Genomic DNA, 57389 nt, shown 5'->3' on the forward strand with positions numbered 1-57389 from the left:
AAGAGCCGCCCGACCACACCGAGGTGTTCAACGCCGCGAACTTGTTATCGCCGGAGGGAATGATCGTGCCGAAGTACTCCTCGAAGAACTCCGGATGCTCCCTCAACGCCGTGTCGGTATCCATGAAAATGACACCCTGCGCAGCCAATTCCTCGTTGATCTGGTGGTAAACCACCTCAGACTCATACTGGGCCGCGACACCGGAGACAAGACGCTGACGCTCAGCTTCGGGAATGCCGAGCTTCTCATAGGTGCTCTTGATGTCCTCGGGCAGGTCATCCCACGTCTGGGCCTGCTTCTCCGTGGAACGCACGAAATACTTGATGTTGTCGAAATCGATGCCCGACAGGTCAGCACCCCAGGTCGGCATCGGCTTGCGCTCGAACAACTCAAGGGCCTTGAGGCGACGCTGCAGCATCCACTCAGGCTCGCCCTTGAGATTGGAGATATCAGTCACCACCTCCGGCGAGATCCCACGGCGGGCGGAGGAACCAGCAGCATCGGAGTCGGACCACCCGAATTCGTAGACACCAAGCCCCGCAAGTTCGGGGCGGTCAAGCAGGACGTCAGACATATTTACCTCTTCTGCCATCCCGGCAACCCGGATATTAGTCCGGTCATCCCGAGCCGGACTCCGTGAGGAGACCGGCTGAGAACGAGTTGTGAGGACGGCTCAGGTGCGCACCGCTGAGAGATCAAAGACAATCAGGGCCACGCCGTGCTGCGTCGCGGTCATCTGGACCACGCGCATAAAAAAAACGAGAACACTTCACCCTAGGCTTCAGGGTTTCATCTGGCTACACTTCGGCTCGCTTTGGCGGGTCACCGGCAGGTTGTCGCGGGGTCGTCGGGGAGGCGCGGGCGCGCAGCGGATGCCGGCGGCAGCCTCCGGGGTTCGCAGAACGGCCGCGGGAGCTTAGAGTGTCTGGATACTCGCGCAGGCGAAACGCTCAAGCGGAGCGGTCCCGACGCGTCCATGCAACGTGAAGTCCGAGGAGTCCCATGACCGACACCATTGCCCCCATCGCACCGGCCCACGGCGTCGGTCTGACCGCCGCCGCCGCGCTGAAGGTGCGCAGCCTGCTCAGCCAGGAGGGTCGCGAAGACCTGAACCTGCGCGTCGCCGTGCAGCCCGGAGGCTGTTCCGGCCTGATCTACCAGCTCTACTTCGACGAGCGCATTCTCGAGGGCGACGTCGTCGTGGACTTCGACGGCGTCGGGGTCGTGCTCGACAAGATGAGCGTGCCGTACCTCGAGGGTGCCTCGATCGACTTCGAGGACACCATCGCGAAGCAGGGCTTCACGATCGACAACCCGAACGCCGGCAGCAGCTGCGCCTGCGGCGACTCCTTCAGCTAGAACCGCCGTCGCCTCGCCTGGCCTTCCGGCGCAGGTCGCGGAGGCCGACGCACGGGAGAACCTGCGCCCGCTTTCCGAGCTGCGCCGCGACCGTTAGCGGCCCGGGATGCCCCGGTGTCAGCGTGCGCCGACGACCATCCACTTCGCCGCCCGGGCGCGCAGCCCGAGGGTCACCGCGCGGGCACCCAGGTAGCCGAACGTGAAAGCGGCCATCAGCCAGGCCAGCCCCGCGGCCCCCGACGGTGCCAGCACCAGCACCGCGATCGCCAGCGGCACGAAGGCGGCCAGGTTCACCAGCCCGGTCAGGGCCAGGTAGCGCGCGTCGCCGGCGCCGATCAGCACTCCGTCGAGCACAAAGACCACCCCGCCGAGCGGAACGGATAGCCCGAGCACGATCAGGGTCGCCGGCAGCAGGCCGCTGACCTCGGTCGCGTTCGTGAACGCTCGGCCGAGCACGCCGCTCGCGGCGATCACCAGCAGCCCGAGGGCTGCCCCGCTCAGCACACCCCATTCGAGGCAGCGCCTGAGCACAGCGCGCACCTCGGCCAGGTTGCCGGCGCCGAGGCCACGGCCCACCAGCGCCTGTGCCGCGATCGCGAGCGCGTCAAGGGCGAACGCCAGCGTGGCGAACAGGGTCATCGCGATCTGGAAGGCGGCCAGCTCGGGAGAACCGAGGTTTGTGGCCACGAACACCGCGAGCAGCATCGCCGCACGCAGGCTCACCGTGCGCAGGAACAGCCAGCCACCGGATGTCGCGCCCCGCAGCATCCCGGCCCGATGCGGGCGCAGCGGCGCGCCCTCGCGGCGGGCGTGGCGGCCGACGACGGCCAGGTAGACGGCGACCATCGCCCACTGGGCGACGACCGTACCGAGGGCGGACCCGACGATGCCGAGACCCAGGCCGTAGATGAACACCGAATTCAGCAGGATGTTGGCCGAGAACCCGATCCCCGCCACCCACAGTGGGGTGCGGGTGTCCTGCAGCCCACGGAGCAGGCCGGTCGCCGCGAAGACGAGCAACATGGCCGGCAAGCCGAACATTGAGAGGCCCAGATAGCTGGCGGCCGCGGCGGTGACGGCGGGCTCGGCTCCGAAGGCGCCGACCAGCAGGGGAGTGGCGAACCAGCCCGCGATGGCGAGCAGCACGCCAAGGCCGAGGGCCAGCCAGAGCCCGTCGATGCCGACGGCGACCGCACGGCGGCGGTCGCCGGCCCCGAGCCACCGGGCCACGGCGGGCGTGGTGCTGTAGGCCAGGAAGACCATCAGGCCGATGATCGTCTGAAGCACGGCGCTGGCCAGGCCGAGTCCCGCCAGAGGAACGGCGCCGAGGTGCCCGACCATGGCGGAGTCGGCGAGGAGGAAGAGCGGTTCGGCAATGAGCGCGCCGACGGCGGGAATGGCGAGGCGCAGGATCTCGCGGTCGATGGGCTGCGGGCGAAGCACGGTGATGGTGATCCCAAGACTCTAGTTCAGCCGTTCCGAACACCGTCGTAGATCCCGCCCGGTGGTCGAGCCTGTCGAGACCCGGCGACCCGACCTCCGACGGTTCCCGTCCCGTCGCTCCCGTCCGTCCGTCCCGCCCGGAGCTCGGCCAGTCGGGGCTGGCCGCGCAGCAGGGGTTCCTCTCGCCGGAGGCCCTCATCCAGAACTGGACCGGCTCCTCGAAGGGCGATGCGTACAAGCTCGTCGCGGTCGGCACGATGATGGCCGACACCGAGGCGGCCGACAAGCTGGTCGACGAGGCGCTCTCGACGCTCTCGACGCCCGACGCCGATCGCCCGGGCCGTGACCGCCGGCACCCTCTCCGTCGACGCGGCCGAGTCGATTCGGGCCGGACTCGGCCAGATCGACGCCTCGGTCACCGCGGAGAAGCTCGCGGCGGCCCTCGCGGCGCTCCTCACCGAGGCGTCAACGGTGAATGCCGACGAGGTCTTCAAACGGGCCCGCCGGATGCGCGACCGGCTCGACGAGGCCGGCATCGCCGCCCGCGAGAAGCAAACCCACGACGACCGCTACCTGAAGATCTACCGCCTGGGCGAAGAAGATGCAGGACGACCCCCGCAGCACCGACCAGATCGCCGCGGACTCTCTGCTGCAGCTGCTGAAGATCGCCGGCGAGGCCGACCCGGGCCGGGTCTGCGGCGGCCGCCGACCCTCGGTGCGGGTCATCGTGACCGAAAAGGCGCTCACGGCGGTCCCGGGCGAAGAGCCGGGAACGACCGAACCCGCCGCTCACGGGCAGATCGAGGGCAACCCGGTGCCGATCTCGCAGGAAACCATCGACCGGCTGCTCTGCGAGACCGGCACCCGCGGCATCAAGTTCGACGCGGAAGCCCAGATCATCGACGTCGGCCGCGACGAACGACTCTTCACCGAGGCACAGCGGACCGCAATGGGGTACGTGACGGCGGATGCCTCTGGGGCGGCTGCGACCGGTCACCGGCCTGGTCCGAGGCCCACCACATCAACGAGTGGCTGAAGGACACCGGGAACACCAACCTCGCCAACGGAGTACTGCTCTGCCACCCGCACCACCTGCTGCTACACAACCAGCACTGGAAGATCACCCGCACCGGAAACCAGTACTGGCTCCGACCACCGGTCGAGAACGACCCGAAGCAGACACTGATCGCACTGCCGAGCAAGCGGATCTGAGGCGGGAGTTCGGCCTCTGGTATCGACGGGCTCGACCGCCGGGGTGGGAACCTTTGGAGCGGGCCGCTCCACTGACGGGCGACGGAGGGGCGTAACTTGGGCAGCATGAGCAGCGTCATTGAGACCCGAGGACTGGAGAAGCGATTCGGCCGGGTTCGGGCCCTCGACGGACTCGACCTCACGGTCGCCCCCGGCGAGGTGCACGGCTTCCTCGGCCCGAACGGGGCCGGCAAGTCCACCACCATCCGCGTGCTGCTGGGCCTCTACCGCCCGAGCGGAGGAGCCGCCACGGTTTTCGGCCGGAATCCGTGGACGGATGCCGTCGCCCTCCACCGCCGCATCGCCTACGTCCCCGGCGACGTCAGCCTGTGGCCCAACCTGTCCGGCGGTGAGGCGATCGACCTGCTCTGCCGGCTGCGTGGTGGAACGGCGGACGCTGCGGCCTATCGTGCGCGCCGGGCGCACCTCGTCGACGCCTTCCAGCTCGACCCGACCAAGAAGGGCCGCACCTACTCGAAGGGCAACCGGCAGAAGGTCGCGCTGATCGCGGCCCTGGCAGCCCCGGCCGACCTGTTCATCCTCGACGAGCCGACCTCGGGCCTCGATCCGCTGATGGAAGCCGTCTTCCGCCGGGAGCTGCAGGCCGCGACGGCGGATGGCGTCGGCGTTCTGCTCTCGAGCCATATTCTCTCCGAGGTGGAACACCTCTGCGACCGGGTGAGCACGCGGTCACCTTCTTCCTCATCTTCGCCTTCCTCGCCACGCTCGTGGCCTTCATGAGCACGTTCCTTGCCGTACGCCACACCCGCGCCGAGGAGGAGTCGGGCCGCTCCGAGTTGATCGCCGCGACGCCCGCCGGCCGACTGGTCCCGCTGCTGGCGACGGCGCTGCACGGCATCGCCGCGGCCCTGGCCGCGGGGGTGGCCGTCACGCTGGGTCTGCTTACCTCCGGGCTGGATGCCGCCGGTGCGATCACCACCGGAGCCGCGGTCGCCGCCACCGGGATCACCTTCCTCGGGGTCGGGCTTCTGGCCGGCCAGGTGATGCCCACCTCCCGTGGCGCGAACGGCCTGGGGGCGGCGCTCATCGGTCTCGCTTACACCCTGCGGGCCTTCGGCGACGCCGGCGGCACCGCATCCGCCGACGGGCTGAGCATGACCAGTGCCTGGCCGAGCTGGCTGTCACCCATCGGCTGGGGTCAGCAGACGGAGGCGTTCAGCACGAATCGGCCGGCTCCGCTCCTGCTCGATTTGGCCCTCGCGGCCGTGCTCGTGGCGATGGTCGTGCTGCTGCAGCATCGGCGCGACCTCGGCTCGAGCCTGATCGGAGAGCGGCCCGGCCCCCAGCACGCATCGGGCACACTCGGCGGTTCGCTCGGCCTGGCCTGGCGGTTGCAGCGGGCGCCGACGATCGGCTGGGCCCTTGCCGGCCTGGTTCTCGGCGTCCTCGCCGGAACCCTGGGCGAAACCGTGGTCGAACTGGTCGAGTCGAGCTCGCAGATCGGCGATACGCTGGCCCGGATGGCGGGCGGCCGGGCGTCGATCATCGACCTGTTCACGGACACCATCTTCGGTCTGGTGGGCGTGATCGCTGCTGCGGCGGCAACCCAGGCGATGATCCGCATGCGCCAGGAGGAGGTCAACGGTTCCGCCGAGCTTTTGCTCGCCCTGCCGCTTCGCCGCGGCCGTTGGTTCGTCGACTACCTCCTCGTGGGCACCGTCGCCATCGCGCTGGTGCTGCTCGAGGCCGCCGGGGGCGCCGCGGCCGGGCTCGCCTCGTCGCCCGAGGCAGGTGCCGCCGGCACCACCGACACGGCCGACCGGGTGGCCAGCGCCGTGGCCTCCGGGGTGGCCCAGGCGCCGGCCGCGCTGCTCGTCCTGACGATCGCCGCGTTGCTCTTCGCCTTCGTGCCGCGGCTCAGCAGTGGCCTGAGCTGGGGTGTGCTGTTGGGCGCGGCGTTCATCGGCGAGTTTGGCGAGCTGTTCGGCCTGCCCGACTGGCTGCTCAACCTGTCTCCGTTCACCCACACGCCGACGATCGGCGCCGCCGACGTCGACTGGAGCGGCGCCTGGTGGATGCTGGGCCTCGCCCTGGCCGGCGCGGTGCTGGCCGGCGTGGGCATCCGTCGCCGCGATCTTGCGCTCTAGTTTCGAGCGGGCCTCGACCGGGTCTCGACAGGCTCGATCACCGGCAAGTGCGAATAGGGTGGAGGCATGACTGACCAGGGGACCGCATCCGGAATCGACCGCGACGAACTTGACCTCGAGGTGCGTCCGCAGGACGACCTCTTCCGCCATGTGAACGGCAAGTGGATCGCCCGCAGTGAGATCCCGGCCGATAAGGCCCGCTGGGGCTCGTTCTACCTGCTCGCCGAGGAATCGGAGAAGGCCGTCCGGGAGATCATCCTCGAAGCCCAGACCGCCGCCCCCGGCACCGAGGAGCGCAAATTCGGTGATCTCTATGCCAGCTTCCTGGACGAGGACCGCGTCGAAGAGCTCGGAGCGACCCCGCTCGCGGCCGATCTCGCCACCGTCGACGCCGTCACCTCCATCCCCGAGCTGCTCGGCACCCTCGGCCGTCTCGAGCGCGCGGGCGTGTCCGGCGCCTTCGGTCTCTTCGTCGACAACGATCCGGGGGACCCCGAGCGCTACCTCGTCTTCGTCGAGCAGGGCGGGCTCGGCCTCCCCGACGAGTCCTACTACCGCGACGAGAAGTTTGCCGCGATCCGGGAGGCCTACCAGGCGTTTCTGACCCGGATGTTCGGCCTCGTCGGTACCGCGGACGCCGCCGGTCGCGCCGAGCGCGTGTTCCTTCTCGAAACCGAGCTCGCCACCCACCACTGGGACAAGGTGCGCTCGCGCGACAGCGAGAAGACCTACAACCTCAAGACCTGGGGTCAGGTCACCGCGCTGGCCGCCGGCGCCGACCTGCACCTCTGGCTTGACGGGCTCGACGGCCCGGCCGGTGCTCTCGACGAGGTTGTCGTGCGCCAGCCCAGCTTCGTGACCGGTCTGGCGGAGATGCTCACCGAGGACCAGCTCGAGGGTTGGAAGGACTGGCTGCGGTGGCAGATCATCCGTTCCAGCGCCGCGTTCCTGTCGAGCGATTTCGTCGAGTCCAGCTTTGACTTCTACGGTCGCACCCTGACTGGCACGCCCCAACTGCGCGAGCGCTGGAAGCGTGGCGTCTCGCTCGTCGAGGGGGCGCTCGGCGAGGCCGTCGGGCGCATCTACGTCGAGCGGCACTTCAAGCCCAGCGCGAAGGCGAGCATGGACATACTCGTGGCCAACCTGGTCGAGGCCTACCGCCGTAGCATCACCGAACTCGACTGGATGACCGCGGAGACGCGCGCCCGTGCGCTCGACAAGCTCGAGAAGTTCACCCCCAAGATCGGCTACCCGGTCAAGTGGCGTGACTATTCGGCCCTTTCGATCGACCCGGCCGACCTGATCAAGAACGTTCGCGCCACAAGCGAGTTCGAGTTCCAGCGGGAATTGGGCAAGATCGGCAACCCCCTCGACCGCGACGAGTGGTTCATGACCCCGCAGACGATCAACGCGTACTACAACCCGGGCTTCAACGAGATCGTCTTCCCGGCCGCCATCCTGCAGCCGCCGTTCTTCGACGATGCCCGCGATTCCGCCGCCAACTACGGCGCGATCGGCGCCGTTATCGGCCACGAGATCGGCCACGGCTTCGACGACCAGGGCTCGAAATACGACGGCACCGGGCTGCTCACCGACTGGTGGACCGAAGAAGACCGCACGGCCTTCGACGAGCGCACCAGCTCCCTGATCGAGCAGTTCAACGGGCTCGCCCCGCACCAGGTTCCCGACCACCACGTGAACGGCGCACTCACCATCGGCGAGAATATTGGCGACCTCGGCGGGCTCTCCATCGCTTGGAAGGCCTACCTGATCTCGCTGGACGGCCAGGAACCACCCGTGATCGACGGACTCACCGGCACCCAGCGTTTCTTCCTCTCCTGGGCACAGGCCTGGCAGCTCAAGATGCGTGACGAGGAGGCCGTCCGCCTGCTCTCGATCGACCCGCACTCGCCCAACGAATTTCGCTGCAACCAGATCGTGCGCAACATCGACGAGTTCTATACGGCGTTCGGCGTCACCCCGGACGATGCTCTCTGGCTGGACCCGGAGAAGCGCGTTACGATCTGGTGACCTCAGCGCGACCGTCAGTCCGCGTCACGGGGGTCGAGCAGCCCGAATCTACGTAAGGACCTGCCCACTGTGGCCATGCCATCCCAGGACTCAGAGCGCCGGTCTCGCCACTCATCGGCGCGCCGCGGCAGGCACGGCGGCGTGGACGCCACGGCGAACTTCGGCCGCGGGTTCCAGGCGCTCGGTGACCTCGCGGTCGACGGGGTGCAGGTTTCGGCCCGCGCCACCGATCTGGTCACCGGCCGGGTGCTGTTCTCCGTGGACGACCACGTGGTCATGCCCACCGCCGGCATCGGCATGGTGCTTCTGCTGACCGAGGTCGCCGCCCGGCTCCGCGACGCCGACTTCGGCGCGTACACGATCCTCGATCGCACCGTGTCCGATTCGGTCGCCGGATCCGGCCTCTGGCAGCACCTGCAGGCTCCCTCGCTGCCGATCGCCGACCTCGCTGCGCTGATCGGTGCCACCAACGACAACCTGGCCACCAATGTGCTGCTCCGCGCAGTCGGCCTGGACGCGGTGCGGTCCCGCGCCGAGCAGCTCGGACTCAGCCGCACCGCCCTGCTCGACCTTGTGCGCGACCGGCGCGGGCCCGATGACGCGCCGCAGCTCTCGGTCGGCAGCGCCAAGGAGCTCACCTGGCTGTTCACGGCGCTGGCCCGGGGGGAGGTCGTCGATGCGGAGGCGAGCGAGCGCGTGCTCGGCTGGCTGTCGCTCGGCGCCGACCTGTCCATGGTCGCCAGCGCGTTCGGGCTCGACCCGCTCGCGCATCGGTCCGGCGATCACGGCCTCCTGCTGGTCAACAAGACCGGAACGGATGCCGGCGTGCGCAGTGAGATCGGCATTCTGCGCGGCCCGCGCGCCGGGGTGACCTACATGGTCTCGATGTCCTTCGCGGACACCCGCCTCTCGTCCCGGCTCGCGGTGCTCGACGGGATGCGCGCGGTCGGCCTCGACCTGCTGGAATACGTGCACTGACCGGCGTCGCCGGCGAAAACAGGAAAACGGGGCTGCCCCCGCGAAGCAATACTTCGCGGGGGCAGCCCTGGGTGATGGTGGCGCAACCGCTCAGCAGCACCGACCCTGGGGGTTGATGTCCTGGCGGTCGGTCTGGTCGCGCCAGAATTCGCGCTCCGTCATCATCACTGGTCCGGAGCAGGCGGCGGCATCCGGGTCATGAATCGATTCGTCGTGGGCCTCATGGTGGGCCTCATGGTGGGCCTTGTACTTGTCGTAGGCGTCTTCACCCATGACCCCCCTCATGAACCAGGCGAAGCTCTTCGCGCCGCGGCGAACACTGGCGAGCAGATTCATCGGCGGGTCGTCCTCCCTGCCTTGACCAGCTTGGCCTGGGCGATCTGGGCGTCCCAACGTGCGGCCAGCTTCTTCTCTTCCGGAGTGGCCACGAAGCCGGACGGGGCGAACATCTGCGACGCCACCGCGTCATCCTCGTTGGTGCCGAAGCTGCGGGTCTTGTAGGACCTCCAGGTGGCTTGCACGGCGGTGACCATCACGATGATGGCCAGCACGACGAACAGGATCGAAAGGATGCCCTGCACCATCGTGTTGCGCACGACCGCCTCCATCGCCTCGACGGTCTTCGCCGTGCCGAAGCTGGTGAGTCCCTCATCCAGAGCGTTGGAAAACGCTCGATTCTGGGCGAAATAGCCCACGCCGGGAACGGTCGAGAAGATCTTCAGGAACGACGCGTAGATGGTCACGACGGCGGCGAAGGTCAGCGGCAGCGCCACAACCCAGAGGTACGTGAACAGCCCTCGCTTGGCCACGATCGCCAGGCAGACGGCCAGGGCGATGGCCGCCAGCAGCTGGTTCGCGATTCCGAACAGCGGGAACAGGGTGTTGATGCCACCGAGCGGGTCGGTGACGCCCATCACGAGCACGGCACCCCAGGCGGCGACCATGATCCCGGTCGTGACCCAGGCGCCCAGGCGCCAGGACGTGTTCTTGAACTTCGGGAAGAAGTTGCCGAGGCTGTCCTGCAGCATGAACCGGGCCACGCGGGTTCCGGCATCGACGGCGGTCAGGATGAACAGCGCCTCGAACATGATGGCGAAGTGATACCAGAACGCCATCATCCCCGAGCCGCCCACAAGCTGGTGCATGATGTTGGCGAGGCCGACCGACAGGGTCGGGGCGCCGCCGGTGCGGGACACGATGGTCTCCTCGCCCACGTTCTTCGCGGTCTCGGTGAGCATCTCGGGGGTCAGGTTGACGCCGGTCAGGCCGAGGCTGTTCACGAATGTGACAGCACCCTCAACGGTGCCGCCGGTCAGGGCCGGCGAGGAGTTCATGGCGAAGTAGATGCCGCGGTCGATCGACAGCGCGGCGACGAGCGCCATGATGGCGACGAATGATTCCATCAGCATTCCGCCGTAACCGATGAACCGGGTCTGGCGTTCCTTCTCGATCAGCTTCGGCGTCGTTCCGGAGGCGATCAGGGCGTGGAAGCCGGACAGGGCGCCGCAGGCGATGGTGACGAAGAGGAACGGGAAGAGCGAGCCGCTCACCACGGGGCCGCCGCCGTTCACGAACTCGCTGGCGGCCGGGGCCGAGATCTCGGGGCGGACGATGATGATGGCGATTGCCAGCATCCCGATCGTGCCGATTTTCATGAAGGTGGACAGGTAGTCCCGGGGGGCCAGCAGCAGCCAGACCGGAAGGATGGCAGCCACGAAGCCATAGACGATGATGCCGATCGCGAGGGGCAGCGGTTCAATGGCGAAGAAGGTCGAGCCCCACTCGGTGTCCGCGATCATGCCACCACCGATGATGGCGGCCAGCAGCAGGATGAAGCCGATGATCGAGACCTCGGTGACCTGGCCCGGGCGGAAGAAGCGCAGGTAGACGCCCATGAACAGGGCGATCGGAATGGTCATCGAGACCGAGAAGACGCCCCAGGGGCTGTCCGCGAGGGCGTTGACGACGACGAGGGCGAGGATGGCCACGATGATGACCATGATCGCCAGAGTCGCGACGAGGGCGGCCGTGCCGCCCACCTTGCCGAGTTCGTCCCTGGCCATCTGACCCAGGGAGCGTCCGCCGCGGCGCATTGAGAAGAACAGCACCATGTAGTCCTGCACCGCGCCGGCAAGCACGACACCGACGATGATCCAGATCGTGCCGGGCAGGTAGCCCATCTGGGCGGCCAGCACGGGGCCGACGAGCGGTCCGGCGCCGGCGATAGCGGCGAAGTGGTGACCGAAGAGAACCCGGCGGTCCGTGGCCGCGAAGTCTTTGCCATCGGCCTTGTACTCGGCCGGCGTCGCGCGCCGGTCATCGGGGTGCAGCAGGTGCTTCTGGATGTAGTTGGAGTAGAAACGGTAACCGATCAGGTACGTGCAGACGGCGGCGAAGACGAACCAGATGGCGTTGACGGTCTCGCCGCGAACAACGGCGAGCATCACCCAGCTCAGCCCGCCGAGCAGCGAGATGCCGCCCCAGATCCCGACCTTCAGGGGGGTCCAGTGCGCTTCCTCGGCGTCGTGGGTGATCTGGTCGAGAGCAACGGGCAACAGGAGGGGATCCCGGTCCAGCTCCTCACCCCGCTTGGCTGATTCGTGTGGCGTGCGGGGCTTGGTGCCCATGATCTCTCCTTTGAGGTACCCGCAAGGACTGCGGAAATCCTTAGCAAGGCTAACAGCTTGGCGGCACCTTCCGGACGGACGCCTAAAATGGACGGAGCGCCGGGCGGCTTCTGCCTGTCCTGTGTGCTTTCCAGATCCCCCGCCCTCTCGACCATTGGAGCCCCGTGGCCGCCCTCTCCCGCCTCGATTCCGTCATCGCCCTTGCCCGCCACCGCGGGTTCGTGTTCCAGGCCGGTGAAATCTACGGTGGGTCCCGGTCCGCCTGGGACTACGGGCCGCTGGGCGTGGAGCTCAAGGAGAACATCAAGAAGCAGTGGTGGCGCTTCATGGTCACCAGCCGCGACGACGTGGTGGGCCTCGACTCCTCGGTGATCCTTCCCCGCAAGGTGTGGGAGGCATCCGGTCACGTCGAGGTCTTCAGCGACCCGCTGGTCGAGTGCACGAGCTGCCACAAGCGATTCCGCGCAGATCACCTCGAGGAAGAATTCGAGGAGAAGAAGGGCCGCCCGCCCGAGGGCGGCATCGACGGCATCCCCTGCCCGAACTGCGGCAACCGGCATATCTGGACCGAACCGCGCGCTTTCTCCGGCCTGCTCAAGACCTACCTCGGCCCGGTCGACGACGAGGCCGGCATGCACTACCTGCGCCCCGAGACCGCGCAAGGCATCTTCGTGAACTTCGCCAACGTGCTGCAGGCTGCGCGCATGAAGCCGCCGTTCGGAATCGGCCAGATCGGCAAGAGCTTCCGCAACGAGATCACCCCGGGAAATTTCATCTTCCGTACCCGCGAGTTCGAGCAGATGGAGATGGAATTCTTCGTCGAGCCGGGCACGGATGAGACGTGGCACCAGTACTGGATCGACCAGCGCCTGACGTGGTACACCGGCCTCGGCATCAACGTCGACAACCTGCGCCTGTTCGAGCACCCGGCCGAGAAGCTCTCGCACTATTCCAAGCGCACCGTGGACATCGAGTACCGCTTCGGTTTCAGCGGCAGCGAATTCGGCGAGCTCGAGGGTGTTGCCAACCGAACCGACTTCGACCTCAGGACGCACGCGGAGGCATCCGGCAAGGATCTGTCCTACTTCGACCAGACGAAGAACGAGCGCTGGGTTCCCTACGTGATCGAGCCGGCGGCCGGACTGACCCGCTCGCTGATGGCGTTCCTGGTCGACGCGTACCACGAGGAGGAAGTGCCCAACGCGAAAGGCGGCGTCGACAAGCGCACCGTGCTGAAACTCGACCCGCGCCTGGCGCCGATCAAGGTCGCCGTGCTGCCGTTGTCCCGCAACGAGGCGCTCTCGCCGATGGCCAAGTCCCTCGCCGCGCGGCTGCGCGAGTCCTGGAACGTGGACTTCGACGACGCCGGCGCCATCGGCCGCCGCTACCGCCGCCAGGACGAGATCGGCACCCCGTACTGCGTCACGGTCGACTTCGATTCGCTCGAGGACCAGGCCGTCACCGTGCGTGACCGCGACACCATGGCGCAGGAGCGCGTGCCGCTCGACAGGCTCGACGCCTACCTGGCCGAGCGGCTCCGCGGCGCGTAGCCGAGTCTGCCGGCCGCGCGCTGCGGGCTGGGGCCGGTGGGGTGCCGGTGCCGGTGGGGTGCTAACTCAGGAGAAGTCTCGCGGGCGAGCCTCGGCGGTCCCGGAACGGCGGCACCGCGGCGCCCGGACACACCGGTTTTCCTGAGTTGGCCCCACAGGGGGAGGGAGACGGATACCTGGCGAGCCGCCGCTGCCGCAGCCGCCGCACGAGTTCAGGGGCGGGCGAGCTCGATCAGGGTGACGCCGCCCGGCGCGGCCGGGTCGCTCATGGCGGCGAGGGCGGCGGGCGCCTCGGCCAGACTGAGACGGCGGCCGATCAGGTCCTGCGGGCGCAGCCGGCCGGAGGTGACCAGGGCCAGCAGGGCCGGATAGTCCCCCGCGGGCATCCCGTGGCTGCCCATCACGGTCAGTTCTCGGGCGATGACGTCGCCGAGCGGAAGCCGTGGGTCTTCCGCCAGCAATCCGATCTGGACGTGACGCCCCCGGGTTGCCAGAGAACGGATGGCGATGCCCACCGTGCTCTCCCGGCCGAGCGCCTCGACGCTGACCTGCGCGCCCGAACCCGCATCCGCGCCCCTTCCCGTCACCGAGCGGATCCGCGCCACCACCTCATCGTTCGAGAGCCCGGCGGAGTCCACCGTGAAGGTCGCGCCCACTCGCGCGGCCGTCTCACGGGCCGCGGCACTGATGTCCACGGCGATCACGGTCGCACCGAGCGCCGCGCCGATCATGACCGCGGAGAGACCGACGCCGCCGCAGCCGACCACGACGAGGGACTCGCCCGCTTGCAACCGGGCCTGATGCACGAGGCCGCGATAGGAGGTGGCGAAGCGGCAGCCGAGCAGTGCGGCGGCGCCGGCATCCAGTCCCACGGGAATCGCGATCAGATTGACGTCGGCGTTGTGCAGGGCCACCCGCTCCGCATAGGAGCCCCAGTGGGTGAAGCCGGGCTGGGTCTGATTGCGGCAGACCTGGCCGTTGCCGCCCCGGCACTCCGGGCAGTCGCCGCAGGCGCAGACGAACGGCACGGTGACGCGCTGGCCCACGGCGAAGCGGCGCACCTCGGGCCCCACGGCGTCGATCACACCGACGAGCTCGTGGCCCGGAACGTGCGGCAGGGCGATGCCGGCGTCGTGCCCGAGCCAGCCGTGCCAGTCGCTGCGACAGAGGCCGGTGGCCTCCACTCGCACGACGACCCCGGACGCGGACGGCACCGGGTCTGGAACCTCCCTCAACTCGGGTACGGCACCGAACGCGTCGAACCAGACGGCTCTCACCCGCAGATCCCGGCCGTGCCGAGCACGCTCGCACCGTGCAGGGCCAGGCCGCCCACCGTCAGGATGCCGCGGGGCCGATATCGGCGGCCGTGGCTGCGGTCCCGGCGGCGGGCAGCTCAACCTGGATGCCGAACAGGGCATCGAGTCCGGTCAGGAATGCGGCCTGCTCGCCCGCTCGGGCCAGCTCGCGGGATCGCACCATCGGGGTGTGCAGAAGCACGCCGGCCAAGTGGCGCAGGGCCGCCTCGGTCTGCTCGCTGTTGTCGCCGCGGTTGCGCGCCCGGTCGATCTCACCGTCGAGCAGGTCGAAGACGTAGCTGCGGAGGGCCACGACGGCCGGGGCGAGGCTCTGCTCCTCGGCGACCGCGGAGAACTTGCGGGCGGCGCGACCCACGAGCAGTCGGGCGTCGCTGGTGGCGTTGAGCTCCTCGAGCGGCGCGTGGATGCGGATGGTCTCGAGGTCGAGCAGCTCGACGCCGGCCAGGTCGGTGACGTCCGGGTCGACGTTGCGCGGCAGACCCAGGTCGATGATGAGCCGGCGCGGAATCTCGGTCGGGGCATCCGTCATCGGGCAGGAGGGGAGTGTGCGCGCTTCGGCGGCCGGGAGCTGCAGGGAGAGTGCGCGGCCCGAGTGGAGCAGGGCCGCGTCGATCACGTGGGTGTCGGCGGTCGTGCAGGTGAGGATCAGGTCGGCCTCGGCGGCTTCGATGGCGAACGCCGACTCGGCGACGGCGGTGATCTGATGCGAGGTGGCGAACTTCTGAGCGCGGCCCGAAGGGGAGTACACCCGCACGTCCTCGGCGCCGAGGTCCCGCAGCGCGGCGAGGGAGGCCCCCGCGTACCGGCCGGTGCCGACCAGGAGCACGCGGGTCTGGGCCCAGTCCGTGACGCGGCTTTCGGCCAGTTCGAGGGCCAGGCGCACGAGTGAACGCCCCGCGGCTCCGATGCCGGTGCGGTTCTTGACGCCCCGCGAGGTCTGCGACGCACGCTGGAAGAGGCGTTCGAGTTCGGGGCTGGTGGTGCGGAAGAGCCGGGCCTGCTCGAGGGAGCGGCGAACCTGGCCGGCGATTTCGCCCTCGCCGACGACCACCGATTCGAGGCCGCTCGTCACGGCGAAGAGGTGTTCGGCGACGCCGCTGCCGTGCACCAGGTCCAGGGTGTTCCGCAGAACGTCGACGGCCACGCCGGTGCTCGCACTGACGCCGTCGATGGCGGCGTGCACGGCCGAAAGGGGGGAGGAGCCCAACGGTTCGTCGAGGTCGAGGTAGGCCTCGAACCGGTTGCAGGTGGCCACGACCACGGCACCGACCAGGGCCGGATGCCGCTCGAGAATGCCACCCGCCGTGTCGTTCGCACCGACAGACAATTTCTCCAGCACGTCAAAGCTGGAGTTCTTATGGCTGGCGGACAGGCAGATCAACACTTGATGAGTCTACGACCTGTGGCTGAGGGTCCGAATCGCCCGAGTGTCGGAAGTTTGACAGAATCAAGATAATGAAACTCGATGCGCAACACCCACTCGCAACCGGACTCACAGCCGATTCACGCCTCATCCGCGCCTACCAGGGCACCAGGCCAGACGTCACCCCCGTCTGGTTCATGCGCCAGGCCGGCCGTTCGCTGCCCGAATACCGCTCGCTGCGGGTCGGTACGCGCATGCTCGACGCCTGCCTCGACCCGGAGATGGCGAGCGAAATCACGCTGCAGCCGGTGCGCCGCCACAACGTCGACGCCGGCATCCTCTTCAGCGACATCGTCATCCCTCTCAAGCTCGTGGGCGTCGACGTCGAGATCGTCGCAGGCACCGGCCCCGTCCTCGGCACGGCCGTGCGCACGGCGAAGGATGTCGCGGAGCTCACTGCTCTCGACCCGGCCGTGCTTGAGGGGAACCTCGCCCCGATCACCGCGGCGGTCGCGCGCACCGTCGCCGAGCTCGGCTCGACGCCGCTGATCGGATTCGCCGGGGCCCCGTTCACGCTGGCGGCCTATCTCGTGGAGGGCGGCCCGTCGAAAGACCACATCAACGCCCGCACGCTCATGCATGCGGACCCCGACGCCTGGGCCACCCTGATGGAGTGGACGGCCGAGGTCACCGGACGATTCCTGCGCGCGCAGGTTTTGGCCGGCGCCAGCGCCGCCCAGCTATTCGACTCCTGGGCCGGCGCGCTCTCGCTGGCCGACTACACGCGCTTCGTCGCTCCTGCCTCCACCGCGGCGATCGCCCACGTGCGCGACCTCACCTATGACGAGGGCGCCGCGGGCACGGATGCCGACGGCGTCGCGTCCGTGCGCCGCAACGTGCCCGTCGTGCACTTCGGAGTGGGCACGGGCGAGCTGCTTCGGGAGATGCACGGGGTGGGCGCCGACGTCGTCGGAGTCGACTACCGGGTGCCGCTCGATGAAGCCAACCGTCGCCTCGGCGGACTGGTCCCGGTGCAGGGCAACGTCGATCCGGCACTCCTCGCGGCACCGTGGCCGGTGCTCGAAGCGCATGTCCTTGACGTGCTCGAGCGTGGGCGCACGGCACCGTCCCACGTGCTGAACCTGGGACACGGCGTTCCGCCGATGACCGACCCGAACGTGCTGACTCGCCTGGTGGCCTTCGTGCACGAGGTCACCGCGGTCTCCGCCAACCCGGCCGGCGCCGGCCCGGAAGCCCCGGCCGCCGCGCCGTCCGCGTCCTGACAATCGCACGCAGGCTCAGGGGGCGCGAATGAAAGACGTCATCGTCATCGGTGGAGGGGTGGCGGGCCTGATCGCCGCCCGAGCCTGCGCCCGGGTCGGACTCAGCGTGACCGTGCTCGAAGCCACCGGTGTGCCGGGCGGAGCACTCGGCAGCCACCAGGTGGCCGGCCTCACCCTCGACAGCGGTGCCGAGAGCTTCGCCGTGCGGCGGGACGTGGTGGCCGAGTTCATCGCCGACCTCGGCCTGTCCGACGAGGTTGTCGCGCCGAACCCCGCCGGCGCCTGGCTGCACCTGCCCGACGACCGCGTGCCGAATGGTTCGGTCAGCGTTCCGCTGCCCAAGGCCGGCGTGCTCGGCATCCCCGGTTCTCCGCTCGCCGACGACGTGCGCCGCGTGATCGGCTGGAGTGGCGCCTGGCGCGCCTACGCGGACCGGCTGATGCCGGTGTTGACGATCGGCCGGGAACACAGCCTGGGTGAACTCGTGCGCAAGCGGATGGGGCGCCGCGTGCTCGAACGGCTCGTCGAACCCGTGACCGCCGGGGTGTACTCGTCCGCTGCCGACGATCTCGAGATCAACGTCGTGGCCCCGGGCCTCAACTCCGCCCTCACGGTGACGGGTTCGCTCTCCGGGGCCGTGCTGTCTTTGCGCTCCGGCGCCCCGGCCGGCTCGAACGTGTCCGGGCTCCGCGGCGGCATGTTCCGGCTCGTGACCGCTCTGGTGGCCGACCTCGTGCACTTCGGCGCCGAGATCGTGACGGATGCCCCGGTCACCGCCCTGCAGCGCTCCGGCACCGAGGACGCGCCCACCTGGACGGCCACCTGGACGGCCACCTGCGTGGCACCGGACACGGCGGCGGACGCAGACGCGCCGGCAGCCGCGGCGGCGGAGACCACCCTGGACGCCCGCTTCGTGATCATCGCGACTCCAGGCGCGCAGGCGCTCGGCCTACTGGCCGGCCTGAGCCCGGCCCATGCGGCGCTCGCCGAACTCGACTGGCCGCAGCCGACGGCGATCGAGCTGGCCACGATCGTCATCGACGCCCCGGAGCTCGACGTGCACCCGCGCGGCACCGGCGTGCTGGTCGCGGCCGCGACCCCCGGGGTCACCGCCAAGGCGCTCACCCACGTGACCGCAAAGTGGGAGTGGCTGGCCGAGGCCGCCGGACCGGGCCGACACGTCATCCGTCTGTCCTACGGTCGCGCCGGCCAGGACAGCCCCACCGCCGTTCTCCGCGATGACGAGCTCCTCGCGCTGTCCCTGGCGGACGCCCGCACGATCCTGGGCGTCGACCTCGACGCGACCGCCGTGCGCGGTTTCGCGCGCACGGTCTGGGGCGATGCCCTCTCGCCCGCGACCGTCGGCGCGCCCGAGCGAGTCGACCAGGTGCGCGAGGTCGTGGCCGCCACCCCGGGGCTCGAACTCACGGGTGCGTGGCTCGCCGGCACCGGCCTGGCCTCGGTGATCCCGGATGCCGTCGCCGCGGCCTCCCGCACCCGGCACGCGGCCCTCGGCATCTGATCACCGGGTCACCGGCCGCGCCGACCTGCTGCTATCCCTAATGGGGGATACTCTGAGGGACACGTGCACCTTGATGAATGGAGTCACAATGCGGGGAAAGCTTCTGTTCATCACGGGTGGACTCGTCGGATACGTCCTCGGCGCGCGCGCCGGGCGCAAGCGCTACGACCAGATCGTGGCCGCGGCAGACAACCTGTGGAACGCGCCGCCCGTTCAGCGCCGGGTGAACGAGGCCCGCGACTTCGCGCTCGAGCGGGTCGGGGATGTGCCGTCGGCACTCCTCGAGACCGGCAAGAAGATCGCCTCGGTCCTGCAGTCCAAGACGTCCAAGACGTCCGGAACCAGTTACACCGTGCCGACGCCGACGCCGACGCCGCCCGCACCGACGACGGCCGCCGGCGACACCGCCACGAAATAATCACCGCGACACTCCGAACGAAGGGGAAACTGTGAGAAACAGCGAATTCAACCCGAAGAGCCGGAAATCGACGTTCGACCTTCTCGGTGAGTTGCCCGGTCAGATCGTCGCCCTGGTCAAGGCCGAACTCGACGCGGCCAAGGCGGAGTTCGCCGGTAAGGCCAAAAACATCGGGCTGGGCATCGGGCTCTTCGTCGGGGCGGCCCTGTTCGCGTTCTTCGCGGCCCTGGTGCTGGTCGCCCTCGCGGTCATCGCGCTCGCCCTCGTCCTGCCGCTCTGGCTCGCGACCCTGATCGTGGCGGTCGCCCTGTTGCTGCTCGCGCTCCTGTTGGGGCTGATCGGCAGAAACCGGCTGCAGGCGGGAACGTCATCGGATCCGGACGGCGTGACGGAGAGCATCCGTCGCGACGTCGACGCCCTCAAGGGAATTGGCAAATATGAGCACTGAAGTGAACACGACGACACATGAGGCCGTCCGCGGGAGCGTCGAAGCTGTCACGGTTGAGGCCGTTCCGCGCACCAAGACCGAGTTGCGCGCCGAGGTCGCCCGTGCCCGCGTCGAACTCGCGCAAACGCTCGACGCGATCGAGTACCGGCTCAACGTGCCGAGGCAGTTGCGCGTGCGCTCGCGCCTGGTCAACGTGCGCCTGCGGGAACTCGGCGAAAAGAATCCCCTCGCACTGGCCGGCATCGTCTTGGGCGCGGCCACGGTCGCGGTGGGCGCCGTCTGGCTCGGTGTCAGGGGCGTGCAGCGCCGCTGAGGCCAACGGAAGCCGGTACCCGACCGCGCAGTTTTGGCTCTCGCGGCAAAGGAGTAGAGACTAGTAGTTATGACTCACCCGGCTGCCGGAGAGGCAGTAAACCCACCTCACTCCACCACCTCTGCCGAGACCCACGGATCGACTGACGTGCCAGACGCGTCGCCGCAGGGTTTCACGCTCTTCGCTGTGCTGCGCAAGGATCCGAGCAACCCGGACGACCTCGACGGCCACGATGTGCCCCGAGCCGTACTGGAGCTCGACGACGTCATCGGTCTGGTTGAGGCCGAGGGCGTCACCGTCCGCGGCTTCTACGACGTCTCCGGGCTCCGCGCCGACGCCGACGTGATGATCTGGACCCACGCACCGGACGCCGAGACCCTGCAGTGGGCCCACCGCCAGCTGCGTCGTAGCCGCCTCCTCAAGAGCCTCCTGCCGACCTGGAACGCCATGGGCGTGCACCGCGACGCCGAGTTCAACAAGAGCCATGTGCCTGGGTTCCTGCGCGGAGTGGAGCCGAAGGGCTGGCTGACCCTCTACCCGTTCGTGCGCAGCTACGAGTGGTACCTGCTGCCGGAGGCCGAGCGCAGCGCCATGCTCGCCGACCACGGACGCAAGGGCGCGGCCTTCCGCGGAGCCATCGCCAACACCGTCTCCTCGTTCGCCCTCGGCGACTACGAGTGGCTGCTGCCGATCGAAAGCGACGAGCTCACCGAGCTCGTCGACCTGATGCGCGAACTGCGCAACACCGAGGCGCGCCGCCACGTGCGCGAAGAGGTCCCGTTCTACACCGGCCGCCGCATCTCGACGGCCGAACTGGTGGAGGTTCTGCAGTAATGACTACCTACGATGCCATCCTGCTCGCCGGCTTCGGCGGCCCCGAGGGTCAGGACGATGTGATCCCGTTCCTGCGCAACGTCACCGGTGGGCGCGGCATCCCCGAGGAGCGCCTCGAAGAGGTCGCCAAGCACTACCGCCACTTCGGCGGGGTCAGCCCGATCAACGACCAGAACCGTGTGCTGCGCGCCGCGCTCCAGGCCGAACTGGAACGTCGCGGCATCGACCTGCCCGTGCTCTGGGGCAACCGCAACTGGGCACCCTACCTGCGCGACACCATCAGCGAGGCCAACGACAACGGCCAGACCCGGCTCCTGGCCATCGCCACCAGCGCCTACAGCTCCTACTCCGGCTGCCGCCAGTACCGTGAGGACTTCGCGGCCGCGCTGACCGCGACCGGGTTGGAGGGCGTGGTGCACATCGACAAGGTGCGCCAGTTCTTCGACCACCCCGGATTCGTCACCCCGTTCGTGACCGCCCTCCAGAAGGGGCTCGCGGATGTCGCGGCCCAGGTCCCCGGAATCGACCTGGCCACCGAGGTCGAAATCCTGTTCTCGACCCACTCGATCCCGATGACCGACGCCAACAAGAGCGGCCCGGCCGAGCGCGGCTTCGGCGAGGGTGGCGCCTATGCGGCGCAGCACCTCGCCGTCGCCCAGAAGGTCATGGTCGGGGTGGACACCCCGTGGCAGCTGGTCTTCCAGTCCCGCAGCGGGCCGCCCACCATGCCGTGGCTCGATCCCGACATCAACGACGCCATCGCGTTGCTGCCGGAGCGGGGCATCCGTGCCATCGTCATCGTGCCGCTCGGCTTCGTCAGTGACCACATGGAGGTCATGTGGGACCTCGACAACGAGGCCACCGAGACCGCCGGGGACCTCGGCCTGGTGTCCGTGCGCGTGCCGACGCCCGGCGTCGACCCGGCCTTCGTGAGCGGGCTCATCGACCTGGTTGAGGAGCGTATAAACGACACGCCCGCCGACGCTCGTCCGCACGAGACCGACCTCGGACCCTGGTACGACGTCTGCCGCCCCGGTTGCTGCGAGAACGTGCGCCTGGGATTCAAGCCGGCCGTCGCCGGGATGGCTCCGTGAGCCTGATCCGCGTCGGAACCCGTGGCAGCGCGCTCGCCCTGGCGCAGACCACTGCGATTGCGAACCGCATCGCGACCGCGTCCGGCTCCGAGGTCGAAATCGTCACGGTCACGACGCACGGCGACACCTCCCGTGAGTCTCTGTCGAGCCTGGGCGGCACGGGCGTCTTCGCCAGCGCCCTGCGGGAGTCGCTCCTGGCCGAAGAATGCGACGTCGTCGTGCACTCCTTCAAGGACCTGCCGACGGCCGCCTACCCGGGTCTCCGGATCGGCGCCACCCCGAAGCGTGCGGATGCGCGCGACGTGCTGTGCGCCCGCGATGGGCTGAACCTGACCACCCTGCCCGAGGGCGCGCGAGTCGGCACAGGGTCACCGCGCCGGGCCGCTCAGCTGCGATCGCTGCGCCCGGATCTGGACGTCGTGGACATCCGTGGCAACGTGGAGACCCGTCTGAACCGTGTGGCCGTGGGCGACCTCGACGCCGTCGTGCTCGCCGCCGCGGGCCTCAGCCGGCTGGCGCTGCTCGAGTCCGTGGACGGCGAATACCTGGAACTGTCGGATTGGCCGACCGCACCCGGCCAGGGAGCGCTCGCGCTCGAGGTGCGCGACGGGAAGCTCGACCGTACTCTCGCCACGGCCCTCACTGCGATCAACCACTCGACCAGCCAGACCACCGTCATGGCCGAGCGTCTGGTGCTGGAGCGGCTCGAAGCCGGCTGCGCCGCGCCCATCGGCGCCATGGCCGCGATCGACGATGGACTCCTGTTCCTCACCGCCACGGTGTACAGCCCGGACGGCTCCCGAAGCGTCGTGAGCTCCCATGCCGCGACCCCCGACTCCCACTCCCTTGCGCACCTGGCCGAGGCCGCGCAAGACGTGTCCAACCGTGTTTCGTGTGACCTGCTCGCCGGCGGCGCTGCCGACTTCGCCCCGATGAAGGTGACTTCGTGATGAACTCGCGCTACAAGACAAAAACCAGCCTCGCCAAGCCGCTCACCGGCTGGCGGGTTCTCGTGCCGCGCGGCGGCCCGTGGGGCGACCACGTCGCCGCCGACCTGCGCTCCAAGGGCGCCCAGCCGATCGTGGCCCCCATGATCAACTTCGCCCCGACCGACGACGCCCCCGCGCTCGAGGCCGCCCTGGCACGCCTCGCGGCGGGCGACTTCGACTGGATGACCGTGACCAGCGCCACGACCGTCGACGTTCTGTCGTCGCACCGTGCCGTCGTGGCCGCGTCCACGCGCATCGCGGCGGTCGGCGAGACGACGGCCGCGGCCCTGATCGCGGCCGGTTACCGGGTCGACATCGTCCCCTCCGAAGACAACTCGGCCCGGGGACTCCTCGAGGAGTGGGAAACGGCCACCTCGGGCCAGGTGCCGCTGCGCATCCTCACCCTCCGCTCGGAAATCGCCAAGCCACTGCTGACCGAGGGGCTGCGCCGGATCGGCCACGACGTCGAATCGGTCGTCGCATACCGTACCATCGGCGTCCCGGTCGACCAGCGCGTCGTCGCGGACGTCGCGGCCGGCACCGTCCAGGCCCTGCTCGTCACCTCCGGAAGCGTGGCGCAGCAGGTGCAGGATCAACTCGGGCCGATCCCCGAATCGACCGTGGTGGCCTGCATCGGGCCGCGGACGGCGCGGGATGCGGCGGCCATCGGCCTGCGTGTCGACGTCGTGGCCGACTCGCCCAGCGCCGAGTCTCTGATCCAGGCCCTGGTGCACGTCGCCCAGTCCCGCTGACGGTTCGCGCACGCCCGGCCCGGCGACGTAGGGTTGACGGGTGATAAACCCCGTCATCCGCCCGCGACGGTTGCGCACCACTCCCGCGCTCCGTCGCCTGGCCAGCGAAATCCGTCTGCACCCCTCCGAATTGGTTCTTCCGATGTTCGTGCGGGAGGGCAGCGGCGACCCGATGCCGATCCAGTCGATGCCCGGGGTGGTTCAGCACACCATTGACAGCGCCCGGCGGGCGGTGACCGAGGCCGCGGAAGCGGGCATCGGCGGCGTCATGCTCTTCGGGGTGCCGACCGTGCGCGACGCCGTCGGCTCCGGGGCGACCGATCCCGACGGCATCCTCAACGCCGCCACCCGCGCGCTGGCCGACGAGGTCGGCGACGCCCTCGTCGTGCAGACCGACCTCTGCCTCGACGAGTTCACCGACCACGGCCACTGCGGATTGGTCGGCGCAGACGGCAGCGTCGACAACGATTCCACCCTCGAGCGCTACTGCGACATGGCGCTCGTGCAGGCGGCCTCCGGCTCGCAGCTGCTCGGCCTGAGCGGAATGATGGACGGCCAGGTTGCCGCCGTGCGCCAGGCGCTCGACCAGAACGGCTACGTCGATACGGCCGTGCTCGCCTACTCGGCCAAGTACGCCTCGGCCTTCTACGGTCCCTTCCGCGACGCGGTGGAGTCAACCCTCGACGGTGACCGGCGCAGCTACCAGCTCGACCCGGCGAACCGCCGGGAGGGCGTGCGTGAGGCCCGGCTCGACATCCAGGAGGGCGCCGACATCGTGATGGTGAAGCCCGCCGGCAGCTATCTCGACGTGCTCGCCGAGGTCGCCGCCGTCAGTGACGTTCCGGTCTGGGCCTACCAGGTGTCCGGTGAATACGCGATGATTGAGGCCGCCGCCGCCCACGGCTGGATCGACCGCCGCCGGGCCGTCGAGGAGTCCGTGCTCAGCATCCGTCGCGCCGGAGCGGACGCCGTGCTCACCTACTGGGCGGTCGAACTGGCCACCTGGTTCAACGAAAGACAGGCCCGATGATGTCCCGCAACGACGATCTCTTCGCCCGCGCGCAGCGCGCCATCCCCGGCGGAGTGAACTCACCCGTTCGGGCCTTCCGGTCGGTCGGGGGTACCCCGCTGTTCCTGGTGAAAGCGAAGGGCGCCTACGTCACCGACTCGGACGGGCGCGAATACGTCGACCTGGTCAGCTCCTGGGGCCCGGCCATCCTCGGCCACGCCCACCCGGAGGTCGTGCAGGCCGTGCAGGATGCCGCCGCGCTCGGCCTGTCCTTCGGTGCCTCCACGCCCGGCGAGACCATCCTGGCCGAACTGATCGAGGAACGCGTCGGCGCGGTCGAGAAGCTGCGCCTGGTCTCGACCGGCACCGAGGCCACCATGACGGCCATCCGTCTGGCTCGCGGTTTCACCGGTCGTGACCTGCTGATCAAGTTCGCCGGGCACTACCACGGTCACTCGGACGGACTGCTGGCTCAGGCAGGGTCCGGCCTGGCCACGCTGGCCCTGCCCGGCTCGGCCGGGGTCACGGCGGCGACGGCCGCGCAGACCCTCGTGCTGCCGTACAACGACCTGGATGCCGTACGAGTCGCCTTCGAGGCGCACCCGGGCCGGATCGCCGCCGTGATCACCGAGGCGGCGGCGGCGAACATGGGTGTCGTGGCTCCCGACGCCGGCTTCAACGCCGCGCTCACCGCCCTCGCGCACGAGCATGGCGCGCTCCTGATCATCGACGAGGTCCTCACCGGCTTCCGCGTGCATCCGGCCGGCTACTGGGGACTGGACACCATGGGCCAGGGGCAGGCGGACTACACGCCGGACCTGTTCACCTACGGCAAGGTCATCGGCGGAGGCCTGCCGGTGGCGGCCCTCGGCGGTCGCGCCGACGTGATGGACTTCCTGGCTCCGAACGGCCCGGTCTACCAGGCCGGCACGCTCTCCGGGAACCCGGTGGCGGTCGCCGCCGGCATCGCCACCCTGCGGGCCCTGGACGAGAGCGTCTACGAGCGCATCGACGCGACCGCGCTGCTGCTCTCCGAGGCCGTCTCCGCCGCCTTCTCGGCCGAGGGCGTCGCGCACAGCGTGCAGCGGGCCGGTAACCTGTTCAGCTTCGTATTCGGTGCGGAAGCAGCGGCCAGCGCGCCTCGGGATTACGCGCAGGTGCAGCGCCAGGAGACGTTCCGCTACGGTCCGTTCTTCCACTCCATGCTGGATCAGGGAGTTTCGCTGCCGCCGTCCGTGTTCGAGGCCTGGTTCGTCTCCAACGCCCACGACGAGAGCGCGGTCGGCTGGATCCTTGATGCCCTCCCTGCCGCAGCGAAGGCCGCGGCCGCCGCGACCCCGCAGGTGTGACCCGTAGGTGTGACCCGTACACCCGGGAGTTATTCCTTTGTGAGGTTCCGACAGGTGGATTTTGCCTCGGAACAGGCAGACTAGACGCATGGCTTCCCTCCGCGTTCACTCTGACCGGCTTGAGATCCACCTCACGAAAGCGGAGAAGACCCTCGCCCTGCGGCGCGAGGACATCGTCGTACCGCGCGGGAACATCCGTTCGGTGACGATCACGGATGACCCGTGGATCTGGATCCGCGGGATCCGTTCTCCCGGGGTGGGCCTGCCGCAGGTGGTCGCGGTGGGCACCTGGAAGTTCCGCGGCGGCAAGGACTTCCTGGCGATCAAGCGCAAGCGCCAGGCGGTCGTGATCGACCTCATCGACGATGAGTTCTCCCGGGTGATCCTGACCACCAACCACGCCCCGGACCTGATCGCGTCGCTCAAGCTCGGCGGTTGACCGTCCCGCTGGTCGAGCATGTCCGCTGTCGAACCGAAGCGCGCTAGCGGCGCACGTCGACGACGGTGCGACCGTGCATGGTGCCCGCCAGGATGCCCGCGGCGGCAGTGAAGCTCGCCTCCAGCGGGATCACCTGGGTGAGCTGGTCGAGCAGGCCCAGGTCGAGGTCCGTGGCGAGGCGCTGCCAGGCCTCCTCGCGCTGGGCGAGCGGGGCCTCGACCGAATTGATCCCGATCAGGCTGACGGCGCGCAGGATGAAGGGCATGACCGTGGCCGGAAGGTCGGCTCCCTGGGCCAGGCCGCAGGAGGTGACCACTCCGCCGTAGTTCGTCTGGGCGAGGACGTTGGCGAGGGTGGCGCTGCCGACCGAGTCGACGGCCCCGGCCCAGCGCTGGCCCTGCAGCGGTTTGCCGGCCTCGCTGAGGGTGCCGCGATCGACGAGCTCGACGGCGCCGAGCCCGCGCAGGTAGTCCCCGAGCTCGTCGATGCGGCCGGTTGACGCGTGCACCTGGAAGCCGCGGGCGGCGAGCAGTGCCACGGCAATGCTGCCGACCCCGCCGGCCGCGCCGGTCACCAGCACGGCACCGGATTCCGGTGTGACTCCACCCCGTTCGAGGCCGAGTACGGACAGCATGGCGGTGAACCCCGCCGTGCCGATCGCAGCGGCCCGCACGGCGCTGATACCGTTCGGCAGCCGCACCAGGGAGGCCCCCGACACGCGGGCCCGTTCGGCCAACCCGCCGTGGTGCGTTTCGCTCAGACCGGCCCCGTTGAGGATGACCTGGTCTCCGGCCGACCAGCGCGGGTCGGCGCTCTGCTCGACCGTTCCGACCAGGTCGATCCCGGCGATCAGGGGCCAGGCGCGCACGACCCCGGGGCGGCCCATCAGGGCGAGCCCGTCCTTGTAGTTGATGCTTGAGTACTCGACAGCGATGGTGACGTCGCCGGCCATCAGGAAGCCGTCGTCGACCACGCGGAGTGCCGCGCTCTGCGTCTTCCGGCCCTCGGCATCTACGGTGCGGTCGACGACGATGGCCCGGAACTCAGTCTCAATACCCATGCGTCGAGACTACGCGGGCGTTCGAGTCAGGTGGTCAGGTGACGTCGCGCTTCCAGCTGACCGCATAGCCGATCACGGTCGCGGCGAGCATGTAGGCCAGGAGGACGAGCCCGCCCTGCCACCACTCGAGCAGCGCCGCCGTGGTGCCGCCCGGCGCGGCGAGGGTGAAAAAGCTCGCGCCGACCAGGGCATCGGAGGCGGCCCCCGGCAGATAGTTGCCGATTCCTCGCGTCACGTCGGTGAACAGGGACGCGAAGCGCAACAGCGGTTCGACGAACTGGGTGAAGGCGAGCACGATGACGATCGACGCCACCTGGCTGGGCACGAGCACGCCGAGGCCTACACCGATGGTCGACCAGATGGCCATGGCGAGCACCGTGCGGCCGATCAGTGCCCAGGTGGCGCTATCGGCCAGCAGCGGGTCGACGTCGAACGCGCTGATGACGAGCGCGCCGACGCCGACGGATGCGAGCAGCGCGACGACCCCGAAGACCGCGCCGACCACGAAGAGAGTGATCGTCTTGGCCCCGAGCACCTGGGCCCGCCGGGGATTGGCGAGGAATGTGGGGGTGAGGGTCTGATGCCGGAATTCGCCCGTGGTGGCGAGGGCCCCGAGCAGAACCGGGAAGACATAGCCGACGGATGACGCGAAGCTGTAGATCAGGGGTGGGAGGCTGCCGAACCCGGCGAGTCCCTGGGATCCGGCACCGGCGGCATCCGGGCTGATCGCGCCGCTCTCGATCCCCGCGAACAGCGCCGAGAGGCCGCCGGCGAGCAGGGCGATATAACCGAACATGACCGCGGCGAGGACCCACCACAGGCGCGTTGTGCCGAGCTTGGCGAACTCGGCGCCGAGGGCGCGGATGAAGGACGTCATCGCGACTCGCCTCCGTTTCCGTTTGCGTTGCCGTTCACGAGGGCGAGGAAGGCATCCTCGAGCCCCTTCCTCTCCCGGTGCAAAGCGCTGAGTTCCACGCCGGCCGAGAACGCGATGTGGCCGATCAGGGCCGGGTCGGGTGCAGCGGCGAACAACCCGGTGCGCCCGATGGAAAACTCGATGCCGGCTTGGCTGAGGGCGGCCTCGAGAGCCGTGCGGTCGGGGGAGTCGACCAGAATGCGCGGCGCCGCCTCGGTCTCGAGGCTCGACAGGGTGCCTCGGTGCACGAGGGCTCCGTCGGCGATGATGATCACGTCGTCGACGCTCTGCTGCACCTCGGAGAGCAGGTGGGAGCTGACCAGGACAGTGCGCCCCTCGTCGGCCATGGTGCGGAGGAAGCCGCGGATCCATTTGATCCCCTCCGGGTCGAGCCCGTTGATCGGCTCGTCCAACACGAGCACGCCGGGGTCGCCGAGCAGGGTGAAGGCCAGGCCGAGCCGCTGCCGCATGCCCAGCGAGAAGCCGCCGACACGCTGGGCGCCGTGTGCGCCGAGGCCGACCGTGTGCAGCACCGCGTCGATGCGGGCGGAGGGCAGCCCCGCCGCGATGGCGTAGACCGCCAGGTGGTTCCGGGCACTGCGGCCGGGATGGAAGCTGGCTGCCTCCAGGGCGGCCCCGACGGTCTGCAGCGGGCGGGGCAGGTCACGGTAGCGGATGCCGTCGATGGTGGCCGTGCCGGACGTGGGCGCGACCAGCCCGAGCAGCATGCGCAGCGTGGTGGTCTTTCCGGCGCCGTTGGGGCCGAGAAAGCCGGTGACCCGGCCGGGCTCCACGGTGAACGACAGGTTGTCCACCGCGGTGACGCTGCCGAACGTCTTGGTGATGTTGCTGAACTCGATGACCGCGCCGACCGGCATCCGTTCCCCCTTCGTTGCTGGTAGTCCCGCGCTGGTAGTCGTTCGCTGGGATCTGGTTCCAGCCTAGGGGCGGAGACGGCCGGATCAGGTAATGCGGAGGAAGACGCGCAGCGCGGCGAGCAGCCGGCCCACCTCGTCGACGGTGTTGTACGGGGCCAGGCCGATCCGCAGGCCGCCACGGTCGCCGAGTCCGAGGTGCCGGGAGGCTTCGAGGGCGTAGAACGAGCCGGCGGGGGCGAGGATACCCTGCTCGCACAGGTGGCGGGACGCATCCGCGGTGTCGTGGCCGGCGAACGTGACCAGCACGGTGGGTGTGCGCACGGCAGCCCTCGAGTGCAGTCGTGCCCCCGGCAGCTCCGCCAGGCCGGCCTCCAGTTCGCTGCGCAGGGTCTCCTCGTGGTGTTCGAGAGCCTGGGACGAGCGGATCAGGCGCTCCCGCCGAGAGGCCCCGGCCGGCGCGGCGCCGCCGAGGCCGGCGAGGAATTCGACGGCGGCCGTGACCCCCGCCATCGTCTCATAGGGGAGCGTGCCCAACTCGAAACGCTCGGGCACCTGGTCGCTCGAGGGCACCAGCTTGTCGGGATGGATGGATTCGAGCAGCGCGGGCGCGGCAGCGAGAATCCCGCAGTGCGGACCGAAGAACTTGTAGGCCGAGCAGACGAAGAAGTCCGCTCCCAGCGCCGCGACGTCCACCGACGCGTGCGGCGTGTAGTGCACGCCGTCGACGTACAGGAGCGCGCCGACGGAATGTGCGAGCCGGGCGATCGCCGCCACCGGAGGGCGGGTGCCGATCAGGTTGGAGGCGGCGGTCACGGCTACCAGCCGGGTGCGCTCGCTGAGGACCGCGGCGATGTCCGGGACGCTCAGCTCACCGGTGGCCGGGTCGAAGTCCGCCCAACGCACCGTGGCGCCGGCCCGGTCGGCGGCCTGCATCCATGGGCGGATGTTCGCGTCGTGGTCGAGCCGGGTGACCACGACCTCGTCGCCCGGGCCCCATCCGGATGACAGGGCGTTCGCCAGGTCGTAGGTCAGCTGCGTGGCGCTGCGCCCGTAGACGATTCCGCGTTCTTCGGCGCCGAGCAGATCCGCCATGGCGCTCCGGAATCCGGTGACGGCGTCCTCCGCGTTCTGCTGGGAAGCGCTGCCCGTTCCCCGGATCGAGAGCGGCCCGGTCAGGGTCGACGCGATCGCGGAACCGACCGCCAACGGGGTCTGGGTGCCGCCCGGGCCATCGAAGAAGGCCGTGCCGGTGGAGAGGGCGGGAAAGCTGGGTCGGATCGTCTGCGCATCAAAGGTCACAGTGCATCCAATCACGGCCTCCAATCACGGCCCCGCCTCCTGCCTCGGGCAAGGAGCAGGTCGGCATCGGCGAGAGGGCGCACCGCGACAGGTCAGGCCCCGGCGTGCGCGTCAGCGTGGGCGGTGGCGTGGGCCGCGCACGCCGGGGCCTTGGCGGCGACGCAGCCCGGGCAGACGACGAGCTGTTCCCGGCAGGAGGCATCCCGGCAGTTGAGCAGATTCTTCGTCGGTTCGCCGCACACCGAGCAGCGCCCGATCACGGCGGTGTGGTCGCTGAAGTTCAGCGACATCCGCTGGTCGAAGACGTAGAGCGAACCGTTCCAGAGGCCGTCGTCGCCGAAGGCCTCGCCGTAGCGCACGACGCCGCCGTCAAGCTGGTAGACCTCGCCGAAGCCGCGCTCCTTCATCAGGGAACTGAGCACCTCGCAGCGGATGCCGCCGGTGCAGTAGGTGACGACGGGCTGGTCCTTGAGGTGGTCGTACGTGCCGCTCTCCAGCAGAGCCACGAACTCGCGGGTGTTGGCGACATCCGGCACGATCGCGTTCTGGAAGCGGCCGATCTCGGCCTCGAACGCGTTGCGGCCGTCAAAGAGAACGACCTCGTCGCCGCGCTCACCGACGAGGGCGTGCAGCTCAGCCGGGGAGAGCTTGGCGCCGCCGCCGACCACGCCGCCGGCGTCGACGCGCAACTCGCCGGGTGCGCCGAAGCTCACGATCTCATCCCGCACCTTCACGACCAGCCGGGGGAAGTCGAGGCTCAAGCCCTGCGCATCGAGCCCGGTGCCCTCGCTCCACTTGACGTCAAGATTCTTGAACGGGGCGTAGTCCCGAGTCTTGCGCAGATAGCGCTTGATCGCGGGAAGGTCGCCGCCGACGGTGCCGTTGAGGCCGTCGGTGGAGATCAGGATTCGCCCGCGCAGGCCCAGCGATTCGCACAGGTCTCGCTGCCAGAGGCGCACGGCCTCGGGGTCGGCCAGCGGGGTGAAGACGTAGTAGAGCAGGATCTTCGGAATGGCCACCACGCCATTTTACCGAGCTTGACGCGTGGTTCACGCCGAGTCCCGCAAGCCAAACGCCGGGTCCGCTCCGTGCACGCCGGTTCGCTCCAGCAGGGCGCCGTGCGGGACGGTCGTCTAAACTGTTGGCAACCATTGGAGGCAACGTGGCCCGGAATGACCCCCTCGCCCGCTTCTGCGAGGTCCCGCTCTTCACCCTGACCAGCACCGACATGACCGACGGGGCCCCGCTCGCCGCGGCGCAGTTCGGCCTGGGGTCCGGTGGCCGGAACATGTCGCCGCAGCTGTCCTGGTCGGGGTTCCCGGCCGGGACGAAGAGTTTCGCCGTGACCGTGTACGACCCCGACGCGCCGACCGGTTCCGGGTACTGGCACTGGGCGGTCTTCAACCTGCCGGCGACCTGCACCTCCCTGCCGGCCGGGGCCGGAGCGTCGGGCGGGCGCCTGCTGCCCCCTGGCGCGGTCACCCTGCCCAATGAGGCCCGGCGGCCGGCCTTCGTCGGCGCGGGACCGCCGGCCGGCACCGGCACGCACCGGTACCAGTTCATCGTGTACGCGGTCGACGTGGCCAGACTCGACGTCGACCCGGACTCGACCCCGGCCGTACTCGGGTTCACCCTGCACTCCCACACGCTGGGCCGCGCCGTGCTGGAGGCCACGGGCGTGTTCGGCGGAGCCCCCGCCGACCTGAAACACCACTAGGCACCCCCGGAACGCGGTGCCGGCCGTGCGCGCTCAGGCGGCGTCGAGCGTCGCCGACTCCTCCGCTGTGAGCGTGAACTCGGTCGCCTGAACCGAATCGCGGATACTCTCCGGGCGGGAGGCTCCCGGGATCGGGATCACGTGAGGCGACTTCGACAGGTGCCAGGCGAGGCAGACCACCTGCGGACTCACTCCGCGTTCGGCGGCGACGGACGCGAACGCGGGGAACCGGGCCCCGAGTGACTCGGCGGATCGGATGCCGCCGAGCGGACTCCAGGGGATGAACGCGATCCCGAGCTCGTCGCAGAGCCTCAGCTCGGGCTCGCTGCTGCGGAACGCCGGGGAGAACTGGTTCTGCACGGACGTCAGGCGGCCGCCCAGGATCTCGCTGGCCATCAGGATCTGCTCCGGGTTCACGTTGGAGATGCCGGCCAGTTCGATCGTGCCGGCATCGAGCAGCTCGCTCAGGGCCCCGATCGAGTCGGCGTAGGGCACGGCCGGGTCGGGTCTGTGGAACTGGTAGAGCCCGATGGCGTCGCCGCCGAGGCGCTTCAGCGACGCTTCGGCGGCCCGCTTCAGGTGGTCGGGACGGCCGTCCACGGCCCAGGTGCCGTCCCCCGGCCGGAGGTGCCCGCCCTTCGTCGCCACGAGCACGTTCGACGTGTCGCCGCCCCACGACGCGATCGCGCCGGCAATGAGGGTTTCGTTGTGGCCGACCTCGTCGCTGTGCACGTGGTACGAATCCGCCGTATCGAAGAGCGTGACGCCCGCCTCGAGGGCGGCGTGAATCGTGGCCACGGAGCGTGCGGCATCCGGTCGCCCCTCTATCGACATCGGCATGCCGCCGAGCCCGATGGCGCTGACTTCGTGTTGGGCGATGAGTCTGGTCTTCATGAGTCCTTCGATCCCCGGGCGATGCCGGTGTCCGGCCTTGCGGCCACGGTGAGGGTGAGGGTGAGGGTGAGGGTGGGGGTGAGGGGCGGAGCGTCGCCCGGCCCCGGTTGAGGGCGGTCGGCGGGTGGCATCACCAGGCGTAGTGCTCCGGCGCCGGCCGTCGGCCGGGGAAGATCTCGTCCAGCCGGGTGAGGGAGGCGGAATCGAGGCTCACCGTGAGTGCGCGCACCGCGGCATCCAACTGGCCCAGGGTGCGCGGGCCCACGATCGGGGCGGTCACCGCCGGCTGGTGCAGCAACCAGGCCAGTCCGACGTCTCCCGGCTCATGGCCGAGCTCCGCGCAGAAGTCCTCGTACTGCCCGATCGCGGCGCGGTTCTTCTCGAGCAGCTCGCTGACCTTGCCCTCCAGGCGGCGCTTGCCCTCCTGCTCCTTGCGAAGCACCCCGGCCAGCAGCCCGCCCTGCAGCGGCGACCAGGGGATGATGCCCAGGCCGTTGCTGACGGCGGAGGGAATGACCTCGAGCTCGATGTCACGGGTCAGCAGGTTGTAGATCGACTGCTCGCTGACCAGCCCGGTGAAGTTGCGCCGCTTCGCCTCGGCCTGGGCGGTGGCGATGTGCCAGCCGGCGAAGTTGCTGCTGCCGGCGTAGAGGATCTTGCCCTGCGCGACGGCCGTCTCCATCGCCTGCCAGATCTCGTCCCACGGAGTGTTCCGGTCAATGTGGTGGAACTGGTAGACGTCGATGTAGTCCGTCTGCAACCGGGTGAGGCTGGCGTCGAGCGCGCGCCTGATGTTGAGTGCGGAGAGCTTGCCTTCGTTGGGCAACCCGCTCATGTCGCCGTAGAGCTTGGTCGCGAGCACGGTTCCCTCACGGCGCGCACCGCCCTGGGCGAACCAGTTGCCGATGATCTTCTCGGTGCCGCCCTTGCCGGCGCTGTCGCCGTAGACGTTCGCAGTGTCGAGGTAGTTGATTCCGTGGCCGCGGGCCGAGTCCATGATCGCGTGGGCCTCGTCTTCCGGGGTCCACTGGCCGAAGTTCATGGTGCCGAGGCAGAGGCGTGATACCTCGAGGCCGGAGCGGCCGAGCTGTGTGTATTCCATGGTACCCAGCATCCTCCCGCGACGAGCGGCCTGTCCAACCGAGGGTTGGGTGCGGCCGCCGGCGCGCGATCTCGCAATCGCGGGAGGGGCAGCGGCAGCTGAGGCTTTCTCAGCTTGCTCGCGGACCACTTACAGTTCAGGGGTGAACCAGATCCGCAGCTCCGCCAGATGAGCCACCAGACCCGCCCCGAACCGCCCCGCCCCAAGAAGCACCGCGAAACCAGCCTGTCTCGCGTCCCGGTGTGGGCCTGGCGGGCGCTGATGCACCGCATCTCGCCCGGCGAGCTGCATCGCTTCAACGCGGAACCCCTCGACGCCGTCGACTACCATTTCGATCTCGACTACGTGGACGACGGCAACGAGGTGTTGCGTTAGGTGGCCCGCAACATCGAGGAGTTCGGCGGGGATCCCCACCGGATCGTGCTCGGCGGGGATTCCGCCGGCGGCCACATCGCGGTCGACACGCTGATCTACGACCGGAAGCAGACCAACACGCGCCACACCTGGCAGCAGGACGCCGCACATCCGGAATCGCAAGAGGTCTACCGCCGCCTGGGTGCCGTCGTGCGCCGCGTCGCCGGGGTGCCGCTCGCGGCCGTCGCAACCGTCGCCTAGATGGGGCCGCAGGGAAACCTTCGGACATCGGACATCGGCCATCGGCTCACCGGGTCTGACAGGCCCGACCATCGGGGCCGATACCGGAACCGGGGTCGACCACCGGGGGGCAAGGTCAGGCTTGGGCGCCCGTCGCGGCGAGCACGCCGCCGAGGCCGATCATCATGACGCCGCCGCCCGCGGAGAGGTGCTCCATGCGGCGGGGGGACGAGGCGAACCAGTCGCGGGCCGAGCCTGCCGCGAGGGCCCACACGCTGTCGCCGAGCAGGGCCAGGAGCACGAACACGAGGCCCAGGGTCAGCAGCTGCAGCGGGACGGCCCCGGCCGAGTAGTCCACGAACTGGGGCAGCACGGCCACGAAGAACACGATCGACTTGGGGTTGCTGATCCCCACGACCGATCCCTCGGCCAGCAGGCGCCACTTCGTCTTCGGCACACTGCTCAGTCCGAGGCTCCGGGCGGCCGCGTGCCGGTGTCGGATGGCCTGCACGCCGAGGTAGACGATGTACGCGGCGCCGGCGAACTTGATCGTCGTGAACACCACGATGGACCCGGTCACGATTGCGCCGAGGCCCAGCGCGACGGCCGCGACCACCGGGATCAGTCCGAGGGCGTTGCCGAGCACGCTCAGCAGACCGCCGAGGCGTCCGAGCGCCAGGGAACGCCCGATCACGAACAGCACGGTGGGTCCGGGCAGCACGATCAGGGCGACGGATGCCAGCGCGAACGTCAGCAGGTTGGGCAACGGGACCATATACGAAAGGTTAGACCCGGCCGGGCGTCCGGGGCATCCGCTGTCGCGAGTGCGCCAAGTCCGGTCGAGAGTGACCCGCGGAACGGGCACGCTCAACCGGAGGCACTGTGGTAATCGTGCAGGTTCCGGTCGTGCGGGCCCGGATGCTTGTGGCTCGCGGCAGCAGAATGCGCCCCGGCACCGCCGGTGGCTAGCCTCTCAAGATGCACATGCTCTGGCGCACCCTCCTGCACTCCGTCCTCTCCCGCTTCGGCCCGCGCCTGGGCCACTACGACGTGGCCAGCACCCGGTTCATCACTGTGCCGACCGACCAAGACATCCTTCGGCACATGAACAACGGCGTCTACCTGTCGATCATGGACATCGCCCGCTTCGACATGCTGCACCGTACCGGCATCTGGGCGATCTTCCTGAAGCGCGGCTGGTACCCGGTGGTGGTGTCGGAGACGATCAGTTTCCGCAAGTCGCTGACCCTCGGCCAGAAGTTCACGGTGGAGTCGCGCATCCTGGGCTTCGACGAGAAGGCCGTCTACGTGGAGCAACGGTTCGTGCGGCCCGACGCCGACGGCACCCCGGAGGTCTACGCGCAGGGCTTCATCCGCGGACGGTTCCTGAAGCGCAGCGGAGGGGTCGTGGGCATCGACGAGCTCGTCGACGCCGTGGGCGCGGTGCCCGAGGACGTGACGGTGCCGGCCTGGCTGCTCGAGTGGAGCGCGGATGTCGCGATGCCCGCCACCCGCGCTGCCGCCCCCAGCCACTGGACCTGAGTGGGAGCGCGGTCCACGCGCCGTGCCTGCCGTGTCAGCGTCCACGCGGGGGATCAGCTTTGAACCTCCGCGAGCGACACAACCAATTGATCAGGACTAGACGGTGGGTTCGGTGGCCTTCTTGGGCGGGATGAGCTCACTGTAGTACTCGACGTGGGGCTTGTAGTGGGTCCGGGCGGGTATCGGCTGGCCGGTGCGCGCCGCCACGAGGCGGTCGAAGTAGTAGTCCCAGAACGGGCCGACGGTGGCGGCCTCGGCGGCGGAGTGCAGGCGCTGGCCGAAGGTGAGGGTGGTCATCCCCGCCCCCTCGACGAGGTGCAGGATCACGTGCCGGGCGGCGGCACCCTCGCCGATGTCGGCGGTGAACCGCTTCGGCGGGATGCACTTGATGATGCTCACGTATTCCCACTCGGCATCCGCTTCGTCCAACTTGAAGCGCACGGCGCCGGTCTCGGGAGCACCCGTGTAGGTTCCGATCCAGCCGTGGAGGCCGGCGGACCGGCTCACGCTCGCCCACACGTCTTCCTTCGACGCGCTGAAGAGCCGGTCGAGCATGAGGTACAGACCGTCTTCGCGATAGGCAAGGCGTCCGGTTGGCTTGAATGACATGCGAACCTCCACGGTGAGTGAGGCACGGGCCTCAGTCCAAAACTATGCCCTTCTCCGGGCGGGGACCAACAGCCACGCCCTCGGGCCGGGACCCGGCGCCTACCCCTCGAGCACCGCCATCGCCGCATTGTGACCACCGATGCCGCTGACGCCGCCGCCGCGTCTGGCACCCGCCCCACAGATCAGAATCCGCGGATGCTCCGTCGCCACCCCCCACCGCTCGGCCGCGGTGGATCGCGGCGCGTCATCCTCGAGGAACGGCCATTCCAGAGGACCGTGGAAGATGTTGCCGCCGGGGAGGTTGAGGGCGTGCTCCAGGTCGAGCGTGGTCTTCGTCTCGATGCAGGGCCGGCCGTCGGCATCGGTCAGCAAGAGGTCCTCGATGGGTTCGGCCAGAACGGAATTCAGCGACGCCAGAACGGCGGCTTGCAGCCGGTCGCGGCTGACGTCGTTGTTCTCCTCGGTGAGCCAGCGGTGCGGGGCGTGCAGCGCGAACACCGTGAGGGTCTGCGCGCCGGCGGCGACGAGCTCGGGGGAGAGGATGCTCGGGTCACTGAGCGAGTGGCAGTAGATCTCGCAGGGCAGCAACTCGGGGAAGCCGTCGTGGTCGGCCTGGTCGTAGGCGCTCTCCAGCTGGGTCAGGGTCTCATTGATGTGGAAGGTGCCGCCGAACGCGGCCTCGGGGGACACGGCCTCGTCGCGCAGCAGCGGCAGTCGGCGGAGCAGCAGGTTCACCTTGACCTGCGCGCCCTCCGGTTTGGCGTCGGGCCCCGCGCTCCAGCCGGCGCCCGGGCCGGCACCCGGCTCGACGTCGAGGCGCACGGATGCCGGCGCGGCCTCGCCGAGGAGACCCCGCAGCACCCACGGGGCCACGTTGGCCAGCACGTGCGCACCCTGAACGACCCGCAGGACGCCGCGGTGCCGGTAGCTCACCTCGCCCTCCGGCGTGACGCCGGTGACCTCGGCCTCCGTCACGATCCGGGCGCCGGCCTGCCGGGCGGCCTTCTCCAGCTCGCCGGAGACGGCGCCCATGCCGCCGACCGGCACGTCCCAGTCCCCGGTCCCGTTGCCGATGACGTGGTAGAGGAAGCAGCGGTTCGCGTTGAGCTCCGGACTGTCCAGCGACGTGAAGGTGCCGATCAGGCCGTCGGTGGCGACCACCCCGCGCACGAGGTCGTTCTGGAAGCGATCACGGAGCGCACCGCCGAGCGGCCGCTCGAAGAACTGCTCCCAGAGCCTGTCGTCTCCGAGCAGGGTCCTGGCCTCCGAGCGGGTGGGCAGCGGCTCGCAGACGGTGGGGAAGATCGCCCGGGCAACGCTCTCCGTGTCACGGTAGAAGGCATTCCAGGCGGAAAAATCCGCGGCCGCGCCGACCCGGTCGAAGCTGGCGCGGGTGGCCGGCTCGTCGCCGCGGTCGACCAGGAGTCCGGTTCGGGTGTCGGCCGGATCGGGGGTGTATGAGGAGTACCGGCGCCGGGCCAGCCCGATCTCGAGACCGAGCTCGTCGATGATCCGCTGCGGCAGCAGGCTGACCAGGTAGGAGTAGCGCGAGAGCCGCGCGTCGACGCCGGGGAAGGCCTGGGCTGAGATGGCCGCGCCTCCGACGTGTTCGCCCTGCTCGAGTAGGAGAACGCTCTTACCGGCCAGGGCCAGATAGGCGGCGGCGGTCAGGCCGTTGTGGCCGCCGCCGATGATCACGACATCGTGTGTGGGTTCGCTCATGCACCGAGACTACTCAGGAACCGAGACCAGCCCGGGGCGTCGGGCCCGCGCAGCCTGCCGGCGCGGCCGGGTCAGTCGGCACGTTCGAGCGTGCCGAACTCGACGGTGTCGCCGCTCATCGACCAGGTGCCGACGAGCCGGTTGCAGCCGTCGGTGCCGGTCACGGACGAGTCGGGGGGGCGGCGACCAGTTCCACGGCGCGGGCCAGGGCGTCGCGCACGGCGAGCACGCCCGGTCGGCTGGCACTCGAGCGCCGGGCCGAGGAGAAGACGGTGCGGAGCGGCCCGCCGGGAAGCTCGACACCGCGGACGGTCGGCGTCTCCCCGGCCCAGATCAGGTCCGGCAGGATGCCGACGGCATTGCCGGATTCGATCAGGCGGATGTGTGCGATCAGGTCGGCCGTCTCGAACCTCACGTCGGGCTCGAATCCCGCCGACCGGCAGAGCTGGGTTGCCCAGTGCCGCGAGGCGGTTCCCTCCGGCTCCATCACCCAGGGCAGATCGGCGGCGTCGGCAAGCGACGCTGCCGCCGCGCGGCCGCCGCGCGAGGGCGGAACGGCCAGCCGGAGCGCATCCGTCGCCAGGTTCACGCGGTCCAGGTCAGGCCAGTGCACCCGGGTGTGCCCGGGATACTGTTCGGCGAGCACGAGGTCGAAATCGCGCGCAGACACCTCGAACAGGCCGCGCTCCGGCTCGCGCTCGGTGACTTCGACCCGCAGCTCGGGGAACTCCTCGGCGAGCAACGTGAGGGCCTGAGGGATGAGGGCGTGCGCCGCGGACTGGAACAGGGCCACGCGCACCGTGCCGGACACGGTCGTCAGCGACGCGGTCATCTCCGCCTCGGCCAGTTCCAGCCGTTCGAGCAGGTAGGTCGTGTGCAGCACCAGAACCTCGGCCTGTGGGGTGAGCCGCACCCGGCGCCCGACCTTCTGCAACAGGGGAACCCCGGCCTCTTTCTCCAGTAGCGCGAGCTGCTGCGACACGGCGGACGGGCTATAAGCGAGGGCCTCGGCGACTCCCGCCAGGGTGCCGCGGATCTTGAGCTCGTGCAGCAGACGCAGTCGGCGCACATCCAGCATCCGTCACTCTCCTCGATCGTCTCAATACTGATCATAAATGCTAATCAATATCGATCATAAAGATTCGCTTTTGCTAAAGGAACGAAAACCTCACACTGAAATTAGCCGTCCGCCGTGAACGAAAGAACTAGCCTCGTGACCATGACCAACTCCACTCCATCCGTGCAGCACGATCTCAGCGCCGATGTGGTCGCCCTCGTGCAGAAGTGGCTCGCCGAGAGCGCCACGATCCCCGCCGACCTGTCGGCCCAGCGCCTCGCCGGTGTGCTGAAAGACCCGAACGGGCTCGACTTCACCGTGGGCTTCGTCGACGGCGTCATGCGTCCGGAAGACCTCATGGTCGCCGGCTACAACCTGCAGAAGGTTGCGAGACAGGCGCCCGGCTTCCTGCCCTCCTACCTGCGCGGGGCCATCGGCCTCGGCGGCGTGCTCGGCCCGGTGGTGCCCTGGGTGGTCATCCCCGCCGCGCGGAAGGTGCTGCGCCAGATGGTCGGGCACCTGGTCGTGGACGCCACGCCCGAGAAGCTCGGTCCGGCGATCGCCCACCTGCGCGAGTCCGGCAACCGGCTCAACATCAACCTGCTCGGCGAGGCCGTTCTCGGGGAGAAGGAGGCGCTGCGCCGCCTCGAGGGAACCCGTGCCCTGCTGGCCCGCGACGACGTGGACTACGTCTCGATCAAGGTCTCCTCCATCGCCAGCCAGCTGTCGATGTGGTCCTTCGACGAGGCCGTCGACCGCGTCGTCGAACGCCTGACCCCGCTCTACGAGCTGGCGGCGGGGGGCGGTTCGACCACCGGGGGCGGCTCCACCACCGGGGCCAAGTTCATCAATCTCGACATGGAGGAGTACCGCGACCTCGATCTCACCATCGCGGTGTTCGAGCGCATCCTCGACCAACCCCAGCTGCGCCACCTGGAGGCCGGCATCGTGCTGCAGGCCTACCTGCCCGACGCCCTCGGGGCCCTGCAGGGACTCACCCACTGGGCACAGGGCCGCCGGGCCGCGGGCGGAGCCCCGATCAAGGTGCGCGTCGTCAAGGGCGCCAACCTGGCCATGGAACACGTCGACTCCGCCGTGCACGACTGGCCGCTGGCGACCTACTCCACCAAACAGGACAGCGACACGAACTACAAGCGCGTGCTCGACTGGGCCTTCACCCCGCAGAACACGGATGCCGTCAAGATCGGCGTCGCCGGCCACAACCTCTTCGACGTGGCCTGGGCTCACCTCCTGGCCACGAAGCGCGGCGTGGACGACCGGGTCGAGTTCGAGATGCTGCTGGGCATGGCCACCAGCCAGGCCGAGGCCGTGAGCCGCGACGTCGGCCGCCTCCTGCTCTACACGCCCGTCGTGAACCCGGCCGAATTCGACGTGGCCATCAGCTACCTGATCCGCCGCCTCGAGGAGAACGCCAGCCAGGACAACTTCATGTCGGCGGTGTTCGAGCTGACGAGTTCCCCGCAGCTCTTCGACCGCGAGAAGGAGCGGTTCCTGGCCTCTCTCGCGGGCCTCGACGCGGTCGTCCCGCAGCCGAACCGCCGCCAGGACCGCACCCAGGTCACCCAGCTCGATGCGGCCGGCCGCGGCGAGGTCCCCGCAAGCGAATCCGGCGATGACGAGGATGAATTCGGAGACGAGTCCGGCATCGGGCTCACCGCAGCCGTGCTCGGGCTCACCCGCGGCTCGATCGAGAGCCTGCCGCACGCCGGTTTCCACAACGAACCCGACACGGACCCGTCCCTGCCCGCGAACCGGGCCTGGGGTCGTCACATCCTGAGCCGGGTCGAGACATCCACGCTGGGGCTGGACGCCATCCGTGACGCCCGGGTCAGCGACCCGGCCGAGCTGGACCGCCTGATCGAGGCCGCGGCGGTCTGCGGCGCCGCCTGGGGGCAGCGCACCGGAGCGGAGCGCGCCGCAGTGCTGCACCGGGCCGGGCTCGCGCTCGCCGCGAACCGCGACCGCCTGGTCGAGGTGATGGCCGCCGAAACCGGTAAGACCATCGCCGAGGGTGACCCCGAGGTCAGCGAAGCGATCGACTTCGCCCACTACTACGCCGAACGGGCCCGCGACCTCGACGCCGTGCAGGGCGCGATCTTCGTGCCCTCGAAGCTGACCGTGGTCACCCCGCCGTGGAATTTCCCGGTAGCCATCTCCGCCGGCGGCGTGCTCGCCGCCCTCGCGGCCGGCTCCGGCGTCATCGTCAAGCCCGCCAAGCTTGCCCAGCGTTCCGGCGCGGTCATGGTCGAGGCGCTCTGGGAAGCCGGCGTGCCGCGCGACCTGCTCGTGCTCGTGGACCTCGCCGACCGGGAACTGGGTACCCGCCTGATCTCGCACCCGGCTGTCGACCGCGTCATCCTGACCGGGGGCTACGAGACCGCGCAGCTGTTCCGCAGTTTCCGCGAGGACCTGCCCCTCCTGGCCGAGACAAGCGGCAAGAACGCCATTATCGTCACTCCCTCCGCCGACCTCGACCTCGCCGCCGCCGATGTCATCAAGAGCGCCTTCGGGCACGCCGGGCAGAAGTGCTCGGCTGCGAGCCTGGTCATCCTGGTCGGATCGGTCGCCAAATCGGAGCGCTTCATCAGTCAGTTGACGGATGCCGCGACCTCCCTGCGCGTCGGCCGCCCCTCCGACCCGGTCACCCAGATGGGCCCCCTGATCGAGCCGGCCGAGGGCAAGCTGCGCCACGCCCTCACCACGCTCGGCGTCGGTGAAAAGTGGCTGGTCGAGCCCCAGCAGCTCGACGAGTCCGGCGCCCTCTGGTCGCCGGGCATCCGCACCGGGGTGCTGCCCGGCTCCTACGTGCACCTGACCGAGTTCTTCGGGCCCGTGCTCGGGGTGATGCACGCCCGCAACCTGGCGGAGGCCATCCGTTTCCAGAACGCGGTCGACTACGGCCTCACCTCGGGGCTGCACTCGCTCGACCCGGCCGAGCTGACCGAATGGCTGGACACGATCGAGGCCGGAAACCTCTACGTGAATCGCGGCATCACCGGCGCGATCGTGCAGCGCCAGCCCTTCGGCGGCTGGAAGCGCTCGGCCGTGGGCCCGGGAACCAAGGCCGGCGGACCGAACTACCTGTACGGGTTCGGCAGCTGGGTGAGCGAAGCCGGCCGCAACAGCTCGACACTCCACCTGCGCGGCCTCGACCAGACCGTCACCGCCCTGATAGAGGCGGCGCAGACCGTGCTCGACTACGCGGACTTCGACGTGCTGCGCCGGTCGGCGCTGAGTGACGCGCTGGCCTGGCGCGACGAGTTCGGCGCGGTCAGGGACGTCTCAGACCTCGGTCTCGAACGCAACCTGTTCCGCTACCGCCCGCTGCCCGTCACCGTGCGCCTGACCGAGGCCGGCACCCTCGCCGACCTGCTGCGCGTGATCATTGCCGCGACCCTGTCGACGGCGTCGTTCGAGGTCTCCAGCGCCATCCCGGTGCCGCCGATGGTGCGCAACGTGCTCGCCGAGCGCGAGATCGCGGTCGCGGTCGAGAGCGACGACGAATGGCTGGAGCGGGCCCAGGCCGGTGGCATCCGCACCAGCCGGGTGCGCCTGATCGGCGGGGACCGCCTGACAGGGGCGCAGGCGGAGGCCTCCCGCCTGGCCCACGCGCTCGGCGGCAGCCCGGACATCGCGGTGTACGCACACCCCGTCACCCAGGCCGGCCGGGTCGAGCTGCTCCCGTTCCTGCGCGAGCAGGCGATCTCGATCACGGCGCACCGCTTCGGCAACCCGAGCACGCTCTCCGAGGGGATCATCTAGGGGCCGGGCTGCGGCCCGTGCGACGACGGCCGACCACAAGGCTAAAATAGGTCTGTGATGGCCGCAGTCTGCGGTCGACTGCACCAGCAGGAGTGCGGACAACGATCAGGCTTCTGGTGCACAATGATCGAGGCGTGGCTGACCACTGCTGCAATTCGACAGGGGATCCACAGTTGGACGGTAACGCAACGACGACGCACCGCAATGTCGCCCTGCTGTCGGTGGCGACCGAGCTCGCCCCGCAGGTCACGACCTCGGTGGACATCGATCGTCGCCTGCAGCCGGCCCTCAAACGGCTGAAGCTGCCGAGCGGCCTGCTCCAGCGGGTGGCGGGCGTGCACGAGCGCCGTAACTGGGCGCCCGGCCAGGCCTTCGACGACGCGGCCGTCACGGCCGGCAAGCGCGCCCTGGCCGCCGCCGGCATCCAGCCGGGCCAGGTCGGCCTGATGATCAACACCTCGGTGACCCGCAAGCACCTCGAGCCCTCGGTCGCCGTGCGCATCCACCACGGCCTCGGCCTGCCCTCCTCGGCCACGAACTTCGACATCGCGAACGCCTGCCTCGGTTTCGTCAACGGCATGACCCTGGCCGCACAGCTGATCGACTCCGGCCAGGTGCAGTACGCCGTGATCATCGACGGGGAGGACGCCGACGAGATCCAGACCAACACGATCGAGCGCCTCGGCCGCCCGGACATCAACCGCAAGGACTTCATGAGCGAGTTCGCGAGCCTGACGCTCGGCTCCGGCGCGGCCGCGGCCGTGCTCGGTCGGGCCGACGCGCATCCGGAAGGGCACCGCATCCTCGGCGGCGTGGCCCGCGCCGCCACCGAGTTCAACGGCCTCTGCGTCGGCAGCGTCGACGGCATGTTCACCGACGCCAAGGCGCTGCTCAAGGGCGGCATGGAGCTCGTCGTTTCGGCCTGGACCGAGGCCAAACGCGACTGGAACTGGTCGGGCATGGACCGGTACATCCTGCACCAGGTCTCGGATGTGCACACCGACGCGATCGTGAAGGCGACCGGGCTGGACCGCAGCCGGGTGCCGCTCACCTACCCGCTGTACGGCAATGTGGGGCCCGCGTCGATCCCGATCACCCTGGCCGAGGAGGCCGCGCGGCTCAGGACCGGCGATCGGGTGCTGCTGATGGGCGTCGGCAGTGGCCTGAACACGGCCATGATGGAACTCGCCTGGTGAAGCGCGGCTCTGCGCCCGTGTCCTACCGTCTCCCGCGCGCCGCCGCGACGCCGGCGCCCGCGTCCCTGCCGCCGGCCGGCCTGGCGGGGCTCGATGCCGCGTTCTCGCGCCTGGTGCCGGTCGTGTCGACCGCCTCCGGGCATCCGGTCACCCGCACCTGGCACCTGCTCGACAACGCGGAGCGTCTCGCCGAGCTGGGCGTGACCCCCGTGGGCACGGTGCTCTGCGTGCACGGTAACCCCACCTGGTCCTACCTGTGGCGCGAGTTCATCACGGCGGCGACGGATGCGGCCGGGCACGGCGGCGAGGCCTGGCGCGTCATCGCCGTCGACCAGCTCGAGATGGGTTTCTCCGAGCGGAGCGGCGCGGTGCGCCCGCTCGCCACCCGCGTGCGGGACCTGGGCGAACTGACCGACACCCTCGGCCTGGCCGGCCCGGTGGTCACCTTCGGTCACGACTGGGGCGGGTCGATCTCGCTCGGCTGGGCCGTCGACCACCCGGACGTGCTCGCCGGGGTCATGCTGCTCAACACGGCCGTGCACCAGCCGGGCGATGCGCCGGTGCCGGCCCCGCTGCGGCTGGCCCTGCGGAGCAGCGTGCTCGGCTCCGGCACCGTGGCCACGCCGGCGTTTCTGGCGACGACCCTGGCACTGGCGCACCCGCCGCTTCCGGCCGCGGTGAAGCAGGCGTATCGCGCGCCCTACCGCGGTGCGGCCCGCCGCGGCGGGATCGGCGGGTTCGTCGCCGACATCCCGGTGCATGGCTCACACGAAAGCGCGGCCGAACTCGCCCGCATCTCCGGCGGCATCCGGGACCTGACCGTACCGGCCCTGATGCTCTGGGGCCCGACCGACCCGATCTTCAGCGATCGCTACCTCGACGACCTCGTGGACCGCCTGCCGCACGCGGACGTGCATCGCTTCGAGGGCGCCGGGCACCTCGTCATGGAAGACGTCGACTACGCCGCGGCCGCCCTGACCTGGCTCGGCGACCGTGCCGTGCCTGCCGCTGCAATCGCCTCCGCTGCCCCGCAGGTTGACGTTCCGGTCGAACCGGGTGTGGGCGGCTGGGCGGCCGGCGAGCGGCATCCGCTCTGGCACTACCTGGACGAACTGCAGAACAGCGACGAGACCGCGCTGATCGACATGGCCCCGCCCGGGGGCGGTGCACCCCGCGTCGTCAGCTGGCGACTGCTCTCCCGGCGGGTGCGGCAGCTCGCCTGCGGCCTCGACCGGATCGGCGTGCGGAAAGGCGACCGGGTTTCGCTGCTCGTCCCGCCCGGCGCCGACCTGACCGCGGTGCTCTACGCCTGCGTGCGGATCGGCGCGATCGTGGTGGTCGCGGATGCCGGCCTCGGCCTACGCGGGCTGACCCGCGCCGTGCGCGGCGCGCGCCCCGACCACGTGATCGGCGCCGCCCCCGGGCTGCTCGCCGCCCGGGCCCTCGACTGGCCCGGCCAGAAGATCTCCGTGGCGCGGTTTCCCCGCGCCGCCATGCGCGCCCTCGACATCTCCGCCACCCTCGCCGAGCTGATCGCGCTCGGCGTGGACGAGCAGCTTCCGCCGCCGCCGGAACCCGGAGACACTGCCGCCGTGCTGTTCACCTCCGGCTCGACCGGGCCGGCCAAGGGCGTCGTCTACACGCACGGCCAGCTCGCCGCGGTCAGCCACGCGCTGTTCGCGCAGTACGGCGTGGGCCGCGGTACCGGCCTGGTGGCCGGCTTCGCCCCGTTCGCGCTGCTCGGCCCGGCCCTCGGCGCCCGCTCGGTGACCCCGGACATGGACGTGACGAAGCCGAAGACCCTGACCGCCGCATCCGTCGCCGCCGCGGTCGCCGCCATCGACGCGGCCGTGGTGTTCCTGTCACCGGCCGCGCTGGCCAATGTCGTGGCCACCGCCGGCAGCCTGACCGCCGCCGACCAGGTCAGCCTCGCCGGCGTGACGAGCTTTCTCTCCGCCGGTGCCCCCGTCTCCGAGCCGCTGCTCGCGGCCGCGGCCCGGCTGATGCCGTCGGCCTCCGCACACACGCCCTACGGCATGACCGAGGGGCTGCTGATGGCCGACATCTCGCTCGACGGCATCCGCGAGGCGACGGCGATGGCCACGGCGACGGATGCCCCGGCCGGCCCCGGCGGGGTCTGCGTCGGCCGCGCGACGGCGACCACGCGCATCCGCACGAGTGCCCTCGACGCCCGGGGGCACGCCACCGGCGAGCTGTCGGAGGCCGCCGGGGTCACCGGCGAGATCGTGGTCTCCGCGCCACACGTCGAGGACCACTACGACCGCCTGTGGCTGACCGACCGGGCCGCCCGCAGCGGCGCCGTGCCCGGTGAACGCTGGCACCGCACGGGCGACGTCGGACACTTCGACGCCGCCGGACGACTCTGGGTGGAAGGGCGCCTGCCGCATGTGATCACGACGGCGACCGGCGTCGTGACCCCGGTCGGTCCCGAGCAGCGTATCGAGTCCGTCGCAGCGGTGGCCCGGGCCGCCGTCGTCGGGGTCGGGCCGGCCGGCACCCAGCAGGTGGTCGCCGTGGTCGAGATCCGCATGCCGACCCGCCGGGTCGCGCTGGCCGACCCCGGGCTGGCCGCCGCCGTTCGTGCCGTCGCGGGGCTGCCGCTGGCCGCGGTGCTGGTCGTGCCGCACCTGCCCACGGACATCCGTCACAACTCGAAGATCGACCGCACCCGGCTGGGGCGCTGGGCCGGCGGCATCCTCTCCGGCGCGCGGATGACCCGCCCGTGAGGCCACTCACGCGTCACGCGCAGGCTGCGCCGCTACGCTGCCGGCACGCCGCGCGCGCAGCGGCGCAGCGCCCGCGCAGCGCAGTTTCACCGACGGCGCTGCCGTGAGGGTGCTCGTCACCGGGGCCAGCGGCTTCCTCGGCCGGGCCGTCGCGGCCGAGATCGCGGCCGCCGGACACGAGGTGCGCGCCTTCCAGCGCCGCCCGTCGGGCGTGCCCGGCGTGACCGACCTGCTCGGCTCGGTCACCGCCGCCGCCGAGGCCCGGCGCGCCGTCGCCGGAATGGACGCGGTCGTGCACCTGGCCGCCAAGGTGTCCCTGGCCGGCAGCCCGGCCGAGTTCGCCGCCGTGAACGTGGGCGGCACGCGCACCCTGCTGGCCGCGGCCACGGATGCCGGAGCCTCCCGCTTCGTCTTCGTGTCGTCGCCCTCGGTCGCCCACGCCGGGGCATCCATTGTCGGCAGCGACGCCGAGCCGGCCGACCCGGCCCGGGCCCGCGGTCCCTACGCCCGTACCAAGGCCGAGGCCGAACTGGTCGCCCTCGACGCGGATTCGGCCGCCCTGCGCGTGGTCGCCGTGCGGCCGCACCTGGTCTGGGGCCCGGGAGACACCCAGCTCGTGGCCCGGATCGTCGAGCGCGCCCGCGCCGGACGCCTGCCGCTGCTCGGCCCGGGTGCGGCGCTGATCGACACCACCTACATCGACAACGCCGCCACGGCCATCGCGGCAGCCCTCGATCGGGCCGACGCCGTGCACGGCCGCTCCTACGTGATCACGAACGGGGAGCCGCGGCCGGTCGCCGAACTGCTCGCGGGCATGTGCCGGGCCGCCGGCGTGCCGGCGCCGGCCTGGCGGGTCCCGGCCGGGGTCGCCCGCGGTGCGGGGGCGCTGATCGAGGCGGCCTGGCGCATCCGTCCGGGCGCCGACGAGCCGCCGATGACCCGGTTCCTGGCCGAGCAACTCTCGACCGCGCACTGGTTCGACCAGCGCCGCACCCGGTCCGAGCTGCGGTGGACGCCCGCGGTGAGCCTCGATGAGGGCTTCCGCCGCCTCGCCGCCTCGTACGACGGCTAGCTTTCTCGGGCACTGGCGGCCTCAACGGATGCCCAGGGCCGTCCGCACGATCGCCGGCGCCTCTCCTGCGCGCTGACGGAGCCCAGTCGTTGGCGGGTTCCGATCACCGGGGCCTGCCGGGCGCGGCGGCTCGCTAGGCTCGTCACGTGACCTGGCCCCGCGACCTCCCCGCCCAGATGGCCGGACTCGCGCCGACCCTGCTCGGGATCGCGCTGCTCATCGCGATCGTCACGCTGGTGCTGCGCGGCTACCGGGTGTCGCATCCGTTCGCGCCGGCCCTCGCCGTGCTGCGCGGCGCCCTGCAGCTCGCCGCGATCAGCCTGATCCTCAGCGGCATCATCTCCGACCCGTTCTGGGTCGGCGTGGGTCTGGCGGTCATGTTCACCGCGGCGGTCGGCACGGTCACCCGCCGGATCGGTGCCACCCGGCGGCACGCGGCCTGGGTGGCCGCCTCGATGAGCCTGGGCGTGATGGTCACCCTCCTCGTGGTCTTCGGCACCGGCGCGCTCGAGTTCACGCCGCGCTACGTGTTGTCGTTCGGCGGCATCATCATCGGCAACGCCATGTCGATCGCCACGCTCTCCGGCCGGCGCTTCACCGAGGGCGTGACCGAGCACTGGGAGGAGGTCGAGGGCTGGCTGGCCCTCGGCGCCACCCCGCGCCAGTCCACCCGGGAACTGGCCCGCCGCGCGGTGTACTTCGCTCTGATCCCCTCGACCGACCAGACGAAGACCACCGGGCTGGTCACGCTGCCCGGGGCCTTCGTGGGAGCGATTTTCGGTGGCGCCTCGCCGCTCGAGGCCGGGCGGTTCCAGATCGTGGTGCTTGCCGGCATCCTCTGCGCCGGATCGGTCGCGGCGGTCGCCCTGATCCACCTGCTGGCCCCCGTGACCCGGCGCCCCGTCGCGGTGCCGGGCTAGCGACACGCGCCGCGCTGATGCCCTCGGCGCCGGCCGGTCCGATCCTGCGGGGAGCCGCGCGGCTACTCGGCGGACCGGTGGATCAGCCGGGAGAGCACGATCGCGCTGCGGGTGTGGTCCACGTTGGGTGCCAGACGCACCTTTTCCAGCGCCGCCTCCAGACCGGGGATGTCCCGGGCCCGGATGTGCACGATGGCGTCGGCGCTGCCCGTGACGGTTCCGGCGTCCACGACCTCCGGCACCCCGGACAGGATTCGCAACAATTCCTCGGGCGCCACGGTGCCGCGGCAGAACAGCTCGACGTAGGCCTCGGTGCTCATGCCGTCGATGGCCGGATCCACCTGGATGGTGAAACCGCGGATGACGCGGTCGGCCACGAGCCGGTCGACCCGGCGTTTCACGGCCGACGCCGAGAGTCCGACGACCGAGCCGATATCGCCGTAGCCCGCCCGGGCGTTCTGGCGGAGCAGGTCGAGAATGCCACGGTCGAGGTTGTCCATGCCGAGAGTCTAGGGGGCATCGTTGCGCTGGCGCACTCATGAACGCAGAAAACCCGCGCCCGATAGCGCAATTCACTGGATAGCTGCGCCGTGGCGAGCGGATCTACGGGCGAACGTGCGGCATCCGTCATCGCCCGGTGTGGCGGAAAACTGCGTGAGGGGCCGGACGCGCGCACGTTTTCGGCGCAGAGTGGGGTGCACATCCGATTCGTGCTGTGTGAGACTAAGCATGGCGTCTCTGCCCAGGCGTTTCGTGCCGGCAGAGCTCTCGTGAGTGACCTGGTCCGCCATCCACCCCGCCAGCCGACCTCACCCGAAGAGGGCGGATGGCCGCCGAAGGAGTCACCATGACGACCAACCTCACCGCCCCGAACCTGGACGAGCTCGTCTCGCCGGCCCTGCCCGTGCGCACGCCCGTCAAGCGCACCGTGCTGATGTGCAAGCCCGACTTCTTCTCCGTCGTCTACCGCATCAACCCCTGGATGGATCCCGCCATCCCGACGGACACCGCGCTCGCCGTCGCCCAGTGGCAGACGCTGTACGACACCTATGTCGGCCTCGGCTTCGACGTGCACCTGATCGACCCCGTCGACGGCCTGCCGGACATGGTCTACGCGGCCAATGGTGGATTCGTCATCGACAACATCGCCTACGGCGCGGCCTTCACCTACGCCGAACGCCAGCCGGAAGGTCCGGCCTACATGGACTGGTTCGGCGCCAACGGCTTCGACGTGCGCGTGCCGGCGGAGATCAACGAGGGCGAGGGCGACTTCCTGCTCGTGGGCGACGTGATCCTCGCGGGCACCGGGTTCCGCAGCGCCTCGAACAGCCATGAAGAGGTGTCGGCGATCTACGGCCGCCCCGTGATCACGCTCAACCTGATCAATCCGAGCTTCTACCACCTCGACACGGCCATCGCCGTGCTCGACGCGTCGCCGGCCACGGGCAACGGTGAGATCGCCTACCTGCCGAGCGCGTTCGACGAGCCGAGCCTGGCCATCCTGCGCGAGCGATTCCCGGACGCCATCATCGTCGCCGAGGAGGACGCGGCCATCCTCGGCCTCAACTCCTATTCCGACGGCTACAACGTGGTCATCGCCGCGCGGGCGAAGGGCTTCGAGGCCCAGCTGCGCGCCCGCGGCTTCAACCCGATCGGGGTCGACCTGTCCGAGCTGCTGCTCGGTGGAGGAGGAGTGAAGTGCTGCACCCTGGAGCTGCGCCGATGACCGACCAGGCCACCGACCAGATGACCGACCAGGCCACCGCCCCGGCCGCCGCGCTCGGACCGGCCGCGTATATCGCGCTGGAAGACGAGCACGCGGCCCACAACTATCATCCGCTGCCCGTGGTCGTCGCGTCCGGCGACGGCGCGTGGGTGATGGATGTCGACGGCCGCCGCTACCTGGACTGCCTGGCCGCGTACTCCGCGGTCAACTTCGGCCACTCCAACCCGCTCCTGTTGGACGCCGCTCGCGAGCAACTGGGCCGCATCACGCTCACCAGCCGCGCCTTCCACAACGACCAGCTCGGCCCGTTCGTGACCGCGCTCGCCGAGCTCTCCGGCAAGGACATGGTCCTGCCGATGAACACGGGCGCCGAGGCGGTGGAGTCCGGCATCAAGGTGGCCCGCGCCTGGGGCTACCGGGTCAAGGGCGTCGCCGCCGGGATGGCGAACATCATCGTGGCCGGGGAGAACTTCCACGGCCGCACCACCACGATCATCAGCTTCTCTGACGACGAGTCGGCCCGTAAGGATTTCGGGCCGTTCACGCCGGGGTTCCGCACGGTTCCCTACGGGGACGCCGCGGCCCTCGAGGCCGCGATCGACGCGAACACGGTCGCGGTGCTGCTCGAACCCATCCAGGGCGAGGCCGGCATCGTCGTGCCGCCGGCCGACTACCTGCCGGCCGTGCGCGAAATCACGAACCGCCACAATGTGCTGTTCATCGCCGACGAGATCCAGTCCGGCCTCGGCCGCACGGGCGCGACCTTCGCCTGCGACCTGGTGGGCGTCGTTCCTGACCTCTACCTGCTCGGCAAGGCACTCGGCGGCGGCATCGTGCCGGTCTCGGCGGTCGTCGGCAATCGGGACATCCTCGGCGTGCTCCGCCCCGGCGAGCACGGTTCGACCTTCGGCGGCAACCCGCTGGCGGCGGCCGTCGGCCTCGCCGTGGTGAAACTGCTGGCCACCGGCGAACTGCAGGAGCGAGCGCGCGTTCTCGGCGCCCGCCTGCACGACGGGTTGACCGGATTGATCGGCCAGGGCGTCGTGGCCGTGCGTGGCGCCGGCCTCTGGGCCGGCATCGATATCGACCCGACGCTGGCCTCCGGCCGGGTGGTCTGCGAGGCCCTCCTGGCCCGCGGCCTGCTCGCGAAGGACACCCACGGCTTCACCATCCGGCTGGCCCCGCCGATCGTGGTCTCCGAGGCCGACCTCGACTGGGCGGTCGAGCAGTTGGCCGCCGTGCTCGCGGAGCTCGCCGCCGCGTAGCCGAGCCGCCGAGTTGTCCCGCCTGTGCCGAGTCGACCCGCGGGAACGGGTCAGCTCGGCACAAACGGCGACACTCGCCGAGGTTCGGCCGGCCGGGCGGCCACGGCGCTACACGCCGCCGGATGCCGCCACCGGCTGCGCGATGCGGCCGAGGCGTGCGAGCTGGGTGACGTGGCCCGGCTCGAGCTCCTCCAGGCTGTTCACGCCGAGCAGTCGCATGGTGCGGGAGACCTGCTCGGAGAGGATCTGGACGGCCCGGTCGACGCCGGCCTCGCCGCCGGCCATCAGGCCGTAGAGGTAGGCGCGGCCGACCAGGGTGAAGCGGGCGCCGAGGGCGACGGACGCGACGATGTCGGCGCCGCTCATGATGCCCGTGTCCAGGTGCACCTCGTATTCGTTACCGACCTCGCGCACGACGTGCGGCAGCAGGTGGAACGGGATCGGGGCGCGGTCGAGCTGGCGCCCGCCGTGGTTGGAGAGGATGATGCCGTCCACGCCGAGGTCGGCGAGCGTGCGCGCATCCGCCAGGCTCTGTACGCCCTTGACGACGATCTTGCCCGGCCACTGCGCCTTGATCCAGGCCAGGTCCTCGAAGGTGACGGTGGGGTCGAACATCGTGTCGAGCAGGTCGGCGACTGTGCCGCTCCAGCGGTCGAGGCTGGCGAAGGCGAGCGGTTCGGTGGTGAGGAAGTTGATCCACCACTCCGGCCGCGGCAGTGCGTTGATGACCGTTCCGGCGGTCAGGGCCGGCGGGATCGAGAAACCGTTGCGCTTGTCGCGCAGGCGCGCGCCGGCCACGGGCACGTCCACAGTCACCAGCAGGGTGTCGTAGCCGGCCTTCGCGGCCCGGTCCACGAGCGCCATCGAGCGGTCGCGGTCCTTCCACATGTAGAGCTGGAACCAGTTGCGCCCGTGGGGGTTCGCGGCCTTGACGTCCTCGATCGACGTGGTGCCCATGGTCGACAGGGAGAAGGGGATGCCGGCCCGGGCCGCGACGTGGGCGCCCGCGATCTCACCCTCGGTCTGCATCATCCGGGTGAACCCGGTCGGGGCGATGCCGAAGGGCTGGGCCACCGGGGCGCCGAGCACGTCCCAGCCGGTCGACACGGCCGACACGTCCCGCAGGATCGACGGGTTGAACTCGATGTCCTCGAAGGCCTGGCGGGCACGGCCCAGCGACAGCTCGGCCTCGGCGGCGCCGTCGGTGTAGTCGAACGCGGCCTTGGGGGTGCGCTTCTTGGCGATGTCGCGGAGGTCGTAGATGGTGAGCGCGCCCTCGAGGCGGCGCTTCTTCGCGTTCAGCTCGGGGGTCTTGAAGTGCATCAGCGGGGCAAGGTCTTTGATCTTCGGGATGCGTCGTTGAACCATGGTCGAAGGGTCCTTTCTATCGGGCCACCGGGTGCCCGTTGGCATCCGTGTGGTCGTTGGCGAAGAGGTCGGGCAGGTGGTTGGCGAGGTGGGTTTCCGCGTAGTAACCCGCGATATGGGACTGTACGAGCCTGCGGGCGGCCGGGGGATCGCCGGCCACGATCGCGCCGAGGATCGCGCGGTGTTCGGCGCGGAGCCGGGCGGAGGTGTCGGGCCAGGAAGCGAGGCTGGTCGCCCCCGCCCGCACATAGCCCTCGATGGCACTGCGCAGCCCCGCCATCGTGGCGGTCACGACCTGGTTACCCGATGCGGTGGCCAGGGCCAGGTGGAACGCGGCGTCGAGGGCCAGGAATTCCCCCTCGGTCAGCGCGGGAGACTCCATGGCGCAGAGCAGCAGCTCGGGCGTCGTCAGGTCGGGGTGCAGGGAGGCGTTGGCGTCCATGGTGGAACTGGCCTGGGCGGATGCCTCCGCCAGCTCGGTCACGACCGAGGCCTCGAGGACCAGCCGGGTCTTGACCACGTCAGCGACGGGAAACCCCTGCGCCGCCACCTGCAGACGCATCAGCGCCGACATGCCGCCGCCGGGCAGGGCCACGATGATCGCACCCGCCGTGGGCCCCGACCCGGCGGACGTGCGAAGCAGCCCGAGTACTTCGAGCACCCGGATGGCCTCACGCACGCTGGACCGTCCGACGCCCAGCTCTGCGGCGAGGGCCCGCTCGGGCGGAAGATGGTCACCCGGGCGTAGTCGCCCACTGAGGAGATCCCGCTCGATGCTCTGCAACACGACTTCCCAGGCACGGCGTTCGATGCTCACGGGGTCCTCCTCGACGTTGGGGTGGCATGCGGTGTGCCCGGCGGGGGATCACGCGTCGGACGGTGTGGTCTGACCACACGCTACACGACGCGCCCGGTGCGCACCAGCGCCCGGGGCGCATCCGTCACCGGGTGTACGCCGCCGGCACCTTCAGGCCGCGCTCCTCGAGGACCGTGCGGAGGCGGTCGGGGTAGTCGGTGATGATGCCGTCCACTCCCTCCTCCATCAGGCTGGTCAAGTCCGCGGTCTCGTTCACCGTCCACGGGACGACCGGGAGGCCGAGGCCGTGGGCGTCGGCGATCATAGCGGGCGTGACCGATGCGAAAGCGGGGGAGACAATGTCATAGCCCAGGGCCGCAGCCGCTTGGGCCAGGGAGCCGTTGTAGGAGTCGATGTCGATGCCGCCCAGGTTCGGGCTGGATCCGGGCTGCCCGACGCCCAGCCAGGAATCCCCGCTCGACAGGGCCCCCAGGGTCAGGTCCGGGGCGATTTGCCGGGTGAGGTTCAGTGACGCCCAGTCGAAGCTCTGCAGGACTGACCGATCCGCCATGCCGGAAGCCTCGATCTCACCGACGACGGCGCGGGTGAGGGCCGCCATCTCCTCGGCTCCGTCAGGACCGGAGACCTCCACCTTGGTTTCGACATTGAGGTGCACTTTGCGGGCGTCGTAGTCGCGCACCAGCTGGTACACCTCGCCCAGCGTCGCGATCCGGCTACCGGGGGTGTTCGCCTGTTCAGGGAAACCCGGCAACTGCTGGTAGCCGCAGTCCAGGGTGCGGATCTCGGCCAGGCTCAGGTCGCGCACCCGGTCGTCGGCATAGGGAAAGGCCGGGTCGCCGGGGAACGCGGGCGCGGTGTCGGCGCATTTGCTGGACGTCATCACGTCGTCGTGCCACACCACCACCTGGCGGATCGGCGGTTGTGGCGGCCGGCGTGCCCGGATCGGAGGGAGCGGCCCGGGCCGGCGAGGCTCCGAACGTCCCGGTGACGGCCCCGGCGAGGATGGCGGCGGCGGCCACCGAGAGCAGGATTGTGCGCATTGCGTGTTCCCCCTGGTGTTGCGTGAACCGGCGGCAGTCTGCCCCCGGTTTTCCACGCTACGAACCGGAGGTGGCCGGGGTGGAGAGGTCGCCTGTACTCAACATGAACGGGCCTGGTCACGGCGGCGGGCTCCGTGCGAACGCAGAGGATCTCAGATGAAGAGCAGCACGATGCCGAGCACGCCGGACGCGGCGCCGATGCCGAGCAGGATCAGGCCGGTCAGGCGCAGCGCCCTACCCTCGGCCTCCGGGGTGTGGGTGCGGCACCGGGAGGGGGTGCGGAGGCTGAACCAGACCGGCACGTCGTCGCCGGGCGCGAGCCCGTGCGTCTCGTGTGTGTTCGCCGGGCACTCGTGCACCTCGCCGTCACGGTCGAACCAGCGGATGACCGTTCCGGCCCGGGAGGACGCGATGACGCCATCCGTCAGCACCCAGCGACCCGTCACGCCGCGCGCGACGAGACCGGCCGCGAAGAGTGCCCCGCCGACGGCCAGGCCGACCAGGGTCAGCACCTCGCTGAGAAGGGAAACGAGCGAGTAGGTGTCCACGATGCCCCTTCCCGGTCGTCGTAACGGTACGGGCAAAATCGTACCGCGCCACCGGGCCGGATGCCGCGACCCGGCCGATGCCCCCAGGTCTGGGGGCACACGGTAAGGTCAAGCAATGAGCTCGGTTGTTGAACAATCCCCCACCCGTGACGACCGAAGCTTCCTCGGACAGCCTCGCGCCCTTGCCAACGTGTTCGGCGTCGAGATGTGGGAGCGGTTTTCGTTCTACGGGATGCAGGGCATCCTGCTGCTCTATTTGTACTACTCCGCGGCCGACGGCGGCCTCGGAATCCCGCAGGCCACCGCGGCAGGCATCGTGGGGGCCTACGGCGGCGGCGTTTACCTGTCGACCATCCTGGGAGCCTGGGTGGCCGACCGCCTGGTGGGCTCGGAGCGGGTGCTCTTCTTCAGCGCCATCGTGATCGCGGTAGGGCATGTGGCGCTCGCGCTCCTGCCGGGCCTCGGCGGCGTGGCGACCGGGCTCATCCTGATCGCGCTGGGCAGCGGCGGGCTCAAGGCCAATGCGACCAGCGTCGTGGGCGCGCTCTACGCCAAGGACGACCCTCGGCTCGACGCGGGCTTCTCGCTCTTCTACCTCGGCATCAACCTGGGTGCCTTCTTCGGGCCGGTCCTGACCGGCCTGCTGCAGACGACCCTCGGCTTTCACTACGGGTTCGGGCTCGCCGCCGTGGGGATGGCGATCGGCCTGGTGCAGTACTCCTTCGGCCGCAAGCGCCTGCCGGCCATCGTGCACGAGGTGCCGAACCCGCTGCCGGCGTCGCGCCACGCCAGCTACCTCTGGGCCGCGATCGCAACGGCCGCCGTGATCGTGGTGCTGGTCCTGCTCGGTGTGATCACGGCATCCGGCCTGGTCACCATTGTTATCGCGCTGACTCTGATCGCCACGGTCTGCTACTTCGTGGTCATCCTGCGCAACCGTCAGATCACCGCCCTCGAGCGCAGACGCGTCTACGCGTTCATGCCGCTGTTCGTGGCCAGTGCCGCGTTCTGGTCCCTCTCCCAGCAGCAGTTCACGGTGGT

53 protein-coding genes and 2 pseudogenes (1 of these 55 running past the window's edge) are annotated in these 57389 nt (G+C 70.0%); 31 read left to right on the forward strand and 24 right to left on the reverse strand.

The features are described from left to right. Positions 1 to 574: pseudogene (locus tag E3O18_RS00435) on the reverse strand (Fe-S cluster assembly protein SufB); the annotation flags it as partial. Between the two features lie 428 nt (positions 575 to 1002). Here E3O18_RS00435 and E3O18_RS00440 point away from each other — a divergent pair. Next, positions 1003 to 1359 (forward strand): iron-sulfur cluster assembly accessory protein, encoded by a 357-nt coding sequence (locus tag E3O18_RS00440; protein WP_134396073.1) that lies wholly within the window; start codon positions 1003 to 1005, stop codon positions 1357 to 1359. Between the two features lie 117 nt (positions 1360 to 1476). On the opposite strand, the gene E3O18_RS00445 is transcribed toward E3O18_RS00440, so the two are convergent. Both E3O18_RS00445 and E3O18_RS16385 read right to left on the reverse strand, forming a co-directional pair. Beyond that, complete coding sequence (locus E3O18_RS00445; RefSeq protein WP_241973290.1) at positions 1477 to 2808, reverse strand: MATE family efflux transporter; 1332 nt, start codon at positions 2806 to 2808, stop codon at positions 1477 to 1479. Between the two features lie 20 nt (positions 2809 to 2828). Further along, entirely contained in the window at positions 2829 to 3296 is a 468-nt protein-coding gene (locus E3O18_RS16385) for a hypothetical protein (RefSeq protein ID WP_241978092.1), read from the reverse strand. 107 nt (positions 3297 to 3403) lie between these two features. On the opposite strand from E3O18_RS16385, the gene E3O18_RS00450 reads away from it, so the two are divergent. The 5 genes and pseudogenes from E3O18_RS00450 (at position 3404) to E3O18_RS00470 (ending at position 9170) form a co-directional block, all read left to right on the forward strand. After that, positions 3404 to 3838 (forward strand): DUF222 domain-containing protein, encoded by a 435-nt coding sequence (locus E3O18_RS00450; protein ID WP_277870872.1) that lies wholly within the window; start codon positions 3404 to 3406, stop codon positions 3836 to 3838. Positions 3839 to 4119: 281 nt separating this feature from the next. After that, positions 4120 to 4737: pseudogene (locus tag E3O18_RS00455) on the forward strand (ABC transporter ATP-binding protein); the annotation flags it as partial. 53 nt (positions 4738 to 4790) lie between these two features. Next, the gene (locus tag E3O18_RS00460) at positions 4791 to 6161 is read left to right on the forward strand and encodes a polyketide antibiotic transporter (protein WP_134417200.1); all 1371 of its coding nucleotides are present in this window, start codon (positions 4791 to 4793) and stop codon (positions 6159 to 6161) included. A gap of 66 nt (positions 6162 to 6227) precedes the next feature. Continuing rightward, positions 6228 to 8192, forward strand: coding sequence for a M13-type metalloendopeptidase (locus tag E3O18_RS00465; protein WP_134417202.1), 1965 nt, complete (start codon positions 6228 to 6230; stop codon positions 8190 to 8192). Positions 8193 to 8333: 141 nt separating this feature from the next. Continuing rightward, positions 8334 to 9170, forward strand: coding sequence for a serine hydrolase (locus E3O18_RS00470; protein ID WP_241973522.1), 837 nt, complete (start codon positions 8334 to 8336; stop codon positions 9168 to 9170). A gap of 90 nt (positions 9171 to 9260) precedes the next feature. Here the strand turns inward: E3O18_RS00470 and E3O18_RS00475 are convergent, their stop codons facing one another. Together E3O18_RS00475 and E3O18_RS00480 are read right to left on the reverse strand one after the other, a co-directional pair. Next, positions 9261 to 9506: a YbdD/YjiX family protein gene (locus tag E3O18_RS00475; RefSeq protein ID WP_134417204.1), complete on the reverse strand. Its 246-nt coding sequence runs from the start codon at positions 9504 to 9506 to the stop codon at positions 9261 to 9263. Next, complete coding sequence (locus E3O18_RS00480; protein ID WP_134398947.1) at positions 9503 to 11797, reverse strand: carbon starvation CstA family protein; 2295 nt, start codon at positions 11795 to 11797, stop codon at positions 9503 to 9505. The genes E3O18_RS00475 and E3O18_RS00480 overlap by 4 nt, the downstream gene beginning before the upstream one ends. A gap of 164 nt (positions 11798 to 11961) precedes the next feature. On the opposite strand from E3O18_RS00480, the gene E3O18_RS00485 reads away from it, so the two are divergent. Then, positions 11962 to 13347: a glycine--tRNA ligase gene (locus E3O18_RS00485; RefSeq protein ID WP_134394440.1), complete on the forward strand. Its 1386-nt coding sequence runs from the start codon at positions 11962 to 11964 to the stop codon at positions 13345 to 13347. A gap of 212 nt (positions 13348 to 13559) precedes the next feature. Here the strand turns inward: E3O18_RS00485 and E3O18_RS00490 are convergent, their stop codons facing one another. Continuing rightward, entirely contained in the window at positions 13560 to 14624 is a 1065-nt protein-coding gene (locus E3O18_RS00490; RefSeq protein ID WP_134394439.1) for an alcohol dehydrogenase catalytic domain-containing protein, read from the reverse strand. A 58-nt stretch (positions 14625 to 14682) separates the two neighbouring features. Beyond that, positions 14683 to 16047, reverse strand: coding sequence for a glutamyl-tRNA reductase (locus E3O18_RS00495; protein WP_134394438.1), 1365 nt, complete (start codon positions 16045 to 16047; stop codon positions 14683 to 14685). 71 nt (positions 16048 to 16118) lie between these two features. Between E3O18_RS00495 and hemE the strand changes: the two genes are divergently transcribed. From hemE to E3O18_RS00550, 12 genes are all read left to right on the forward strand, one after another. Further along, entirely contained in the window at positions 16119 to 17309 is a 1191-nt protein-coding gene (hemE, locus tag E3O18_RS00500) for a uroporphyrinogen decarboxylase (RefSeq protein ID WP_134394437.1), read from the forward strand. A gap of 28 nt (positions 17310 to 17337) precedes the next feature. Then, positions 17338 to 18831, forward strand: a complete 1494-nt coding sequence (gene hemG, locus E3O18_RS00505; protein ID WP_134394436.1) for a protoporphyrinogen oxidase — start codon at positions 17338 to 17340, stop codon at positions 18829 to 18831. A gap of 88 nt (positions 18832 to 18919) precedes the next feature. Beyond that, entirely contained in the window at positions 18920 to 19249 is a 330-nt protein-coding gene (locus tag E3O18_RS15960) for a hypothetical protein (RefSeq protein WP_166784860.1), read from the forward strand. 31 nt (positions 19250 to 19280) lie between these two features. Continuing rightward, on the forward strand, positions 19281 to 19697 hold the full coding sequence (locus tag E3O18_RS00510; protein WP_166784576.1) for a phage holin family protein: 417 nt from the start codon (positions 19281 to 19283) through the stop codon (positions 19695 to 19697). Further along, complete coding sequence (locus E3O18_RS00515) at positions 19687 to 20010, forward strand: DUF3618 domain-containing protein (RefSeq protein ID WP_134394434.1); 324 nt, start codon at positions 19687 to 19689, stop codon at positions 20008 to 20010. The genes E3O18_RS00510 and E3O18_RS00515 overlap by 11 nt, the downstream gene beginning before the upstream one ends. 147 nt (positions 20011 to 20157) lie before the next feature. Further along, positions 20158 to 20844 carry a hydrogen peroxide-dependent heme synthase gene (gene hemQ, locus E3O18_RS00520; protein ID WP_241976533.1) on the forward strand — a complete coding sequence of 229 codons (687 nt, stop codon included), beginning with the start codon at positions 20158 to 20160 and terminating at the stop codon, positions 20842 to 20844. Continuing rightward, the gene (locus E3O18_RS00525; protein ID WP_134417208.1) at positions 20844 to 21938 is read left to right on the forward strand and encodes a ferrochelatase; all 1095 of its coding nucleotides are present in this window, start codon (positions 20844 to 20846) and stop codon (positions 21936 to 21938) included. The genes hemQ and E3O18_RS00525 overlap by 1 nt, the downstream gene beginning before the upstream one ends. Next, positions 21935 to 22888 (forward strand): hydroxymethylbilane synthase, encoded by a 954-nt coding sequence (gene hemC, locus E3O18_RS00530; protein WP_134394431.1) that lies wholly within the window; start codon positions 21935 to 21937, stop codon positions 22886 to 22888. Before E3O18_RS00525 ends, hemC begins: the two co-directional genes overlap by 4 nt. Continuing rightward, a complete protein-coding gene (locus E3O18_RS00535; protein ID WP_134394455.1) occupies positions 22888 to 23679 on the forward strand; it encodes a uroporphyrinogen-III synthase in 792 nt (263 codons plus the stop codon). The genes hemC and E3O18_RS00535 overlap by 1 nt, the downstream gene beginning before the upstream one ends. Before the next feature lie 40 nt (positions 23680 to 23719). After that, positions 23720 to 24709: a porphobilinogen synthase gene (gene hemB, locus E3O18_RS00540; RefSeq protein ID WP_104169352.1), complete on the forward strand. Its 990-nt coding sequence runs from the start codon at positions 23720 to 23722 to the stop codon at positions 24707 to 24709. Then, entirely contained in the window at positions 24709 to 26037 is a 1329-nt protein-coding gene (hemL, locus tag E3O18_RS00545) for a glutamate-1-semialdehyde 2,1-aminomutase (protein ID WP_134394454.1), read from the forward strand. Before hemB ends, hemL begins: the two co-directional genes overlap by 1 nt. 88 nt (positions 26038 to 26125) lie before the next feature. Beyond that, complete coding sequence (locus E3O18_RS00550; RefSeq protein ID WP_134394430.1) at positions 26126 to 26476, forward strand: hypothetical protein; 351 nt, start codon at positions 26126 to 26128, stop codon at positions 26474 to 26476. A gap of 43 nt (positions 26477 to 26519) precedes the next feature. Here the strand turns inward: E3O18_RS00550 and E3O18_RS00555 are convergent, their stop codons facing one another. The 5 genes from E3O18_RS00555 to E3O18_RS00575 form a co-directional block, all read right to left on the reverse strand. Next, complete coding sequence (locus E3O18_RS00555) at positions 26520 to 27536, reverse strand: MDR family oxidoreductase (RefSeq protein WP_134394429.1); 1017 nt, start codon at positions 27534 to 27536, stop codon at positions 26520 to 26522. A 34-nt stretch (positions 27537 to 27570) separates the two neighbouring features. Beyond that, complete coding sequence (locus E3O18_RS00560; RefSeq protein WP_134394428.1) at positions 27571 to 28413, reverse strand: ABC transporter permease; 843 nt, start codon at positions 28411 to 28413, stop codon at positions 27571 to 27573. Next, positions 28410 to 29330, reverse strand: a complete 921-nt coding sequence (locus E3O18_RS00565; protein ID WP_134417210.1) for an ABC transporter ATP-binding protein — start codon at positions 29328 to 29330, stop codon at positions 28410 to 28412. The genes E3O18_RS00560 and E3O18_RS00565 overlap by 4 nt, the downstream gene beginning before the upstream one ends. 84 nt (positions 29331 to 29414) lie before the next feature. Further along, the gene (locus tag E3O18_RS00570) at positions 29415 to 30629 is read right to left on the reverse strand and encodes a cysteine desulfurase-like protein (protein WP_134417212.1); all 1215 of its coding nucleotides are present in this window, start codon (positions 30627 to 30629) and stop codon (positions 29415 to 29417) included. A gap of 92 nt (positions 30630 to 30721) precedes the next feature. Next, positions 30722 to 31648 carry a rhodanese-related sulfurtransferase gene (locus tag E3O18_RS00575; RefSeq protein ID WP_134417214.1) on the reverse strand — a complete coding sequence of 309 codons (927 nt, stop codon included), beginning with the start codon at positions 31646 to 31648 and terminating at the stop codon, positions 30722 to 30724. A 209-nt stretch (positions 31649 to 31857) separates the two neighbouring features. Between E3O18_RS00575 and E3O18_RS00580 the strand changes: the two genes are divergently transcribed. Beyond that, on the forward strand, positions 31858 to 32346 hold the full coding sequence (locus E3O18_RS00580) for a YbhB/YbcL family Raf kinase inhibitor-like protein (RefSeq protein ID WP_134394453.1): 489 nt from the start codon (positions 31858 to 31860) through the stop codon (positions 32344 to 32346). 33 nt (positions 32347 to 32379) lie between these two features. On the opposite strand, the gene E3O18_RS00585 is transcribed toward E3O18_RS00580, so the two are convergent. Further along, positions 32380 to 33240 (reverse strand): aldo/keto reductase, encoded by an 861-nt coding sequence (locus E3O18_RS00585; RefSeq protein ID WP_134394424.1) that lies wholly within the window; start codon positions 33238 to 33240, stop codon positions 32380 to 32382. 130 nt (positions 33241 to 33370) lie between these two features. Next, on the reverse strand, positions 33371 to 34342 hold the full coding sequence (locus tag E3O18_RS00590) for an aldo/keto reductase (protein ID WP_134398959.1): 972 nt from the start codon (positions 34340 to 34342) through the stop codon (positions 33371 to 33373). A 168-nt stretch (positions 34343 to 34510) separates the two neighbouring features. Here E3O18_RS00590 and E3O18_RS00595 point away from each other — a divergent pair, with 168 nt between their 5' ends. Then, on the forward strand, positions 34511 to 34717 hold the full coding sequence (locus E3O18_RS00595; RefSeq protein WP_134417216.1) for a hypothetical protein: 207 nt from the start codon (positions 34511 to 34513) through the stop codon (positions 34715 to 34717). Then, on the forward strand, positions 34718 to 34957 hold the full coding sequence (locus E3O18_RS00600) for an alpha/beta hydrolase fold domain-containing protein (protein WP_134417218.1): 240 nt from the start codon (positions 34718 to 34720) through the stop codon (positions 34955 to 34957). Between the two features lie 115 nt (positions 34958 to 35072). Here the strand turns inward: E3O18_RS00600 and E3O18_RS00605 are convergent, their stop codons facing one another. Beyond that, positions 35073 to 35711, reverse strand: coding sequence for a LysE family translocator (locus tag E3O18_RS00605; protein WP_104170042.1), 639 nt, complete (start codon positions 35709 to 35711; stop codon positions 35073 to 35075). A gap of 203 nt (positions 35712 to 35914) precedes the next feature. Between E3O18_RS00605 and E3O18_RS00610 the strand changes: the two genes are divergently transcribed. Beyond that, positions 35915 to 36478 (forward strand): thioesterase family protein, encoded by a 564-nt coding sequence (locus tag E3O18_RS00610; protein ID WP_134394420.1) that lies wholly within the window; start codon positions 35915 to 35917, stop codon positions 36476 to 36478. A gap of 96 nt (positions 36479 to 36574) precedes the next feature. On the opposite strand, the gene E3O18_RS00615 is transcribed toward E3O18_RS00610, so the two are convergent. The 4 genes from E3O18_RS00615 to E3O18_RS00625 form a co-directional block, all read right to left on the reverse strand. Continuing rightward, entirely contained in the window at positions 36575 to 37087 is a 513-nt protein-coding gene (locus E3O18_RS00615; protein ID WP_134394419.1) for a hypothetical protein, read from the reverse strand. Positions 37088 to 37186: 99 nt separating this feature from the next. Continuing rightward, positions 37187 to 38809, reverse strand: coding sequence for an FAD-dependent oxidoreductase (locus E3O18_RS00620; protein ID WP_134417220.1), 1623 nt, complete (start codon positions 38807 to 38809; stop codon positions 37187 to 37189). A gap of 71 nt (positions 38810 to 38880) precedes the next feature. Continuing rightward, positions 38881 to 38973, reverse strand: a complete 93-nt coding sequence (locus tag E3O18_RS16390; protein ID WP_241973524.1) for an META domain-containing protein — start codon at positions 38971 to 38973, stop codon at positions 38881 to 38883. Continuing rightward, complete coding sequence (locus tag E3O18_RS00625; protein ID WP_134398962.1) at positions 38970 to 39887, reverse strand: LysR family transcriptional regulator; 918 nt, start codon at positions 39885 to 39887, stop codon at positions 38970 to 38972. The genes E3O18_RS16390 and E3O18_RS00625 overlap by 4 nt, the downstream gene beginning before the upstream one ends. Positions 39888 to 40028: 141 nt before the next feature. Here E3O18_RS00625 and E3O18_RS00630 point away from each other — a divergent pair, with 141 nt between their 5' ends. The 5 genes from E3O18_RS00630 to E3O18_RS00650 all read left to right on the forward strand — a co-directional run bounded on the left by E3O18_RS00630 (position 40029) and on the right by E3O18_RS00650 (position 49584). Beyond that, positions 40029 to 43649: a bifunctional proline dehydrogenase/L-glutamate gamma-semialdehyde dehydrogenase gene (locus tag E3O18_RS00630; protein WP_134394416.1), complete on the forward strand. Its 3621-nt coding sequence runs from the start codon at positions 40029 to 40031 to the stop codon at positions 43647 to 43649. A gap of 173 nt (positions 43650 to 43822) precedes the next feature. Next, on the forward strand, positions 43823 to 44845 hold the full coding sequence (locus tag E3O18_RS00635) for a 3-oxoacyl-ACP synthase III (protein WP_134394415.1): 1023 nt from the start codon (positions 43823 to 43825) through the stop codon (positions 44843 to 44845). Then, positions 44842 to 47592 carry an alpha/beta fold hydrolase gene (locus E3O18_RS00640; protein ID WP_241978089.1) on the forward strand — a complete coding sequence of 917 codons (2751 nt, stop codon included), beginning with the start codon at positions 44842 to 44844 and terminating at the stop codon, positions 47590 to 47592. The genes E3O18_RS00635 and E3O18_RS00640 overlap by 4 nt, the downstream gene beginning before the upstream one ends. Before the next feature lie 103 nt (positions 47593 to 47695). Further along, positions 47696 to 48664 carry an NAD-dependent epimerase/dehydratase family protein gene (locus E3O18_RS00645; RefSeq protein ID WP_134417222.1) on the forward strand — a complete coding sequence of 323 codons (969 nt, stop codon included), beginning with the start codon at positions 47696 to 47698 and terminating at the stop codon, positions 48662 to 48664. 176 nt (positions 48665 to 48840) lie between these two features. Then, positions 48841 to 49584, forward strand: coding sequence for an ABC transporter permease (locus E3O18_RS00650; protein ID WP_134417242.1), 744 nt, complete (start codon positions 48841 to 48843; stop codon positions 49582 to 49584). A 62-nt stretch (positions 49585 to 49646) separates the two neighbouring features. Here E3O18_RS00650 and E3O18_RS00655 read toward each other — a convergent pair whose 3' ends face one another. Further along, complete coding sequence (locus tag E3O18_RS00655; RefSeq protein WP_104099917.1) at positions 49647 to 50084, reverse strand: Lrp/AsnC family transcriptional regulator; 438 nt, start codon at positions 50082 to 50084, stop codon at positions 49647 to 49649. Positions 50085 to 50518: 434 nt separating this feature from the next. Between E3O18_RS00655 and ddaH the strand changes: the two genes are divergently transcribed. Both ddaH and rocD read left to right on the forward strand, forming a co-directional pair. Continuing rightward, entirely contained in the window at positions 50519 to 51310 is a 792-nt protein-coding gene (gene ddaH, locus E3O18_RS00660) for a dimethylargininase (RefSeq protein WP_241978090.1), read from the forward strand. Between the two features lie 20 nt (positions 51311 to 51330). Further along, positions 51331 to 52575: an ornithine--oxo-acid transaminase gene (gene rocD / locus E3O18_RS00665; RefSeq protein WP_134417244.1), complete on the forward strand. Its 1245-nt coding sequence runs from the start codon at positions 51331 to 51333 to the stop codon at positions 52573 to 52575. Between the two features lie 108 nt (positions 52576 to 52683). Here rocD and E3O18_RS00670 read toward each other — a convergent pair whose 3' ends face one another. From E3O18_RS00670 to E3O18_RS00685, 4 genes are all read right to left on the reverse strand, one after another. After that, positions 52684 to 53943, reverse strand: coding sequence for an alpha-hydroxy acid oxidase (locus E3O18_RS00670; protein WP_134417226.1), 1260 nt, complete (start codon positions 53941 to 53943; stop codon positions 52684 to 52686). Positions 53944 to 53959: 16 nt separating this feature from the next. Then, positions 53960 to 54760: a GntR family transcriptional regulator gene (locus E3O18_RS00675; protein ID WP_134417228.1), complete on the reverse strand. Its 801-nt coding sequence runs from the start codon at positions 54758 to 54760 to the stop codon at positions 53960 to 53962. Positions 54761 to 54884: 124 nt separating this feature from the next. Then, complete coding sequence (locus E3O18_RS00680; protein ID WP_347232321.1) at positions 54885 to 55856, reverse strand: glycerophosphodiester phosphodiesterase family protein; 972 nt, start codon at positions 55854 to 55856, stop codon at positions 54885 to 54887. Positions 55857 to 55952: 96 nt separating this feature from the next. Next, positions 55953 to 56348 (reverse strand): sortase, encoded by a 396-nt coding sequence (locus tag E3O18_RS00685; RefSeq protein ID WP_134417230.1) that lies wholly within the window; start codon positions 56346 to 56348, stop codon positions 55953 to 55955. 115 nt (positions 56349 to 56463) lie between these two features. On the opposite strand from E3O18_RS00685, the gene E3O18_RS00690 reads away from it, so the two are divergent. Further along, positions 56464 to 57389 carry the 5' portion of a peptide MFS transporter gene (locus tag E3O18_RS00690; protein ID WP_134394408.1) on the forward strand. Its footprint extends 541 nt past the window's final position, so 926 of the gene's 1467 nt are visible here — the first part of the coding sequence; its start codon is at positions 56464 to 56466; its stop codon lies beyond the right edge, outside the window.

The sequence above is a fragment of the Cryobacterium sp. TMT2-42-4 genome (assembly GCF_004402645.1).
In the GTDB taxonomy this organism is placed as follows: Bacteria; Actinomycetota; Actinomycetes; order Actinomycetales; family Microbacteriaceae; genus Cryobacterium; species Cryobacterium sandaracinum.

Bases quoted from the DNA above. Each gene is read 5' to 3' on its own strand.
- E3O18_RS00450 (WP_277870872.1), top strand. From the start codon at position 3,404: ATGCAGGACGACCCCCGCAGCACCGACCAGATCGCCGCGGACTCTCTG.
- hemL (WP_134394454.1), top strand. From the start codon at position 24,709: ATGTCCCGCAACGACGATCTCTTCGCCCGCGCGCAGCGCGCCATCCCC.
- E3O18_RS00625 (WP_134398962.1), bottom strand. From the start codon at position 39,887: ATGCTGGATGTGCGCCGACTGCGTCTGCTGCACGAGCTCAAGATCCGC.
- E3O18_RS00475 (WP_134417204.1), bottom strand. From the start codon at position 9,506: ATGAATCTGCTCGCCAGTGTTCGCCGCGGCGCGAAGAGCTTCGCCTGG.
- E3O18_RS00670 (WP_134417226.1), bottom strand. From the start codon at position 53,943: ATGGTTCAACGACGCATCCCGAAGATCAAAGACCTTGCCCCGCTGATG.
- E3O18_RS00585 (WP_134394424.1), bottom strand. From the start codon at position 33,240: ATGAAGACCAGACTCATCGCCCAACACGAAGTCAGCGCCATCGGGCTC.
- E3O18_RS00565 (WP_134417210.1), bottom strand. From the start codon at position 29,330: ATGCCGGTCGGCGCGGTCATCGAGTTCAGCAACATCACCAAGACGTTC.
- E3O18_RS00605 (WP_104170042.1), bottom strand. From the start codon at position 35,711: ATGGTCCCGTTGCCCAACCTGCTGACGTTCGCGCTGGCATCCGTCGCC.
- E3O18_RS00595 (WP_134417216.1), top strand. From the start codon at position 34,511: ATGAGCCACCAGACCCGCCCCGAACCGCCCCGCCCCAAGAAGCACCGC.
- E3O18_RS00440 (WP_134396073.1), top strand. From the start codon at position 1,003: ATGACCGACACCATTGCCCCCATCGCACCGGCCCACGGCGTCGGTCTG.
- E3O18_RS00555 (WP_134394429.1), bottom strand. From the start codon at position 27,536: ATGGGTATTGAGACTGAGTTCCGGGCCATCGTCGTCGACCGCACCGTA.
- E3O18_RS00580 (WP_134394453.1), top strand. From the start codon at position 31,858: ATGACCGACGGGGCCCCGCTCGCCGCGGCGCAGTTCGGCCTGGGGTCC.
- E3O18_RS00465 (WP_134417202.1), top strand. From the start codon at position 6,228: ATGACTGACCAGGGGACCGCATCCGGAATCGACCGCGACGAACTTGAC.
- E3O18_RS00630 (WP_134394416.1), top strand. From the start codon at position 40,029: ATGACCAACTCCACTCCATCCGTGCAGCACGATCTCAGCGCCGATGTG.
- ddaH (WP_241978090.1), top strand. From the start codon at position 50,519: ATGTGCAAGCCCGACTTCTTCTCCGTCGTCTACCGCATCAACCCCTGG.
- E3O18_RS00650 (WP_134417242.1), top strand. From the start codon at position 48,841: ATGGCCGGACTCGCGCCGACCCTGCTCGGGATCGCGCTGCTCATCGCG.
- E3O18_RS00515 (WP_134394434.1), top strand. From the start codon at position 19,687: ATGAGCACTGAAGTGAACACGACGACACATGAGGCCGTCCGCGGGAGC.
- E3O18_RS00655 (WP_104099917.1), bottom strand. From the start codon at position 50,084: ATGGACAACCTCGACCGTGGCATTCTCGACCTGCTCCGCCAGAACGCC.
- E3O18_RS15960 (WP_166784860.1), top strand. From the start codon at position 18,920: ATGCGGGGAAAGCTTCTGTTCATCACGGGTGGACTCGTCGGATACGTC.
- E3O18_RS00535 (WP_134394455.1), top strand. From the start codon at position 22,888: ATGAACTCGCGCTACAAGACAAAAACCAGCCTCGCCAAGCCGCTCACC.
- hemG (WP_134394436.1), top strand. From the start codon at position 17,338: ATGAAAGACGTCATCGTCATCGGTGGAGGGGTGGCGGGCCTGATCGCC.
- E3O18_RS00550 (WP_134394430.1), top strand. From the start codon at position 26,126: ATGGCTTCCCTCCGCGTTCACTCTGACCGGCTTGAGATCCACCTCACG.
- E3O18_RS00590 (WP_134398959.1), bottom strand. From the start codon at position 34,342: ATGGAATACACACAGCTCGGCCGCTCCGGCCTCGAGGTATCACGCCTC.
- E3O18_RS00460 (WP_134417200.1), top strand. From the start codon at position 4,791: ATGAGCACGTTCCTTGCCGTACGCCACACCCGCGCCGAGGAGGAGTCG.
- E3O18_RS00560 (WP_134394428.1), bottom strand. From the start codon at position 28,413: ATGACGTCCTTCATCCGCGCCCTCGGCGCCGAGTTCGCCAAGCTCGGC.
- E3O18_RS00480 (WP_134398947.1), bottom strand. From the start codon at position 11,797: ATGGGCACCAAGCCCCGCACGCCACACGAATCAGCCAAGCGGGGTGAG.
- rocD (WP_134417244.1), top strand. From the start codon at position 51,331: ATGACCGACCAGGCCACCGCCCCGGCCGCCGCGCTCGGACCGGCCGCG.
- E3O18_RS00610 (WP_134394420.1), top strand. From the start codon at position 35,915: ATGCACATGCTCTGGCGCACCCTCCTGCACTCCGTCCTCTCCCGCTTC.
- E3O18_RS00615 (WP_134394419.1), bottom strand. From the start codon at position 37,087: ATGTCATTCAAGCCAACCGGACGCCTTGCCTATCGCGAAGACGGTCTG.
- E3O18_RS00620 (WP_134417220.1), bottom strand. From the start codon at position 38,809: ATGAGCGAACCCACACACGATGTCGTGATCATCGGCGGCGGCCACAAC.
- E3O18_RS00525 (WP_134417208.1), top strand. From the start codon at position 20,844: ATGACTACCTACGATGCCATCCTGCTCGCCGGCTTCGGCGGCCCCGAG.
- hemE (WP_134394437.1), top strand. From the start codon at position 16,119: ATGAAACTCGATGCGCAACACCCACTCGCAACCGGACTCACAGCCGAT.